The 57,671-nt window shown below is 40.1% G+C and carries 66 protein-coding genes (2 of these 66 running past the window's edge); all 66 read right to left on the bottom strand.

The genetic code is table 11. The annotated features are described in order from the left end of the window. On the bottom strand, window positions 1-741 hold the 5' portion of the coding sequence (locus AMET_RS19605) for a replication initiator protein A (protein ID WP_012065025.1). The gene continues 219 nt to the left of window position 1, outside the view; only the first 741 of its 960 coding nucleotides appear in the window; its start codon is at window positions 739-741; the stop codon falls past the left edge of the window. A gap of 6 nt (window positions 742-747) precedes the next feature. Then, window positions 748-1,707, bottom strand: coding sequence for a ParB N-terminal domain-containing protein (locus tag AMET_RS19610; protein WP_012065026.1), 960 nt, complete (start codon window positions 1,705-1,707; stop codon window positions 748-750). After that, entirely contained in the window at window positions 1,694-2,482 is a 789-nt protein-coding gene (locus AMET_RS19615) for a ParA family protein (RefSeq protein ID WP_012065027.1), read from the bottom strand. Before AMET_RS19615 ends, AMET_RS19610 begins: the two co-directional genes overlap by 14 nt. A 522-nt stretch (window positions 2,483-3,004) precedes the next feature. Continuing rightward, a complete protein-coding gene (gene arsB / locus AMET_RS19620) occupies window positions 3,005-4,069 on the bottom strand; it encodes an ACR3 family arsenite efflux transporter (protein WP_012065029.1) in 1,065 nt (354 codons plus the stop codon). A 108-nt stretch (window positions 4,070-4,177) separates the two neighbouring features. Further along, window positions 4,178-5,947, bottom strand: a complete 1,770-nt coding sequence (locus AMET_RS19625) for a heavy metal translocating P-type ATPase (RefSeq protein ID WP_198135367.1) — start codon at window positions 5,945-5,947, stop codon at window positions 4,178-4,180. A gap of 269 nt (window positions 5,948-6,216) precedes the next feature. Further along, a complete protein-coding gene (locus tag AMET_RS26000; protein WP_012065031.1) occupies window positions 6,217-6,375 on the bottom strand; it encodes a hypothetical protein in 159 nt (52 codons plus the stop codon). Between the two features lie 76 nt (window positions 6,376-6,451). After that, window positions 6,452-6,790, bottom strand: a complete 339-nt coding sequence (locus AMET_RS19630; protein WP_012065032.1) for an ArsR/SmtB family transcription factor — start codon at window positions 6,788-6,790, stop codon at window positions 6,452-6,454. 214 nt (window positions 6,791-7,004) lie between these two features. Further along, window positions 7,005-7,484, bottom strand: coding sequence for a Csac_0668 family 2Fe-2S cluster-binding (seleno)protein (locus AMET_RS19635; protein WP_012065033.1), 480 nt, complete (start codon window positions 7,482-7,484; stop codon window positions 7,005-7,007). A 213-nt stretch (window positions 7,485-7,697) separates the two neighbouring features. After that, window positions 7,698-9,299 carry a PD-(D/E)XK nuclease family protein gene (locus AMET_RS19640; protein ID WP_157047314.1) on the bottom strand — a complete coding sequence of 534 codons (1,602 nt, stop codon included), beginning with the start codon at window positions 9,297-9,299 and terminating at the stop codon, window positions 7,698-7,700. Window positions 9,300-9,312: 13 nt separating this feature from the next. Further along, window positions 9,313-9,990: a hypothetical protein gene (locus AMET_RS19645; RefSeq protein WP_012065036.1), complete on the bottom strand. Its 678-nt coding sequence runs from the start codon at window positions 9,988-9,990 to the stop codon at window positions 9,313-9,315. A 15-nt stretch (window positions 9,991-10,005) separates the two neighbouring features. Continuing rightward, window positions 10,006-10,230: a helix-turn-helix domain-containing protein gene (locus AMET_RS19650; protein ID WP_012065037.1), complete on the bottom strand. Its 225-nt coding sequence runs from the start codon at window positions 10,228-10,230 to the stop codon at window positions 10,006-10,008. Window positions 10,231-10,373: 143 nt separating this feature from the next. Then, window positions 10,374-11,936, bottom strand: coding sequence for a recombinase family protein (locus AMET_RS19655; protein WP_012065038.1), 1,563 nt, complete (start codon window positions 11,934-11,936; stop codon window positions 10,374-10,376). Between the two features lies 1 nt (window position 11,937). Continuing rightward, a complete protein-coding gene (locus AMET_RS19660; protein WP_012065039.1) occupies window positions 11,938-12,354 on the bottom strand; it encodes a recombinase in 417 nt (138 codons plus the stop codon). Further along, the gene (locus tag AMET_RS19665) at window positions 12,355-13,923 is read right to left on the bottom strand and encodes a recombinase family protein (protein ID WP_330368617.1); all 1,569 of its coding nucleotides are present in this window, start codon (window positions 13,921-13,923) and stop codon (window positions 12,355-12,357) included. Between the two features lie 58 nt (window positions 13,924-13,981). Beyond that, the gene (locus tag AMET_RS19670; protein WP_026478190.1) at window positions 13,982-14,197 is read right to left on the bottom strand and encodes an SHOCT domain-containing protein; all 216 of its coding nucleotides are present in this window, start codon (window positions 14,195-14,197) and stop codon (window positions 13,982-13,984) included. Window positions 14,198-14,252: 55 nt separating this feature from the next. After that, the gene (locus tag AMET_RS19675; protein WP_012065042.1) at window positions 14,253-16,202 is read right to left on the bottom strand and encodes a DNA polymerase; all 1,950 of its coding nucleotides are present in this window, start codon (window positions 16,200-16,202) and stop codon (window positions 14,253-14,255) included. Continuing rightward, on the bottom strand, window positions 16,190-16,699 hold the full coding sequence (locus tag AMET_RS19680; RefSeq protein WP_012065043.1) for an NUMOD4 domain-containing protein: 510 nt from the start codon (window positions 16,697-16,699) through the stop codon (window positions 16,190-16,192). The genes AMET_RS19675 and AMET_RS19680 overlap by 13 nt, the downstream gene beginning before the upstream one ends. A gap of 73 nt (window positions 16,700-16,772) precedes the next feature. Continuing rightward, window positions 16,773-17,324, bottom strand: coding sequence for a DUF2815 family protein (locus AMET_RS19685; protein WP_012065044.1), 552 nt, complete (start codon window positions 17,322-17,324; stop codon window positions 16,773-16,775). A gap of 5 nt (window positions 17,325-17,329) precedes the next feature. After that, window positions 17,330-18,484: a DUF2800 domain-containing protein gene (locus AMET_RS19690; RefSeq protein WP_330368618.1), complete on the bottom strand. Its 1,155-nt coding sequence runs from the start codon at window positions 18,482-18,484 to the stop codon at window positions 17,330-17,332. Then, entirely contained in the window at window positions 18,459-18,782 is a 324-nt protein-coding gene (locus AMET_RS19695; RefSeq protein ID WP_012065046.1) for a hypothetical protein, read from the bottom strand. The genes AMET_RS19690 and AMET_RS19695 overlap by 26 nt, the downstream gene beginning before the upstream one ends. Then, window positions 18,751-18,996, bottom strand: a complete 246-nt coding sequence (locus AMET_RS26335) for a hypothetical protein (protein WP_330368619.1) — start codon at window positions 18,994-18,996, stop codon at window positions 18,751-18,753. The genes AMET_RS19695 and AMET_RS26335 overlap by 32 nt, the downstream gene beginning before the upstream one ends. A gap of 115 nt (window positions 18,997-19,111) precedes the next feature. Continuing rightward, window positions 19,112-19,801, bottom strand: coding sequence for an N-acetylmuramoyl-L-alanine amidase (locus AMET_RS19705; protein WP_012065048.1), 690 nt, complete (start codon window positions 19,799-19,801; stop codon window positions 19,112-19,114). A 28-nt stretch (window positions 19,802-19,829) separates the two neighbouring features. Continuing rightward, the gene (locus AMET_RS19710) at window positions 19,830-20,246 is read right to left on the bottom strand and encodes a phage holin family protein (RefSeq protein WP_012065049.1); all 417 of its coding nucleotides are present in this window, start codon (window positions 20,244-20,246) and stop codon (window positions 19,830-19,832) included. Window positions 20,247-20,329: 83 nt separating this feature from the next. Beyond that, window positions 20,330-21,403 (bottom strand): hypothetical protein, encoded by a 1,074-nt coding sequence (locus AMET_RS19715; RefSeq protein ID WP_012065050.1) that lies wholly within the window; start codon window positions 21,401-21,403, stop codon window positions 20,330-20,332. A gap of 11 nt (window positions 21,404-21,414) precedes the next feature. Then, window positions 21,415-22,542 (bottom strand): phage tail protein, encoded by a 1,128-nt coding sequence (locus AMET_RS19720; protein ID WP_012065051.1) that lies wholly within the window; start codon window positions 22,540-22,542, stop codon window positions 21,415-21,417. A gap of 18 nt (window positions 22,543-22,560) precedes the next feature. Then, the gene (locus AMET_RS19725) at window positions 22,561-24,831 is read right to left on the bottom strand and encodes a phage tail protein (RefSeq protein ID WP_012065052.1); all 2,271 of its coding nucleotides are present in this window, start codon (window positions 24,829-24,831) and stop codon (window positions 22,561-22,563) included. A 252-nt stretch (window positions 24,832-25,083) separates the two neighbouring features. Continuing rightward, window positions 25,084-25,494: a hypothetical protein gene (locus AMET_RS19730; RefSeq protein ID WP_012065054.1), complete on the bottom strand. Its 411-nt coding sequence runs from the start codon at window positions 25,492-25,494 to the stop codon at window positions 25,084-25,086. Between the two features lie 14 nt (window positions 25,495-25,508). Continuing rightward, the gene (locus tag AMET_RS19735; protein WP_012065055.1) at window positions 25,509-26,390 is read right to left on the bottom strand and encodes a major tail protein; all 882 of its coding nucleotides are present in this window, start codon (window positions 26,388-26,390) and stop codon (window positions 25,509-25,511) included. After that, entirely contained in the window at window positions 26,391-26,735 is a 345-nt protein-coding gene (locus tag AMET_RS19740; protein WP_012065056.1) for a hypothetical protein, read from the bottom strand. Next, window positions 26,732-27,163, bottom strand: coding sequence for an HK97-gp10 family putative phage morphogenesis protein (locus tag AMET_RS19745; RefSeq protein ID WP_012065057.1), 432 nt, complete (start codon window positions 27,161-27,163; stop codon window positions 26,732-26,734). The genes AMET_RS19740 and AMET_RS19745 overlap by 4 nt, the downstream gene beginning before the upstream one ends. Then, window positions 27,156-27,488 carry a head-tail adaptor protein gene (locus AMET_RS19750; protein ID WP_012065058.1) on the bottom strand — a complete coding sequence of 111 codons (333 nt, stop codon included), beginning with the start codon at window positions 27,486-27,488 and terminating at the stop codon, window positions 27,156-27,158. The genes AMET_RS19745 and AMET_RS19750 overlap by 8 nt, the downstream gene beginning before the upstream one ends. A gap of 2 nt (window positions 27,489-27,490) precedes the next feature. Next, window positions 27,491-27,799, bottom strand: coding sequence for a head-tail connector protein (locus AMET_RS19755; protein WP_012065059.1), 309 nt, complete (start codon window positions 27,797-27,799; stop codon window positions 27,491-27,493). Between the two features lie 18 nt (window positions 27,800-27,817). Then, window positions 27,818-28,030: a hypothetical protein gene (locus AMET_RS19760; RefSeq protein ID WP_012065060.1), complete on the bottom strand. Its 213-nt coding sequence runs from the start codon at window positions 28,028-28,030 to the stop codon at window positions 27,818-27,820. A gap of 12 nt (window positions 28,031-28,042) precedes the next feature. Continuing rightward, complete coding sequence (locus tag AMET_RS19765; protein WP_012065061.1) at window positions 28,043-29,251, bottom strand: phage major capsid protein; 1,209 nt, start codon at window positions 29,249-29,251, stop codon at window positions 28,043-28,045. Window positions 29,252-29,270: 19 nt separating this feature from the next. Further along, complete coding sequence (locus tag AMET_RS19770) at window positions 29,271-29,969, bottom strand: head maturation protease, ClpP-related (protein WP_012065062.1); 699 nt, start codon at window positions 29,967-29,969, stop codon at window positions 29,271-29,273. Next, a complete protein-coding gene (locus tag AMET_RS19775) occupies window positions 29,969-31,222 on the bottom strand; it encodes a phage portal protein (RefSeq protein ID WP_041721144.1) in 1,254 nt (417 codons plus the stop codon). The genes AMET_RS19770 and AMET_RS19775 overlap by 1 nt, the downstream gene beginning before the upstream one ends. Before the next feature lie 76 nt (window positions 31,223-31,298). Continuing rightward, window positions 31,299-31,709, bottom strand: a complete 411-nt coding sequence (locus AMET_RS24560) for a hypothetical protein (RefSeq protein WP_012065064.1) — start codon at window positions 31,707-31,709, stop codon at window positions 31,299-31,301. Window positions 31,710-31,759: 50 nt separating this feature from the next. Beyond that, complete coding sequence (locus tag AMET_RS19785) at window positions 31,760-32,158, bottom strand: hypothetical protein (RefSeq protein ID WP_012065065.1); 399 nt, start codon at window positions 32,156-32,158, stop codon at window positions 31,760-31,762. A gap of 85 nt (window positions 32,159-32,243) precedes the next feature. After that, a complete protein-coding gene (locus AMET_RS19790) occupies window positions 32,244-33,809 on the bottom strand; it encodes a terminase large subunit (protein WP_012065066.1) in 1,566 nt (521 codons plus the stop codon). A 142-nt stretch (window positions 33,810-33,951) separates the two neighbouring features. Continuing rightward, window positions 33,952-34,176 carry a DUF7678 domain-containing protein gene (locus AMET_RS19795; RefSeq protein ID WP_012065067.1) on the bottom strand — a complete coding sequence of 75 codons (225 nt, stop codon included), beginning with the start codon at window positions 34,174-34,176 and terminating at the stop codon, window positions 33,952-33,954. Between the two features lie 14 nt (window positions 34,177-34,190). After that, on the bottom strand, window positions 34,191-34,547 hold the full coding sequence (locus tag AMET_RS19800; RefSeq protein ID WP_012065068.1) for a DUF7698 family protein: 357 nt from the start codon (window positions 34,545-34,547) through the stop codon (window positions 34,191-34,193). 110 nt (window positions 34,548-34,657) lie between these two features. Then, entirely contained in the window at window positions 34,658-34,969 is a 312-nt protein-coding gene (locus AMET_RS19805) for a hypothetical protein (RefSeq protein ID WP_012065069.1), read from the bottom strand. Window positions 34,970-34,971: 2 nt separating this feature from the next. Continuing rightward, window positions 34,972-35,214 carry a DUF4314 domain-containing protein gene (locus AMET_RS19810; RefSeq protein ID WP_012065070.1) on the bottom strand — a complete coding sequence of 81 codons (243 nt, stop codon included), beginning with the start codon at window positions 35,212-35,214 and terminating at the stop codon, window positions 34,972-34,974. Continuing rightward, entirely contained in the window at window positions 35,198-35,872 is a 675-nt protein-coding gene (locus tag AMET_RS19815; protein ID WP_012065071.1) for a hypothetical protein, read from the bottom strand. Before AMET_RS19815 ends, AMET_RS19810 begins: the two co-directional genes overlap by 17 nt. 82 nt (window positions 35,873-35,954) lie before the next feature. Further along, the gene (locus tag AMET_RS19820) at window positions 35,955-37,190 is read right to left on the bottom strand and encodes a site-specific DNA-methyltransferase (protein WP_012065072.1); all 1,236 of its coding nucleotides are present in this window, start codon (window positions 37,188-37,190) and stop codon (window positions 35,955-35,957) included. Further along, window positions 37,187-38,368 carry a methionine adenosyltransferase gene (gene metK, locus AMET_RS19825; protein WP_012065073.1) on the bottom strand — a complete coding sequence of 394 codons (1,182 nt, stop codon included), beginning with the start codon at window positions 38,366-38,368 and terminating at the stop codon, window positions 37,187-37,189. Before metK ends, AMET_RS19820 begins: the two co-directional genes overlap by 4 nt. A 21-nt stretch (window positions 38,369-38,389) precedes the next feature. Then, entirely contained in the window at window positions 38,390-38,941 is a 552-nt protein-coding gene (locus tag AMET_RS19830) for a P27 family phage terminase small subunit (RefSeq protein WP_012065074.1), read from the bottom strand. Window positions 38,942-39,031: 90 nt separating this feature from the next. After that, window positions 39,032-39,406 carry an HNH endonuclease gene (locus AMET_RS19835; protein ID WP_012065075.1) on the bottom strand — a complete coding sequence of 125 codons (375 nt, stop codon included), beginning with the start codon at window positions 39,404-39,406 and terminating at the stop codon, window positions 39,032-39,034. Between the two features lie 131 nt (window positions 39,407-39,537). Further along, a complete protein-coding gene (locus AMET_RS19840) occupies window positions 39,538-40,176 on the bottom strand; it encodes a DUF559 domain-containing protein (protein WP_012065076.1) in 639 nt (212 codons plus the stop codon). Then, a complete protein-coding gene (locus AMET_RS19845) occupies window positions 40,163-40,600 on the bottom strand; it encodes a DUF1492 domain-containing protein (RefSeq protein WP_012065077.1) in 438 nt (145 codons plus the stop codon). Before AMET_RS19845 ends, AMET_RS19840 begins: the two co-directional genes overlap by 14 nt. Further along, complete coding sequence (locus AMET_RS19850; protein ID WP_012065078.1) at window positions 40,597-40,818, bottom strand: hypothetical protein; 222 nt, start codon at window positions 40,816-40,818, stop codon at window positions 40,597-40,599. The genes AMET_RS19845 and AMET_RS19850 overlap by 4 nt, the downstream gene beginning before the upstream one ends. Then, window positions 40,815-42,059, bottom strand: a complete 1,245-nt coding sequence (locus AMET_RS19855) for a DEAD/DEAH box helicase (protein ID WP_012065079.1) — start codon at window positions 42,057-42,059, stop codon at window positions 40,815-40,817. Before AMET_RS19855 ends, AMET_RS19850 begins: the two co-directional genes overlap by 4 nt. Before the next feature lie 109 nt (window positions 42,060-42,168). Further along, complete coding sequence (locus AMET_RS19860; RefSeq protein ID WP_012065080.1) at window positions 42,169-42,678, bottom strand: HNH endonuclease signature motif containing protein; 510 nt, start codon at window positions 42,676-42,678, stop codon at window positions 42,169-42,171. Further along, on the bottom strand, window positions 42,656-42,940 hold the full coding sequence (locus AMET_RS19865) for a VRR-NUC domain-containing protein (RefSeq protein ID WP_012065081.1): 285 nt from the start codon (window positions 42,938-42,940) through the stop codon (window positions 42,656-42,658). The genes AMET_RS19860 and AMET_RS19865 overlap by 23 nt, the downstream gene beginning before the upstream one ends. A 150-nt stretch (window positions 42,941-43,090) precedes the next feature. Continuing rightward, a complete protein-coding gene (locus AMET_RS19870) occupies window positions 43,091-45,439 on the bottom strand; it encodes a virulence-associated E family protein (RefSeq protein ID WP_012065082.1) in 2,349 nt (782 codons plus the stop codon). A 69-nt stretch (window positions 45,440-45,508) separates the two neighbouring features. Further along, window positions 45,509-45,943, bottom strand: a complete 435-nt coding sequence (locus AMET_RS19875; protein WP_330368621.1) for a DUF7768 domain-containing protein — start codon at window positions 45,941-45,943, stop codon at window positions 45,509-45,511. Continuing rightward, window positions 45,927-46,148, bottom strand: coding sequence for a hypothetical protein (locus AMET_RS19880; RefSeq protein WP_012065084.1), 222 nt, complete (start codon window positions 46,146-46,148; stop codon window positions 45,927-45,929). The genes AMET_RS19875 and AMET_RS19880 overlap by 17 nt, the downstream gene beginning before the upstream one ends. Window positions 46,149-46,162: 14 nt before the next feature. Beyond that, window positions 46,163-46,825: a Rha family transcriptional regulator gene (locus tag AMET_RS19885; RefSeq protein WP_012065085.1), complete on the bottom strand. Its 663-nt coding sequence runs from the start codon at window positions 46,823-46,825 to the stop codon at window positions 46,163-46,165. Window positions 46,826-46,889: 64 nt separating this feature from the next. Then, a complete protein-coding gene (locus AMET_RS19890; RefSeq protein WP_012065086.1) occupies window positions 46,890-47,417 on the bottom strand; it encodes a hypothetical protein in 528 nt (175 codons plus the stop codon). Window positions 47,418-47,787: 370 nt separating this feature from the next. Beyond that, window positions 47,788-49,374, bottom strand: a complete 1,587-nt coding sequence (locus AMET_RS19895; RefSeq protein WP_012065087.1) for an ImmA/IrrE family metallo-endopeptidase — start codon at window positions 49,372-49,374, stop codon at window positions 47,788-47,790. Continuing rightward, window positions 49,349-50,101, bottom strand: a complete 753-nt coding sequence (locus AMET_RS19900; protein ID WP_012065088.1) for a M48 family metallopeptidase — start codon at window positions 50,099-50,101, stop codon at window positions 49,349-49,351. The genes AMET_RS19895 and AMET_RS19900 overlap by 26 nt, the downstream gene beginning before the upstream one ends. Further along, entirely contained in the window at window positions 50,094-53,219 is a 3,126-nt protein-coding gene (locus tag AMET_RS19905; protein ID WP_012065089.1) for a type I restriction endonuclease subunit R, read from the bottom strand. Before AMET_RS19905 ends, AMET_RS19900 begins: the two co-directional genes overlap by 8 nt. A 13-nt stretch (window positions 53,220-53,232) precedes the next feature. After that, the gene (locus AMET_RS24565; protein WP_012065090.1) at window positions 53,233-54,384 is read right to left on the bottom strand and encodes a restriction endonuclease subunit S; all 1,152 of its coding nucleotides are present in this window, start codon (window positions 54,382-54,384) and stop codon (window positions 53,233-53,235) included. After that, a complete protein-coding gene (locus AMET_RS19915; protein WP_012065091.1) occupies window positions 54,378-57,071 on the bottom strand; it encodes an N-6 DNA methylase in 2,694 nt (897 codons plus the stop codon). Before AMET_RS19915 ends, AMET_RS24565 begins: the two co-directional genes overlap by 7 nt. Window positions 57,072-57,102: 31 nt before the next feature. Then, a complete protein-coding gene (locus AMET_RS19920) occupies window positions 57,103-57,315 on the bottom strand; it encodes a type II toxin-antitoxin system Phd/YefM family antitoxin (protein WP_012065092.1) in 213 nt (70 codons plus the stop codon). Window positions 57,316-57,633: 318 nt separating this feature from the next. Continuing rightward, window positions 57,634-57,671 carry the 3' portion of a 23S rRNA (uracil(1939)-C(5))-methyltransferase RlmD gene (gene rlmD, locus AMET_RS19925; protein ID WP_012065093.1) on the bottom strand. The gene runs 1,321 nt beyond the window's last position, so the window shows 38 of its 1,359 coding nt (coding positions 1,322-1,359); its start codon lies beyond the right edge, outside the window — the gene reads right to left on this strand; its stop codon occupies window positions 57,634-57,636.

Here is a 57,671-nt window from a genome sequence, read left to right on the forward strand (position 1 = left end):
GATATCGATAATATTAGCAACATCTTGTTTGCTCATGCGATTTTGCTGATAGGTCCGTTCGTATTCGATATTATCTTTTATGGCTCTTTCATAGTGCTTTCTATTTTGGATCATATCCTTCCCATCAGTCTCAAAGATATGATTAGATTGGATATGATTTAAATCAGTATCACTAAAATCAGTATGATTAAGATTAGTATTATTACAGTCTAATTTTGGAACTTCTTGAAGTTCCGTTTTCATACTTCTAGAAGTATGATTTTTAGACTCCTTGAATTCTATTTTATGGACTTCTTGAATTCTATTTTTCATACTTCCAGAAGTATGATTTTTAGACTTCTGGAAGTCTTCTGTATTTTCAACAGTTTCAGCCTTTTCTAATATAAAGTTTTTCACATAAATGATGTTGGGTTTACCTAAACCTTGTCTTTTTTTCTCAATAAGACCGATCCCTTTTTGATCATCAAGTTCAGCCATCATGTTCACGGCCTTTTGTTTTGAACAACCTAAACTCTCTTGAATTTCTTCAATGGTAAAAATAATATACACTCTATTTTCTTGATCCAGCCAACCATTCACACGAGAAAGCCCCATACGATCGAGTAGCATACCATATAGAACTTTTGCTTCAGCAGAAAGTTCTTTAAACCGTTCATCTGTGAACAACACTTTCGGAATCCGAAAAAACGAAAATTGTTCTGATTCGTTACCATAATAATAATCTAAATTCAGACTCCGCATTTTTCATCACCCCTTCTGTCCAACAAAATAATGTTGTAATGCTAATTCAATGATTGATTCCATCTCTTTTTTGCTTGATGATTCATCGAAGTATTTGCTGATAATCTCAGTTGATACTTTAATGCTTTGATAATCCTTTTTAATGACTTTGCCTTTTTCTTTACTGATTAAAAATTTGCTTATTTCATTTTCATTTAATGACCCTGATTGATGCATTTCTTTAAGCATTTTGGCATCTTTAAAACTGATTTTTATGGCCATATCTTTACACTCTTTGTATAGATGCTTTTGAAGTTGTTCAGGAATATACGACAATTCCACACCTGCCATTAATGAGGTGGCGTCGTTATCCACTTCAAGTTTCCACGCCTCTGTTAAGTGATTGATTCTAAGCAGTCGGGCTATTGTTCTGCCCGAAAGACCATATTCTTTTGCAAGTCTTCCACGACTGTCCGTTTCACCCTCTTCCGGTTCTAATAACTCACCATTTTCAAGGGCTTTCAGCTCACTTATAATGTCTGTTCTCTTGCCCTGGCTTGCGACTTTTTCGTACTGCATTTCTAAGACCACGGCTTTTTCTGATGGATACAAGTCGCTAAAGGATCTTTGCATTAAATTGGTTTCAATGACATAGATATAGGCATCTTCATCTGATAAATTCTCTTTAATAAAGGCTGGAATTTTATCAAGACCCGCAAGACTTCTAGCGTTCATTCTGTTGTGTCCTGCAAGCATCTCATATTTACCAGGTGAAACAGTTCTAACGATCACAGGGTTAAGTATGCCATTCTTCTTTATGCTCTCGATCATATCTTCAAGCCGCTTACCCTCATAAAGATGAAAAGGATGGTCAAAAAATTCGACAATATTCGCCATGTCTATTTCTGCAATTTGCTGTTCGGGTCTACCATCGGTCAAAAAATCAATGGCATCCACTATCTTTCGTCTTGGGCTATCTTTCTTCATAAGTCAATATCTCCTTTGCAAAATCTGCATATGCAATTCCCGCTTTTGAAGTAGGTGAATATTCAGCTATGCTCTTGCTATAGTAAATGGCTTCCCCCACCTTTACCGTCATGGGTATATGGGTCTCAAATATGTTGACGACACCATCATAGGCTTCGCTCATTTGCTCTGATAAAACCTTTGAAAGATTAGTTCTTGAGTCACACATGGTGAGTAATATGCCTTTGATCTCTAACTTCGAGTTGATTCTCTTTTGAATCTTTTTTGTGGTCTTCAAGAAATCTTGCAAGCCCATCATGGCAAGGAGCTGAGGATTAACTGTGATAATGACACTGTCTGCTGCACTCAGTGCGTTTATGGTCAGAGAACCCAGTGAAGGTGATGTATCGATGATGATAAAGTCGTAATCCGCTTTAAGGGGTTCAAGGATTTCAAATAATATGCGTTCACTGCCCATTTCAAGTCTAAGATTTGCATCGACCACTGACAGATAAATGCTTGATGGGATTAAATCAATGCCATTATTTGAAACGATATACTGCGACTTATCAGGAATATCTTCTTCATTCATTTTTGCAATCATTAGATGTGCAATATTTGTTTCGATGCTGTTGGGTTCTTCAATGCCAAAGCAAGTTGTTAAATTGGCCTGTCCATCAAAATCGATCATCAATACTTTCTTGCCAAGTTTCATGAGTGAATACGCTAAATTTAATGATGTTGTTGTTTTAGCTACGCCACCTTTTTGATTTGCTATTGCGATTATCTCTGCCATTTTCGTTCCTCCTTTTTTTTGCAATGAAAAAGGGACACTCGTTATAAGCATCCCTAAATATCTTGACTATATTATTCATTTTCATCTATAAATTGCTTTGTGTACCCTACATCCAGGTAGACACCAGCCGAAACACTCATTCGATCAACAAGACGTTTTTCTCGTGATAAATCAGGTTTCACTTCAAAGGTCCAAAACTTGACAAAGTGTGTAAATTCAACGATTTCTATATAGATTTCTTTTGTAGCTTTACAATCGCTTCCACGTGTTTTGAGATGAGTTTATAGCTATCAAATCCATTGTTTCAAACCTCATTTTTATTAAGGCTCGTTTTGGGGAACATATCCAAGATTGGCTGTCGTTTGTGGGAACATATCAGTCAATGTATGGATTCATTACATAGCCCGCTGGATATACCACGATATATATATATATATATTATATAGCTAATCTTCTTTTAAGGACTTTTTCAGTGGACTCCACATACAACTCTGCATTATGTTTTCTTTTCAAAGATTAATATTAATTCTCTCTTACTACTTGCGGAAACCAGTGTCTTGTATTATTAGATATTTTAACCAATGCCAACATCACAGGAACCTCAACTAAAACTCCAACAACCGTTGCCAGCGCAGCTCCCGATGTTAAACCAAACAAAGAAATAGCCACAGCTACTGATAATTCAAAGAAATTACTAGCTCCGATCATCCCTGCAGGAGAAGAAACGTTATGTGGCAACTTCCATGCTTTTGACCAACCATAGGCCAAGAAAAAGATGAAAAAGGTTTGGATAATTAATGGCACAGCAATTAAAACAATGTGTATTGGGTTATTAAGAATTACATCTCCTTGGAATGAGAATAAAGTAATCAATGTTAGCAAAAGACCGATGATAGTTATGCTATTAAATTTCTTTAGAAATACATTTTCAAAATAATCCATTCCTTTACTCTTGATGATATATATCCTTGATAAATATCCTCCTACCAAAGGTACAACTATAAACAACACAATTGAAAGAATCAATGTGTCATAGGGAACGGTAACATTACTAATCCCCAATAAAAACATAACAATTGGTGCATAAGCTACTAAAAGGATTAAGTTATTCACTGCCACCTGAACTAATGTATATGCAGGATCCCCTTTGGTTAAATGACTCCATACAAAGACCATTGCCGTACACGGAGCAGCTCCTAAAAGTACCGCTCCTGCAATGTACTCTGTTGCCAACGCTTCTGGAATGAAACTAGCAAATATTACTTTTAAAAATAGCCATGAAAAGAAAAACATAGTAAACGGTTTGATTAACCAATTGGTACCACAAGTGACTATTAGCCCCTTAGGCATTTTTAAAGCACCTATAATACTTGAAAAATCTATTTTTAACATCATTGGATAAATCATCATCCAAATGAGGATAGCTATAGGTATTGATACACTGGCATACTCCAACTTACTTAAAGTTGCAGGAACAGACGGTATTAATTGCCCGATAGCAACCCCTAAAACTATGCAAACTGCCACCCATATAGTTAAATATTTTTCAAAAAAACCTATTGTTTTGGTTTCTTTCACATCACTCATATTTCATTCGCACCTTTCTCGTCAATTATAGAAACTCATAAAATAGAATACACAATATTGTTGCTTCATTATATCAACCCTGCTAATTTCAAGGAATGCAATCTCCGTTTATCCGACTTTTACCTCAGGAAGTTTCAGTTTATACCACAACAATAATGTTGAACTTATGACAACTGTGAGACATCCAGCTTCTTGAATAATAATTGCTCCTACCGGCGAAAGCATACCCATAGCTGCCAATATAAGTCCAATGACATTGTAAATAATGGAGAAGAAAATGTTCAATTTTATTCGTCTAAATACCTTTTTCGATGTCCAGATAAAATCTGCAACACTTCGTAAATCATCCCTCATTAAGCTGACGTCAGCTGTTTCAATAGCCACATCGGTCCCTGTGGCTCCCATTGCAATCCCAATATCTGCCAAAGCCAGAGCAGGGGCATCATTAATCCCATCTCCAATCATCGCTACCTTCTTACCTGCCTTTTGCATCTCTGCCACTACTTCTTGTTTTTGTTCCGGTAACATATTGGCTTTAAAGCTGTCAACACCGATCTCTGCTGCTACGCTTTGCGCAGTTGCGGCATTATCCCCTGTCAGCATGATAATCTCTTTTATGCCGATTTCTTTCAGCTGCAGGATAACCTCTTTAACACCAGGACGTACTTTGTCGGCTATGGAAACTAGACCCATCACTTTATTGTTTCTAGCGACAAGCATTATAGTTCTGCCTTTTTCACGGTGGTCCTTCATTTGTTCTTTTACATTTTCACCTAGATCTATATCCATTTCGGTTAACAATTCTTCTTTTCCTACTACTAGACTCTGTCCCTCAAATTGAGCGATTACACCTTTACCGACTACAGCTTTAAAATCCTCTGGATCTGGGATCTTCACATCATTTTCTTTTGCATGCTTAATAATAGCCCTTGCAAGGGGATGCTCAGAATATTTTTCGGCGATTGCAGACCAGAGAAGAATTTCTTCTTTTGTAGCACCATTAAATTCCTCAACACCCATCACAACAGGGCTTCCAATCGTAAATGTACCAGTTTTGTCAACCAAAAGCGTATCAATTGATCCAGCTTGTTCAATGTATTTACCACCTTTAACCAGTATGCCCCGATGAGCCATATTGGATATCCCGGCAGTTATTGCGGTTGGGGTGGCAATGGCAAAAGCACAAGGACAAGCGACGAGTAAAACAGCAACCGCCGTCCGAATATCTCCTGATGCAAGATAAGCACCGATAGCAATTAATACGACAACAGGTAAAAACCAATGGGTAAAACGATCGGCAATATTTTGAAAAGGTGGTCTGGTAGCCTGTGCTTTTTCTGTTAAATGAATGATCTTGGCCAGTGTTGTGTCTTCACCGACACCTGTTGTCTCTATTTCAATGCGGCCTTCTTCATTCAGTGTTCCACTGAATACCTGACTTCCTTTATTTTTCTCAACAGGAATGGACTCCCCTGTGATGGGGGCTTGGTTAACACTGCTTTGACCATTAGTAACCACTCCGTCTACGGCGATGCGTTCACCCGGTCTTACAATAACAAGATCTCCTATTTTAACCTCTTCAATGCCAATGACAACTTCTTCATCATTTTTCTTTATAGTAACTTTTTTTGGTGCCAGATCGAGAAGTCCCCGAATACTTTTTCTTGTTTTATCTAGTGTGTATGATTCAAATGCACCGGCTGCGGACATGATGAAAATAAGTATGGCGGCGGTTATGAATTCTCCAATAGCAACCGTAGCGATCAAAGCAACAGTAACAAATACATTCACCGTAATTCTTCTGTTAAATACATCTTTAAATCCTGATATAAATCGCTGCAATCCTCCAAACAAAACCGCAAAAAGTGCGATGCCCATATAAAGAAGATCAGGTCCGAAATTATATCTTGAAAGGAGCCAACTTACAATAATGGCTAAACCGACTATAAGCGGCGCAATAGCGAAAACAAGAAATTCTCTAATGCTCGAGTTATTCTTTTCATCTTTATTCGTATTCATATAATCATCTCCAATTCATAATATTTTTACTACACCTGTAGATTAAAAGGGATTACTTAAATTTCTTAAACAAAGTCATCCCTTTTAATCAATGGTTATTAATGAGGGATCGTTTTCAAGCTAACGCATTATTTCTTTTGATCGTTCTTTTTTTCTTCTTTATCTTCTTTTTTAGGCGGTTCACAGCTAGGGCCACAGCTTTCTCCAGGTCCACAACAACCTCCTGTTTGCTTAAGCGATTCCTTGATTAAACCAAAAAATCCTGTTTTCTTCTTATTATTTGTCATGATAATTCCTCCTCTTATTTAATATATGACTTGATGAGCATATTGGCATATAAAATTTAAAAAATAAATTTGTGGTTTAAGTACAATCGATGTTCTTTCGTATATACTCTTTTAAATTTTCTTTATCTGTAAGGTAACAGTCCTTTGTCTCCCATTGTTCTTTTAAATACTCATAAAGATATTTGTTTTTAGTCCAAAAGGAATCGTTTAAATAATAATATGCCCACTGAGATTTTTTCTCATCAGTAATAAGCCCCGCTGTTTTAAGCTTATTTAAGTGTTTCGACGCATTGGTTTGGGAAATACCAAGCACAGCTTGAACTTCACACACACATAATTGATTTTCTCTTAATACATTAAGAATTCTTATTCTCGTTTCATCTGTAAGCATCTTAAAAATATCAGTTGTTTCCATATTTTCACCTCTTATATGACTATATGCCCCACTGGGAATATAGTATCATCTATCTTAAGCCGTGTCAAGAAATATAATCTGGTTTCTAATTGCTTCTAAAGACAGGAACCAATTCTTGTTGATGGTAACTTCACATAGTGACTCTAGCTTTTGGAATATTGCTCTCCATAATATCACCTTTAACAATAAATATGAGGGCAAGCTGTAGATTGAATTATTTCATAGCCAACCCTCTATAGATAGCTTGCTGAACAGTTTTGTGGCAGCAAATTCCAAGTGGGTTTTTCTCTTTGCAATTTGAGTTTTTCATCGCGCCAGTTATCATATTTACTTCTTTTACGGTTTTCACACCATATTTTACTACGGCTTCAATAATCTGATCTTCTGTTACTCCGCTACAATAACAAGCATACTTAGGTTCTGCGTCTTTCTTAAACCAGATAGGAACTCTAATTTGGTCTTTCAAGAATTTTATTTCATTATCTAGACTATAGTAAACAACATCGCAATCCTCATTTATACAAATTTTATATTGACCTCCATCAATGACATTACGATAATTATCTGCCACTAGATGTTCAACAGTTACTTTACTAACAGCAATTCCTTCATTGCTACATACAGGACATTTCTCTTTAATTTGATTAAGTCTTTCTTTTTTGCCTCCACAACAACATTCATTATTAATCGCCATATTTATAACCTCCAATTATTCCAGATTTTAAACTTGAAAATTCACCTCTAAATATTCTTGCCAATAACCATTTTCAATTTCCAAATCATGAACCAAGTAATATTTTTCGTTTTCTCTCTGTTCTATAACTTTTTCTTGCCATGATTTTTCGCAAAGAAATCCTTTCAAAGCTTCTAAACGTATTGATCGATCTGTTTTGGTGTAACTTCATCCTTAACGCTTTTTTGCTTTGTAAATAGTATTTTGAAATCTTCTTTGCATTTCTTCCTCTAACTCATTATCATAGTCCTTTGTATGCTTATGCATTGCATTAATAAAATCTTCAAAATAAGGCACCTCATCAAAGCAATTTCTATTTTCAACAAAGAAATTATAGATTTCTCTGTAATAAACCACAGTATATTTTTCACCGCATGAAAACTTACTCAAATCAATGCGGTTGTAATTTGGTGAAAAAATAAAGCAGCTCACAGTTTTCTTGCAATACTCATCATCAGTTGTAACAAATTGATAGTATTTTTTTAGCTGAGACTGTACTTGATTGCTGTAGATATCATGCCTTTCATTAATACCATTAATGCTAGATTTGATTTTATTCTCTATTACAACAGCATTATTTTTATCAGAGATTAATAGGTCAATATTTTTCTTTTCTCTCTCAATGGTAAAATCTGTTTGTATATCGACAGATAAAACTTCCTGTGCAAACCTGGAAAAAGCATCTCTATTTATATCAAAAAAGTAAGCAAACATATTTGAAAAAGCGAGTTCATTATCTTCCTGCCTGATTATTTTTAGGAAATTGAAATATGGATCTTTTTGAGGCTCTGGTAATTCAGATATAGCTTGTGTCGTATTAGCTTCTTCCCATAATTCTTTGTTTTCAATTATTTGATTCAAATCAGTGAAGGATTCCGGCTTTTCATTTTCGCTGTAGAACTCCCTTAATGTTTGCTTGCCAAATCCTTTATTTGTACGAATGAAAAAAGTGTTATCACCACTTACAGATTCATCGTCTGTAATATAGATCTGATTTTTCGGCTTAATAACCCTATCAGCAACAAACGTGGTATAAGCATTTTTTTCTTCCTCAAGACTACCGCGATAGGAATTTTCATTAAATAAATCAACAAGACTTACTCCACCATAGGTCAGTCCTAATGCAACTTGTCCTTTATACCTCTGTTTTCGTGGAAGTTTGCTGTCGGCAAAATCAAGAATCATTATACCCTCTGCTTTGGCTAGTACTTTATATATTTTCGAGGCAAATTTTCGTACCAACAAAACGGTTATACTATTCTCTCCACGAGATAATTCTATTGTGCCTTGTGAATTGAGATAAATATAATTTTTCCCATCATCTGCTTTGTAAAGGTTAATGATTTCATGCCCTATGTTATCTCCCTCAGATAAATAGCCTCCAACATACATTTTATTAATTATTATTTCACGGCTCGCAGGTTTTGGCTTTACTGTGATTTGTTGTTTATATTCGACTGGAGCGATAATTTCATCTGACGATAGGAACAAGCGGAATCTTCTAAGATGAGACATATAACCACTAACCAGTGAATTAACATTACCTGTCGAGTTCTCAGAAAGACCTTTTATCAATGCATTCCTTGCCTCATTCTCAAAATCAGTAGCTGTTACAGCACTCCAAAATAGCTCTTTACTCCCTTTTCTCCAAAGGTAAAAAGTGTCAACATAAGCAGTATTAATGGTTGCTTTGGAAATGTCCTGGCTATGTAGAAATTTTTTATATAACGCACGCAGTTCCTCATACGATAAAGCTTTCATACTGTTTAGCTCCAAAATTAAACCCCCTTTACTCGTCCTCATCTTCCTCGGTAACATCAATCCCAAATAACATCTGGAACTTATCGAAATTATATGGGTATGAGTTATCACCATCAAATTTTACCGGTTTATGGCCATTATTATATTCAAATTCTAACTCCCACTGTGTTCCATCAAGCACCATGTATCCGAAACGTTTAGTAGAATATCGCCTGCGCCACTCACCGATATGCAGATCTTTAAGTGCGGCTATGAAAGTATCCTTTGTAAATGGTTCCTGGCTATCATCACATAATAGGAGAGGTTCTTTATCTTCCCATAATTTTGTATAGGCTTTGAATTCATCTGTTAGTTCTACAATATAATTACGGTAGCCACCAAAATAACCCCCAATGCTAAAGGTTATCTTGCTGATGGATTCCATATTTGCATCAAAGTCAGCTGTCTTTTCTTCAGATTTTGATAAAGTATAAATCCCACCAGCTTCAACATAGGCTTCTTTGGCTTTTTCCAAGTATTCACGAGTCCAATGAAGGCGAGTATCCTCACTTGGATGCATAACAGTTTTTATGCCACCATGCGGGTTTTCCATTGAATTTTTGAGGCGACCTATTTCTTGCTTAAGCCCCCGAATAGCGGTCATTATCTGTTCTTTAGTTTTTCCTTTAAGATACTCTTCATAGTAACTTTCTGGGCTAATCATCATATTAGGCCGCCTCCTTTACTCATTACCTATCTTAATTTCATTCCCATCAGGCAATATAAATGCCTGCTCAAACTTAATATCCAAAACATCAGCTATGGTTTTCAATTCATTCAAGGTTACAGTTTCACGTTTTAATTTCTTATTGAAATTCTGTGGAGTCTGACCAATACGTCTAGCAAGTTCCGCAACACTTATATTCATTTGTTCACATAGTTGCTTAATCATATCTGCCGTAGTCATACAGCACCTCCAATTTACACTAACTAATATTATAAACCATTTGGTTGATGAACACAATAGATTCAGCAATATTGTCGTGGTAGTATAACCAAAAGAAAACCCACAACTCTACTCTAGAGTTATGGGCTATTAGGGTCCGTTTTTCATACTTCAATTTCAATGCCTGATTTAAAGCATATTACAAAGTGGTCATCATACACCGTAACATTTTGTATGATCTTCCTTACAAGGGTATCATCATATAGTAAGGTCCGATATTTGTTGTTGCGGATAAAGTCTATCAGTTCGTTGATTCGCTCATTCTCACCACTTAAGGATGCATCTTCCACAAGAAGGGTCTGACGCTTTTCACGTAGCTTGTCAATCTCATCTGCGAGAAAATCGTAATCTTTCCCCTTGTTAGCAAGGTTTATTACTTCCTTCTGCTTTTCTTCAAGCAAGGTGTTAATCTCTGAAATCTTATATTCCGTGGTATCACCGATTACCGCATAGATGTTTTCTTCCAGTATTCTTATCATGTTGTCCCCACCGGCAAGCAATCTGTTAATGGCAGTCATTACTGCATCATATAATTCAGTTTCTTTTACCGTTCGGTTTTTACATACCTCAGGGCCTTGCTCGATTCTTGTAACGCATCGCCAAACAAATTCTTTTCTACCGTGAATATTCCAATAGACACGTCTGTAAATGTCACCACAATCTCCGCAGAAGGTTATGGTACTCAAAGCGTATTTACTGCTATAAATTCTTTTATTTTTGTCTGCACCTGTGTAAATATTACTTCTGCGATGTAGCTCTTCCTGAGCCTGTAAAAAAAGCTCTTTCGGAATGATAGCCTCATGGCTATTTTCGACATAATACTGTGGGACATGACCTTCATTCTTGACTCGTTTCTTTGTAAGAAAATCCACTGTGAAAGTTTTCTGCAAAAGGGCATCGCCGATGTATTTCTCGTTCAGAAGAATCTTCTTTATGGTTTCTGGTCTCCATCTTGGTTTACCTGCAGCTGTTAATATACCGTCTTTCTCTAGATCCCTGCCAATGCCTACTAGGCTTTTGCCCTCAAGGTACTCTCTGTAAATACGTTTAATGATTTCAGCCTCTTCTGGAACAATAATCAAGTTGCCTTCTTCATCTTTTGTGTATCCCATAAATCGATTGTGATTGACCTGCACCTTTCCTTGCTGGTAGCGATATTGAAGTCCGAGTTTAACGTTCTGCGAAAGGCTCTGGCTTTCTTGTTGTGCAAGAGAGGCCATAATGGTAAGTAGCACCTCGCCCTTGGCATCCATTGTGTTGATGTTCTCTTTTTCAAAATACACTGCTATGTTCTTTTCCTTGAGCTGTCTAATATACTTTAAGCAATCCAGCGTGTTGCGGGCAAATCGACTGATGGACTTTGTAATAACTAGATCGATGTTGCCCTCCATACACTCCTCAATCATGCGGTTGAATTCTTCTCGTTTTTTAGTGTTAGTACCGGAAATGCCGTCATCTGCAAATATGCCTGCAAACTCCCATTCCGTATTTTTCTTTATATATTCCGTATAATGTGCAACCTGTACTTCATAACTTAAATTCTGCTCTTCAGTTTCTGTAGAAACACGGCAATAGGCAGCGACACGCAGTTTCTTTATTTTTTCTTTTGCGGCTGTACTTCCAACTCTTTTTCGTGCCGGAATTACAGTTATATTTTTTCCTGCCATATTACACCTCGCTTTCTATCAAACTATACAAATACTCGGCTCTTGTAACGGGATCATCTGGAAGTTTACCTTCTGATTTTCTCATCTTGAATCGCTCTATAGGGGAGGGAGCAGTAAAAGCTGCAAGCTCTACAATCCGCCCTAAGTCCTTCGCACGTTTATTTCTCATGTCTTCAGCCTTATCAAATGTTTCTTTATCTATGATTGCTGGATATACGTCATTTCCGAGATAAAGGATATTTTTCAAAATACGCCCCATTACTGAATGCGTCTTCTCAATACCTGCCTGTTCACCAGCCACTGTAAGGGAAAGTCCTGATATATATTTTTCAAAGAACTCCTTTACTTGACCTGCTGCCTTCTCATCGACAGTTATGACTCCGTCTTTAACTGTATATCCGTATGGTACATATGCCATTTATCTCACCACCTTTTCTATAAGGGAAAGCCCACATTTCATTTTAAAGGTTAGTTCATCCCTTGAATTTACAATGATGTTTTCTACAAACTTTTCAAAAGCTTCATCTGTATAATTGCCATCAAACTTATCTGCTGACACATAATCAAGAAGTGCCTTTACCTCGTCTGCCTGAGAAGAGCCACTTGTAAATGACATGACTAGGTTCGACTTCTCAGCAGTAATATTTTTTATTTCTTTATCCAGAACATTTCGTTCCTTGTTAAAAAGAGCTGGTTCAAGAAACCCTTTTGTCATAAGACCAATCAGTGTATTGCGTTCTTCGGTTAATTGCTCCATGCGTTTATCTATGGCATCAATTCTTGCAAGATCGCATTCTTCATCAATCTTGTTTATAGAATCATAAAGTGGCTCCAGTATTAGCTTTTTGCTGAATGCGAGCTTATTCATCATGGTTGAGAATGTTGCTTTTATCTCTCCATCACGCAAAAATAGCATAGAGCAGCTGTCCTTGTCTTCAATATGTCCTTTGCAGCTCCAAGCAATATAACTTCTGCCAACAGAGTAGTTTGTTCTTCTCTTGAATTTACTGCCGCACTCTCCACATAGGATTCTGCCACTTAGCACATACCTGTTTTGATAAGCTTTCTTATTAGCAGTTTTGCTCATAGATTTTGCTCTTTGCGTTATCAGCTTTTGCGCCTTGGAAAATACTTCTCTGCTGATGATCGGTTCATGATGATCCTTGCAGTAAAACTGATTTTTCTCTCCATTGTTAATGTGTCGATTGAAGTTGCTATCCGTGTAAGTCTTTTGGAAAAGCACATCACCTTTGTATTTTTCGTTACGAAGCATATCAATCACCGTACCAGAACTCCAATGATTGCCCCTTCTTGCAGGGATTTTGTCTCTGTTCAGGCCTTTTGCGATAACACTTCCACCTTTCCCTGAAAGGCACTCTGCAAAAATACGTTTGATTATTTCAGCTTCTTCAGGAACAATAACCATCTCACCATTTACGTTTGCATAGCCATATGGCGGAGTGCCAATAATGTAACTGCCATTTTGAAATTTTTTACTGATTGACCATGTTGTGTTCTGTGAAATAGACGCGGACTCTTCAGCAGCAAAACCAGATAAAATAGAAAGCATTAATTCACTTTCCATATCACCTGTGTTGAGATTTTCTTTTTCAAAATAAATATAAACACCGATATCCATTAGGTGCCTTACCAGTTCTAGGCAATCCGTGGTATTTCGTGCAAAACGACTGATGGATTTGGTGATAATAAAATCAATCCTATTACTTTCACAATCACGAATCATACGGAGAAGTTCAAGTCGTTTTTCCTTCTTGGTGCCTGATATGCCTTCGTCATAATAAAGCCCGGCAAACTCCCATTCCGGATTGGATTTAATATAGTTTTCATAGTGTACCCGCTGAGCTTTAAGGCTTACCAGCTGGTCATCACTATCCGTTGAAACCCTTGCATAAGCGGCAACTCGAAGTTTGCTTTTTGATGGCTGTGATTTGGGCAGTTCATCTATTTTCGTTATCTTTTTCATCATCTCACCTCACTTTCTGCTATTACATATATCACTCTAAAAGGCAATAATAGCAAGTGTTTCAGGGCATTATCTCGGCTAACTTCGGAGAGAATTTCTGGCGGTTTAATGCTGATATTTTGTGTAGTTCATCTTGTGTAATCTTGCCCTCTTTATAGAGCATGCCAACAATGCTCTCAGCTATATAAAAGTCATATTCTTTCTGTAACTGTTCTTCTGACATCGGTTCTGTCTCACCCTTGATAGGAGAACCATCTTTCACTTCAATAATGTTCATAAAAAAACACCTCCTACCTGGTAGCCACGGCGGGAGGTGAAATCTGATGTTTTCTTTAATCTTTCTTATAAAAATCGCATTCGTAGCCATCGGCATCAAGGAGCAATCCCTTTGCCCAGGGAGGTACTCTGCCCATCTGCTTGCATACCATATCAAGTGACAGGCTTTGGTCAGCCTCAATAATTACTTCATCGTGTACATGAGCCACAATGCTACAAGTGCTAAGTGTCTTCATGGCATACATTAAAATATCACGGGAGATGGCTTGAACAATGTTTTCTACAAACTTGGGTCCATAACTTTCAATCCTCTCCCATTTCTTTGTAGCACCAACTCCCTCATAAGTAACTGATTCACCACCGAAGATATTTTCTCCAATATTAGGCTTTACATAGGCAAGCTTTCTGCCAGAAGGAAGAACAATAAATAGCATTCCACTCATGTAATGAAACTTGATATTTTGAACTTCTTGAGACTTTTTTTCCTTAATGCACTTCTTAACTTCTCTATCCACATCCCACCAAAACTTTACGATGTTTGGATTTGATGCTCTCCAAGCATTAACAAGGGGTTTTAACTCCTCTTCTTCAAGTCCCATCTCTAAGGCTCCCATAGCCTTTAAAGCACCCACTGATCCACCATAACCAAGTGCCAATTCTGCAATTTTACCTTTCTGCCTTAAATGAGCATTTACACCATGCTTTTCAACAGGGACTCTAAACATCTGTGATGCCGAGGCACAATATATATCACCGCCATTTGCGAAAACTTCATTTCGCCACTGTTCACCCGCAAGCCAAGACAGCACACGAGCTTCAATAGCAGAAAAGTCAGCAACTATAAACTTATTGCCTTCTTTTGGTACAAAGGCTGTGCGGATAAGTTGTGAAAGAGTATCTGGTATATCTTCATATAGCAATTCAAGTGCTTCAGAATCACCATTTTTTACGATGCTTCGTGCCTCTTTTAAATCCATCATATGGTTTTGAGGTAAGTTCTGCAGCTGCACTATTTTTGAGCTGAAGCGTCCTGTCCGATTGGCGCCCAGAAAAGTAAACATGCCACGAATCCTGCCATCACTGCAGACTGCATTTTCCATTGCCGTGTATTTCTTAACGGATGACTTTGCCAGTTGCTGACGTAGTTTAAGCACTTCAGCCAAGTGCTCTGGTGCGTCCTTCAATAATTCTGCCACAGCCTTTTTACCAAGGGTATCTGTTTCTAGGCCATTATCAGAAAGCCAATCTTTCATCTGCTGTACTGAGTTGGGGTTATCAAGTTCTGTTATTTCCTGCATCTGATCCATTAGCTTGGTGTGTGAAATCTCATTCATAGCGATAGCTTGCTTTACGAAGTCCATGTCTACCTTGATGCCGCTATCGTTAATTCTCTCACTCAAATGGTATTCATCCCAGATGAAATCTGGCACAGGAAATTTAATCAATTTCTGCTCAATCTCCATCTCTGCTTCGACATCACGTATGTTATAGGATTTGAATCTCTCCCATTTTTCTGGGTCATCAGAGGGTAAATTTCTTGTGCGGTTTCCATTTGTCTTAGTCGGGCTACAAGGACCACAAAAGAAACGAATCAGATCTTTACCTTCCGTCATTTTTTGCTTCCCAAGACCAAGAACTGCACCCACACCTACTAATGATAACGGCAGCCCCATATATGCTGCCCATGTCATTGTGCACCTCCATGATTCAGGAGAAATATACTTGCCCACTGGGTATCCTAGAAAGCGTGAGAAGCATATCCGCTCAAATGAAGCGTTATGAGCATATTTTATAACTTTATCATCTTCTAATGCAGAAAGTATCAATGGTGGTATCTTTTCACCGCGGGCTAGATCGATTATTTTAACCTCACTTCCGTCTGTGGAATAGGCAAACAACAAAATTTCAAAATCATCTGCTTGAACATAACGATACACACCACACTTTGCTAAATTGACGCTACTATAAGTTTCAATATCACAATGTAATGTTTTTATTTCAGCCATGCATATCTATCTCCATTCTTTATTTTGCTTATAGCCTGATGACCCACACCATACATCTCTCCAAGCCGAGTGCAGGTAAACCCACAAAATAAGCCAAATCGTATTCCTTCAACATCATCCGTGGTAAGTTTCTTCCATGCCTTGCCTTGGCGATAAACATCATAAACATTTTCAGTTTGCGTATCATATCGAAGGTTCATTAGGCGATTATCTTTTGGATCCCCGTTTGCATGAAGCACATACATACCATCCCTTTCGCCTACAAAAGCAGCCATAACCAAATGATGAACTGCAAAGGTTTGTCTTGGATCATTTAGGACAACCATTAGGTAATTACCTCGCTTTCCGGGTCGAAGTATTCTTTCCTTTAATAAATAATCAAACTCGCCATTCTGATTGCTACTATGAATTACACGTTCAAGACTCTTAATTCTGCCCTCACTGCTTGCCTGGTACTTCCCCTCATATCCGGGTATGTCTTTCCATATTTCATCCATTTAATATACCTCCGTTCCTAAAAAAGCAGGTGGCAGAGGAAATACCCCCACCACCGTCAATTGGCCTTTTCTATTAAGCAAGGAAGTCATCTTCTGCAAGAGTTGTAAAATCATCTGCTGCAGAACTCTTTCCACCAAGAGGCTCGCCATCTTTAATCTTTTGAATGTTGCCAAGTCCGCAAGCCACACCTTTATTTCCGTTGGAATTGAATGCGAAAAAACTCAAAGAAACCCTAGCATAGCAGCCGCTGTATACCTCCCCACGATCCATGATTGGCTTTACGCTCTTGTCTACAATCTGCGGAGGGGTTTTGCTGTTAGCATTGATAAAATAATGCCCTTTATATGCCTCGTCATCGCGCTCCACATCCCCATCACGCAGAGGAATTTTTATAGCAGCCTTGTTGGGCTTCTTTCCACCAAACTTAGCGATGCCTTCTTCAATAGCAGCATCAATAGCAGCATTTACTGCGTTAATGGTTTCTGTATCGTCCTTTGGAATGAGTACGGATACGCTGTATTTTTCAGCACCACCGTTGACGGAAACCGGCTCCCAGCCGTGGAAGTAAGAAAGTCTTGTGTTCACACCTGTAATAACCTTAGTTCTATTCGTATAGTTTTTCATAATGATCAATCCTCCATAATTTCATTAAATTCGTTTTTTGCGTTCGTTACGTTCATAGCCACTCTTTTATCTGTTTTAGGAACAAGCGTTGGCTTTCCCGGTGGTTTTACTATGAGGCTTCCTAAGATTTCCTCAAATTTGGTTTTGCCCATCAGTTTCTGCATCTCTGTCAAAGGAATAAGGCTCTTACGGTAAATATCTTTATATCCACTCTCTACAGCTTTTTGTGCTACAGCATCTTCATCTTTGTACTTACGAACTGAGCGACCTTCCACAACTTTAAAACCACTCCACTCTTTCCCATGGTTAACTGCTGCATCTGTGGCATAAGCAGTTATTTCATTGGCCCACTTCGTGAGATCGGGAATAATCATTAGAATTTCCTCAATCTCACTATCTGTAAGCAGTGGTGGCATCTTAAACTCCATCTGTGCAAGTTTGAGCTTTTCATCAGCCCTAGCGCGACATCTGGTGGATGCTCTACAGAAAGTACACCACGGGCCAGGGATATATTCACCTTCTCCTTGATAGGCTTTTGCTGCCTTAGGTTTTAGTTCTTCTTCTGCCCAGGCTTTAAGTTCTTCTACTGGAACAGTCCAGGTGCTGACGTTTTCTCTTCGCGGCTGAAATATTGTCATAGAAACTTCTTTGATGTCATAGAGACTGTCATAGATTTCAAGAGCACCTAATGCATAGAGTTTCATCTGCGGATTGTTTTCTGCGTCCACAAGGACTCCAATTCCGTATTTGAAATCCACTATGTGAAGTCTGTCATCTGAGATGATTACACAATCTCCCGTCCCAAATCCATCTGGCACATAGCAAGAGAAGTCAAGACGTTGTTCAATAAGAACGATAGGATCAGTACAGGACTTTCTTGCAAGTTCTACCTGCTCCATGATGAAGGCAACATAGTCATCTGTGCATTCTTCCATCTCATCTGAATCATACTCTGACACGGGCCTCTTACTTCTGATGTGGAGAGCCTTTTTCAGTTTGTGTTCTGAGAGTTCATGTGCTGCAGCACCTGCTTTTGCCGCCTCTCCACTTGTGTTTTCAAACTCAAGTTCAAGCCTTGCAGATGGCAAGCAGTGAAGCCATCTGTGTGAAGAAGATGCAGATAATATTGCGTGATTACCCATTGCCAAGAACCTCCGCATCTTTCAAGATGTCAGCATAGTAGGCCTTGTCAACAGCACTAAGCTTATCAGCACCATACTTCCCGATAATAGCTCTGACTTCTGCAGTAAAACCAAGCTGGCTTTTTTCGGCAAGGACCATACGCACTTTTTCAAGTGGGATATCAGGTTCCTTTGCTGTTTCCGACTTTGTGGCAGGCACTTCTTCAGGTGCAGCATCAACTTCCGTCATTGCCTTACAAACTACTTCTATGCTGTCTGCAAGGCTTCGCATATCGCTTACCACATCAAGCAGTAACTTTACTTTGCTCAAATTCATTTCCTCCTTTCGTAGTCTCACAGATAGCAAGTTCCTGGACGCTATCTCCCGGAATAAGAATTGTTACACGCTGTCTATCTCCAAGGAGGAAACGTAGAATGCGCTCCCTTACGGTGACATTACGGCAAGTAACGATTCCGCCTGTCTGTGGCATTTTTGAAACACTGATCTTCAGGTTGTGTTTCATATCCATCACCTCTTTCTGAAGGGTCATTATTTTCGCCCCTCTATCTGGTAGCCATGAGATGGATGGAAATCTGACGGTTTTATGAAATAACAAAAAAATAATGCCCTCAGAAGTATTAAACCTCCAAGGGCATAGTGCTTACTTATTCGATTTTAATAAAGGCATCCGTAAAGCCTGCAGCTTTTACTCTGGCCAGCATAGCCTCTGCATTAGATTTTACGCTGTAGGCCCCGACCTGTACCCTGTAAAGCTTCTTAGTTGGTGGAACAGTAACCGTCAGTAGCTTTTTAACGTCAGCCCTGAAAGTATCCATACTCTTACCATGCCTAGAAAACCAGTGCCGAGGATCTCCGTGATTGCTGGCGATTTTCTTTTGATAGCCTTCATAGTGGCCGATGATGTCTTTCTCCGTCAGGTCATAAATTTTGCAAAGATGCGCGCAAAGCTCCGTAGCTTCTTTGTAGACTGCATTGAAGTAGGCTGTATCAGATAGGTTGTCTTCACAGATTTCAAATCCGATATGACTGTTGTTGGCGTCACCTCCTGCATGCCAGCCTCTATGATCCCATGGCAGGGTTTGATAGGTAGCGACGGTACCATTTTTTAGCTTTCCAATAAAGGCATGGACACAAACTTGTCTACCACTGGGTCTATGTTGGTTCCAATGATTATTGTACTGGTTCTCCCCCAGGAGGCCATCATCGGGTCCAACATATCTACGAAGGTAGGGGTTATTGGCCCCAGTGCTATGGACCATGATGCCTTTGGGCTTGATTTTCCTACCTGCTTTATAACATTCATTTTCTGTAAGGATTAGTTTTTTAAGGTTCATTGTTCTCCTCCTTCAAGATGGCCACTCATTACTTTGTTCCATCTTTATCTCCACCGTCTTTAAGTTGTTCCAAAACATCGCGGAGCTTTTCTGGAATAGGCAGTCCTAGTCTTGTGGCATTTTCAATAATGCTGATTCCTTCATTGGATAGGTAGAAGAAGATCACTGCTGTTCTGATTACACCGCCATCACCGATGATGTTCTGATCAATGATGTGGGCAATGCCTACCAATGAAAAAATAACGACTTTCTTGAAAATGCCCCGAGCACCCACGTCACTGGATAAATGCTTCTCGATAATGGCGCACATGACACCAAGCAGATAATCAATGACAACAAAGGCAATCAGGGCATATAAAAATCCATCGTAACCTCCGAGAAACCAGCCAAGCCAACCGCCAAGGCTAGCAATAGCCAGTTGAATATAAGTCCAAATATCTCTCATTGCTTTTCCTCGCTTTCATGTAGATTTATATATTAAAAGACGCCCGGCTAAAGGCGTCATAATCTGATAGAAATGGGCTTCAATTAGTAAGGTGCATAGTAGACATACCCGCTGGCTTTGGCATAGAACCCGTCTCCGGGAATGTACATGGCACCGTCAAAGGTATCGTATTGACTAGTGGTAAAACCAGGTTGATGCAAGCATTCCCAGGTAATCCCATCAGAGGATACACAAAGACTGCTCTCTTTTAGAAGTGCAAACTTCCCCCAATCAGGCATCCACATGATGTTTCTTGGATTAGGAATATTGTTATTTGCCAGATCTCCTACCCAGGAAAGATTGGTTTCAGTAATCTGTGTAGCATCATCGTTCATCACACAGAGCTTCACATAGTAGGTGTAATCGCCACCCACATTGGTGTAATTGAATTTCATCACAAAGAGCACACCATTGATAGAGCGAATGAACATGTACCGAGTATCATTCACATCTTCAGGAATGGTGGTTCCCCAGTTTCCTGGACTTGATGTGCTGGCTCTGGCGATGGATTTGTCACCACCAACAACACCTACAAAGTATCCTTTGTGCCGGGTCAGGTATTTAAAGATGGGGACTGAGGTTCCATCAGATCCGACCAGGGTCCAGGCAGTTCGTTCTTCCAGGGAATCAAAGCTATAGTAAACCGGGGATTTATAGTACCACCAGCTGACCACACCAGAGCCTCTGTCCATATCATAAGCACCACAGGTCATGGCATTTTGTGCTCCGGCGCAGTACCCAGCATTATGCCAGGTAATACCATCAAAGGATGCGATGATATTGGCGAGACCCACGATCTTTGCGATAAAGACACCATCAGCAGCATAAAGAATTTCAGGCTGCCCATGACTCCACCAAGGAACACTGACAACGGTCCATTGTTTAGTGGTCTTGTTCCAGTAGGACATGTATGGGGTTTTGGCGTAATAAACAGCTATCTGAGCGTTTCCGTTATCATAGACATTAATCTGTCTCTCACTTCCGTATTGAGTATAGCCAAAGTTGTTATAGTACTTCTTGGTCCAGCTTAAGGTAGGAATAGGAAGGACAATGCTGCCTCTACCACCAAAAGCAGTCCAGATGGCCAAGGTGTTATTAAAATTACGATCATAGCTCATGGGTTTCCTCCTTAAACTTTCTCAATGGCTGTAATTCTTCCACTGGAATCAGTGGAGTAGGAGTAGCTTCCAGTGGAGCCATCGGCATAGGTTACTTCAAAGGCTGCAGCATCAATCAGAAGTGATGAGACCTCTTTAAGGAGAAGCTCTGAGAAAATATCTTCTAAGGTGATGCTGGTGATCCTGCCACTGGAATCAGTGGTGAAGCTGTACTCGGCATGATACTGGTGGGTATCGCCTTTTTCCACTTCGTAGGTCACATTGATTTTGTTATTAACCACCGACAGCGTTTTTACAATGGTGTAGGAGACACCTAAGTCATAGACCTGGTTTTGAAGATCATCCACAGAGCTTCCAACATTAGAAATTGAATTTTCGATGCGATAAAAGGTATCAGAAATACTTGGTCTGTATCTTCCCACCTCAACGCGGATGTTGAATCTGTAAAATGGATTGTACTCAAGTGAGATGATCCTGGTTTTCACATTGATTCCTAATGGATTGAAGATGATGTGCACATTATCGCCTACAGCCAAATCCATCAGTTTGAAAAAGGAAATGTCATAGGATGATGCATTCTCCCTGGAATCATGGGATACAGCCACGTTTGTAACATTCTTTGAACCCATCACAGGGATATAATCATTTGAGCCTCTATGGCTACGAATATTAATGCTATAGCCATCGTACTGGATTTCACCACCCAAAATAGCAATGAACTGCATAAGAGCAGCTCGCCTGGAAACCTTCTGATTTATTTTCATAGTGACGCTCTCTGTAAAATCCACAATCCCAGCTGAAAAGGGAGTCCCAGCAAGGAGCTGGGATAATCCTGCAAAAGGATCACCTGTGAAATCAAAACTGCTTATTTGATACATTTCATGATTCAAAAGATAAGACACATGTTCACAAAGAACAGAGCAAACCGGCAGGCTCCCTTGAATTGATTTACTGATTTGAACCAGTTCAAAATACTGATTATCTAGTTTTGCAATTTGCTTAGTTTTTAAGGCCAATGCAGACTTCGCCATAACAGTAAATGAGAGGGTAAATTCACCCTCTAAGGTTTCTCTAATGTTTGAGCTGATGACTTTCTTAACGGACTGAATCATGGTTGCTCCCGCGTAAATTTCAATCAAGGGACCGCCTCCTTTCTATTAACTTCCTGCCACACCAAGGTTTCTAACTGTGACGGTGTTTTGGTTCCACTGAAGTTGGGCTATGACTCTTGTTAGAATGTTACCGTCAATGGTAAGAGGGATAGTTACATCAAAGACTGCTCCGTCAGAACCACCAAAACTTCCAGTGACTTGAGAGTTCAGGTCCAAATCAAAGTCTGTAGGAATAGCTCCCTGCATATCTTTTTCCACATCACCCATGGCTTTTTCGAAGCCCTCTCCAATACCTTCACCCATGTTGGAACCAATGCCTGCAAACACCTTTGAAGGAGATCTAATACCAAGAACCTTCTTGACGCCACCAACGATCCCGTTGACCATATTTTTTACTTTTTCTCCAAGCCAACCAATCATCGATGCGATACCGTCCCATAAACCTCTGGCTATATTTCTTCCCACTTCTAAAATTGATGGAATCCCACGGGCAAGTCCGGTGACAATAGACATGATGATCTGAGGCAGTTGAGCCACGATCTGAGGGATAGCTCTAATCAAGCCCATACCAAGCTGAATGGTCAGCTGAACTCCCATTTCAATGAGCCTTGGTAGATTACTGGTGATGAAGGTAATGATGCTGTTAATAATCTGAGGCAGTGATTGAATCAGAGTTGGTAGTGAGTTCAAAAGTCCCATAGCCAAGCCGCTGATAATCTGAAATGCTGCATCTAGCACCAAATCCAGATTATTGATTAAGGTGGTAGCGATCAGAATCACTGCTTCTACAATGGAAGGAATAAGTTCTGGTAGGGCATCTCCAAGGCCCGTTGCAAGGGTCACAATCATCACTAGCGCCGCTTCCACCAGGGCAGGAAGATTGGTAATAATCCCATCCACCAATGTTAGAACAAGCTGCAAAGCACCTTCTGTAATTTGAGGTAAGGCTTCGATAAGGCCACCTACAATGGTCATGATGATATTGGTTGCCGCTTCAATAAGTGTGGGAAGATTATCTAAAATCCCACTGACAAGAGCGAGAATCAAATCAGGTGCAACTTCTGCAATGGCCGCAATAAGTCCAGTAACCACATCCAGAATTTGAGGAAGGATGACAGCAATCTGTTCAACCGTCTGCCTAGCTCCTTCTTTTAACTGCTCAGCAGCTCCTTCTTGACCAGTGATTAGGCCCGTCAAACCATCTAAAATCATGGTAAAGCCAGGGAGGAGCTGTGATGTGATATTGTTTTTCACCCCGGCAAAGGAGCGGGTGAGATTGTCCATGGCGTCTGTGTAGTTCACCGCGGCGTCCACAGATTCATCACTCATCACCAGCCCCAGTTCACTGGCCTTATTTTTTAGGGCATCGGTGCTTTCAGCAGATTGATTCAAAAGTGCACCAAGCTCAACTGAGGATGTTCCCAGTAGGTCATTGGCAATGGCCGCTTTTTCACCTTCATCAGAGATGCCTTGTAGACCTTTAATGGTCATCTCAAAGACTTCTTCTCTGGATTTGCCCTCAAGGTCTGCCATGGAAATCCCTAGTCGCTGAAACTTTTCTGTGGCTGAGGAACTCCCATTGATGGCATCGTCCACGGTGTTATTAAGCTTCTTCATCCCGTTTTCTAAGGATGAGATACTGGCACCATTTTGGGAAAGGACATAGTCCCACTCTTGATAGCCTTGCCTGGAAAGACCAATCCTTTGGCTGGCCTTATCGATTTCATCCCCTGCGGCGGCAGCATCATTAGCCATATCAAAGAGCTTTTTACCTGCTGTTATCGCTGCAGTTCCAATGGCCGCCATGGCAACACCAATCCCCGCAGCCACACCTTTCATAACTGAACCGAGCTTTTCAAACTTACCACCGGAATCATCTGCTACTTTAGCAGAGTCTTTGATTTCATCCCCAAACTTGTCCGCTTCTTTACCAGCATCATCAAACCCATCACTGGCTGCATCAAGAGCCTTGTTGTTATCATCCAGCTCTTTTTCCATTTTATTTAGGTCTGCATTTGCATTGTTTAGCTGGATCTGCCAGGCTTTTGTTCTTTTGTCATTCTCCCCAAAGGACTCAGCAGCATTTTTCAGCGCAGCTTCAAGGGTGGATACTTTACTTTTTTGAGCGTCAATCTCTTTATTTAAGACTTCATTTCTTGCTGTAATAGCCTTGATGGATTTATCTTGCTTATCAAACTGTGAAGTAACCAGATTCATTTCAGAACCCAGCACCTTGAATGTTTGATTGATATCTCGAAGAGAGCTCTTGAACTCCTTTTCACCCTCAACACCGATTTTTAGGCCGAAGTCCGACATAGCGTTCACCTCCTTTGGGGCATAAAAAATGACACCGCCTAAGGTGCCACTCTAAATGGTTTTGTTATAGAAATTCTGGGATAATCTCATCGATGTAGCGCTCTTGTTTCGGTTTCGATATTCCGGTAAATTGCTTGTGACATTCCCAAAGGTCCATTAAATAGCCAATGGGCATGAGCCACACTTCATCTTCTAAACGTCTTAAATGGACTGTTCCAAAGTAAATAAGTCGGGTAAAGACTTGTTCATCACTTACCCGACCACCTCGTTTTTTGAGTCGTCACTCTCCACATTCCTTTTTGTGCCTTTCATCATACTGGCCATAATGGCATTCTTGTAATTAGCCAGGTCAAAGGGGGTGGTAAGAAGCTCCACTTCATCTTCTGTGAGAAGGTCTTTTTTATCATCCTTGTTCCTAATATTGTGGATCAGGATGGATTGGTTTGCCAGAAGGGTGATGAGCCAAACCACCTCCTCCAGAGCCATTTCAAAGTTCTCAGTTTTCATGAGCTTATCGCCCAAATTCTCAAGACCACCATAGCGCTTTGCAATTTCCTTTGTAGCTTTGGTGGTAAGAATCATCTTAAACTCTGTGCCCCCAATATCTATGGTGGTACTTCGTTCTTCAGCGGCCTCATCAACCTTTAATTTTTCATCTGCCATGATCAACCCTCCCATTAAGAAACAACAACAGTAGCCACTGTGGTCGTCACGTTTTCTGCACCACTAGAGCTTAAGACGCAGTAGTAGTAATAGGTATCTGCCAAAAGGTCTGTTGGAATATCAAAGCTCGCAGAAGTTTCTCCATTAATGGAAGTACCGCCAGTGGTGCTATCGATGGTATTTTCATACCACTGATAGGTTACAGGGTTTGAGGTGTTGGAGCTTGCCACAACAGAAAGGCTTCCAGAAATGCTTCCTGCGGTTACTTCACTTAAGCTTGCTGGCTGGGTTGTGATGGTAATGGTTGGGGTTACGGCTGTGAAGTCTGGTTCATAAACGGATGTGAACCAGCTTGTAATGGTTGATGCCGATACGCCATTATCTCCTTCAGTAACTTCCGCTTTCCAAGGATGCTTGCTTTCTCCATCTAGTTTATTTCTTCTAAAGACGGTTCCCTCTATGGTGGGACTGCTAAATGTAATGGAGTCGCCTTTGGTAGCAAGACTTGTGGCGGGAACAGAGAAGATAACCCTGTAGAGCCAAAAGTAGCGATATTTTCCATTGGCCTTCTTGGCACGAAACCCAACTGCCACAGGGCTACCACCATCTTCACTTCTTGAAACCACCACATTGTTGCTGTCAATTTTGCAGCCGGTTAAATCCTGAGCTACAAGTGAGCCAATGTCATCAATTCCTAAACTTAAAGCACCACTCTTAAATTCTTTGACCACTTCGCTGGCACCGTCATCTGCATAAAGAATGGCTTCAATGAGCTCAATGCTCAGCTCTGCGGTCATGGCTTTAGCCAGCACTTTAGGGGTGCCATAGGTTTCGATGCCGTTTTGATCTTCTGTGATTTTTGCATAAAATAGAGAGTCCAATCCGATCGTTGCCATTTATTCTTCCTCCGTTTCATATTCTTTCATTACGTCAATGGCGTAATGATGAAATTTAGTATCATGTTCATAACCAACATACTGTCTATCCGTGATAGTGACCCCTCCGGATTGCAGGGCTTTTGTTAGTTCTTTCTTGCGCTTCATATAGTTCTTCTTAGTAAAAAGAGAAAGCCTTGCCTCTGAAACAATCATATAGGCCTCATTATCTGCAAAGAGATCAAGCCTATCAGACATGGGGGTGATGACCAGATATTCATCAGGCGGCGTATCAGAAAACACTCCGGTCTCCACAGGAATGTTTAGGGGTCCTAGTATGTGGTTTAAATCCGCAAGTAAGCTCATAGCTTTTCAATCTCCTTATCCAGTTCTGATTTCATAGTTTCAATGCATGCCTTCCGAGATGCGGACTTTGCTGGCTTCAAGAAGGGTTTAGGTGGCTGACCTGATTTACCGTATTCCAGGATATTTGCAATCTTGGCATTGGCATCTCCATCACCACGAGGCTCATTAAAACCAACCTTCACGTTGAAATTTCCATTTCGATCTAGCTTAGTGGGAGAGAGGCCCAGGGAAGATACCAGCTCACCGGTAGAACGACTTTTTTCTTTGGTTTCATTCCCAATAACACCTTTAAGGTTGGCTTTTACTTTATCAAGAACAACCTCGCCGCCAGCTTCTAAAACTTTCGAGACAATCTCATCTGTCTTATCACCAAGCTTTGTAAGCTTCATTAGAAACTCATCAGGCATTTTCATAGTTCCTTTAGCCACTTGGAACAACCTCCTTGGCCAGTACTTCAATATACATTCCCCGACCTTTCACATCCTCAACAGATGTTATTTCAAACCTTTTATCACCATGAATGAGCACCATGGATGTCGTTACAGTTAATCCAGGGATATCTCGAAAGCGAAAAAGGTCTGTGGCTTCAGAAAAGGAAGCTCTGTTTGCCCATTTCTCATTGCCATGGCGACCTTCACGGTAGGCTCTTACAGAAGCTACAATGTTATTAACTTCTGTTTTAAACCCTTCAAGATCTTTAATGGTGACGCTTTCTACAATATCGATAAAGGTATTCATTTTCCCAAAGCTCATAACTACACCTTCCAATCCCGATCAAGTCTCAGCAAGAGATTGACTGTGTTCCACACTTGCTGCCCAGCCTGAACATTATCTGAAAAGAAGCCACCGGTGCTGCCGTCCCTGGATTCATAAAAGTGGGACGACAGCATGATGATGGCTTGCTGTGTGGTGGCTGGCATAACTGCTTCCACGTAGTGGTTTTCAGGAAGATGCTGATAGCTTTCTGCATACCGGGTAGCAGCGGTGATGTACATCTCAAGGAGTTCATCATCAGCCGAGTGATCAAGAATAAGATTTGCTTTTACTTTTTCCAGCAGTGTCATACCGCCACCATCCTTTCATTAGTCTGAAATCATAAGCCCTGCAGTCTTAAGTTTGGTGAGGAGGGCATTAAAATCCGTAACCAAATCCTCAACTGTGGCAGCAGTACTTGCAGCTTGATTATCAAGAACAGGGAGGCCAGTAACGACCGCCCCTTCCTTGATTTCAAGAGTTCCACCAATAACGGTTTTTTCACCGCCCTGTTCGGTATAGTTCTTTGTGTTATAGCTCATAGGACACCTCCATTACGCTTTCTGCTGAAGCACTTTGATGGCTTCAGGTAGAATTAGCTTTCCATCCACACGCTGAGTAGCAACAAAGCCCACCTGGCCAGTAGCCGCATAGAGCTCATTAAGTCTCTTAAAGACTCTGCCTTGACGATCCGCTACCCAGTAGTAACCAAAGTCACCGAAGATGATGGACTTTGCAGATGCAGCAATGGTAGGAACGTAAGATGAAGTGTAAACAGGTCTGTTCAGAATGGTATCTGGCGTTCCAGCCTGAAGTGAAGGCTGCCAGATATACTGACCCTGACCATCTTTTAGCTTTCTAATGGCCTTAATGGTAGCATCGTTCATAACGAACACGGACTTGTTTCTGTAAGGAGACTTAAGAGAGTAGAAGAGGTCCAAAATCTCATCAATCGAAATGGCAGTGGCACTTGCAGCGGTTACACCAATTTGGGCTCCACCAGTGGCAGCAAGGATACCTGTAGGCTTTCCAGAACCATCTCCTGTGAAGAAGGCATCTTCTTCCTTGTTACCGATACGTCTTGCAAACTCTCTTGCGATATAGTTCTCAAGATTAAAGACGCTGTCATTTAGAAGCTCTTCCGATACCTTAATCATGGTACCCAGCTTGTAAGCGCCAATGGAAACCTGTCCAAAGCTATCATCGCTTTCAGGAATTGCACCTTCTTCATCGATCCAAGAAGCAGTGCCCTTGGAAGCTACTACCGGAATCTTACGATCTCCTGAAGAAGTGGAGATGACGTTGGCCAGCTTTCTGAAGATATTCTCTTCATCCAGGGCTTCAATAAGTGTACGTTCGAACTCATCCGGTACTAGATAGCCACCTTCAGTGTCAGTACCAATCTGCAGTGCGTTCTTAATCACCGGATCGAGTCCCTCACCAGAACGGGTTCTCATGGCATTCCAGAAGGCTTTCTGGTATTCTGCAGAAGCTCTGCCGCCTTTGGATTCCATACCCTGGAAGATAGGTTTTCCGGTAAGTGGTGTGTTAAGTGGCTTTGAAAGCTCGCGGTCCAGTGCTTCTTGCTTTTCAAGACGATCAATCTCTTTACCGAGGGCAACCACATCCGCTTCCATTTTTTCATAGGTTGCAGTGTCTTCAGCAGATACAATTCCATCTGTACCTCTTTTGGTATCCAGGAAGGCTTTAGCAGCTTCCCAGGACTTTGCTCTTTTTTCACGCAGTTCAAGAATTTTATTCATAGTGTTTTCCTCCTAAAATTTAGTGTTGAATCAAAGAAAGCCGCTTTTCTAGCGACTCAATTGGGGTGCCAATATTCTCTTTTGCTAGTTTGGGTTTTACCTTATCAAGCAGGGAGTTAGTTACAGCTCTGCGGCTAAAGGCATAGGTAAAGTCCTCAGTCTGATTTCTTTTCTTTTCATCCTCCAAGATGCCATCAGCAAAGCCAAGCTCGATGGCTTTTTTCCCATTGAGCCAGGTCTCCGCATCCATAAGATGGGAGAGCTTTGTCCTTGACTGACCTGTCTTGATTTCATAGGCATTGATGATGCTCTCTTTCACTTCAGAAAGCATAGCGATGGCCTTTTTCATTTCCTCACTGTCTCCAATGGCCACTGTAAGGGGGTTATGGACCATCATTAGGGCTGTTGGTGCCATAAGCACCGTTGTCCCCGCCATGGCGATGACTGAGGCGGCTGAGGCTGCAATACCGTCAATCTTTACGGTAACAGTGCCTTTGTAATCCATCAGCATGGCGTAAATCTGACTAGCAGCAATGCAATCACCTCCTGGAGAATTGAGCCAAATAACAATGTCACCCTCACCGGCAGTAAGCTCTGCTTTAAATGCCTTAGGGGTGACATCATCGTCAAACCATGAGTCTTCGGCAATAACGCCGTCTAGGTAGAGTGTTCGGACGCCAGTGTCTTCATCTCGTGCCCAGTTCCAAAACTTCTTCATTAAGGTTCCTCCGTTTCTTTGATATTTGCGAACGCGCCTGCGTCCTGTAATTTAGTCATGGCACCATTGATGAGGTAGAGGTCGCCACCTAAGGATTCTGGAATTCTATCCAGATTCTCAAGCTCCCTGATATCATTGGTGCTCATCCAACCGTTCTGCCTTGCAGTGGCATATCCACTCATTCGACTTACATAATCACCACGCAGTAGGCCATCCACGTTAAACTTGATAAACACATTAGGTTTCTCACTTTCCATGAGTAGTGCTCTGCACATGGACTGTTCCCAGCGGACCACCCAAGGATCGAGAGTGTATTTTACAAACTCAAGTGATTGCTGCTCGATGTTACTAAAGGATGATTTCTCAAGGTCAGCAAGCATATGAGGTGGAACTCTGAAGATACGAGCGATCTCATTGATCTGAAATTTTCTGGTTTCAAGGAACTGTGCCTGTTCAGGTGAAATACCAATAGGCTGATACTTCATACCTTCTTCAAGAACAGCCACCCGGTGAGCATTTCCACTTCCTTGATAGGCTGCGTTCCAGGATTCTTTAATCTTCTGAGGATCCTTGATAGTACCGGGATGTTCTAGGACACCACCAGGTGATGCACCATTCGCAAAAAACTTAGCTCCATATTCTTCTGTAGCAATAGCAAGGCCCACAGCATTTTTCGCCATGGCTATGGGTGAATAGCCTACCAGTCCGTCAAAGCCAAGTCCTGGGATATGAAGGACATCTGATGGTGAAAGATAGACCTGATTGTCTCTACCGAGAGTAGGAGCATCCTCGCTGCCACGCTGATACAAATAGAAAAGCCGACCACTTGAATCGCGATCGACCGTCATTTTGTTTGGCATCAGTGGGTAGAGGGAGATTACTTCGCCTCTTGCATTTCGAATAATCTGAGCATAAGCATTTCCCCACAATAGAAGATGACTCATCAGCGTTTCTCTAAACGCAAAGGAAGTCATCTCAGGATTTGGTTCATCATGGAGCAACTTGTAAAGTGGGTGTTTAAGGTTTTTCTCCTTGCCCCCTGAATCGTTGTGTTTGTAGACATGAAGTGGTAGGCCAGCCAACGTCTCTGATAAGATTCTTACGCAGCTGTATACTGCAGTCATTTGCATAGCGGTTTGCTCATTGACCGGCTTACCAGCACTAGTACTTCCAAAAAAGAAGCTGTAATAACTTCCTGAAAGAGTATTTTTAGGTTTATCACGCGCTTTAAATATCCCTTGCAGTATTCCCATGGACATCACTCTCCTTTAAATGGGCATGAAAAAAGCACCTACCATGTGATAGACGCTTAAGTTCAGCCAAAAAATGTTATAAAAAGTATATGATAACACTGAGACCAGCTAATAAAATGATTACTTTCGCTGCTGAAAAAACTACTGAATATGTTTTTCTTCGGCGTATTTCATCTGCCGTTTCAACAATTGCACCCAGTAGTGGCAAATGAATCACATTTTTATTCTCTCCCGCTATTGGTGTATACAAATGCACCCTTGATCCATCAGTATGAGTGTAGTCCAATATTTTGTCAATGTGATAGTATAATCTTCTAAAAATCAATTGACTATCCACCGATAGTTCTTTTGCCAATTCTTCAATATCAATTGAAACATAAATTTCGTTATTTGCAGGTTTCGAATCATCTAGGTAATCACTAAAAAAAGCAGAGTGTCTGTTGTATATTTTTTTTAATATCTCTTCGTCTGTCAGCTTCTTATCCACGATGTCACTCCCCTGAACATTTGAGTATATTATATCATGTTGCAACTAACTTACTGGATATGTTCTCTTAAAGTTAATTGTTTTCGATTGAGATTAGGCATTTTTAATTCTCCTGTCTTAATTCTTGCTACCGTTTCTTTTGCTTTGGAAACCGATTCTAGTAATACCCTTGGGTCGGACCCGTCTATTTGTTCCAAAACATATAGGACTTTTTCTGCCTTAATAATTCGAATTGCTGCATTCACCCTAGTCCTTGTGCCAACAGTATCTTTATCATAGTACCCATGTTGGTGCGAATGGTACTCATCAATCAACTTGTTCTTTAACACTTTATCATCTAGTTCTTTAATTCTTGTCAGCAAATCAACCATATACAATCCTAAAAAAGATTGGCCTGCAGATTTTATGTCATCATCGATTTTCTCAATGCTCCTAGGTTCTTTATCCATATAAGACACCTCCACTTTTCCTTTAGTATATCATGGAAAAATGCAGCTGGCTTATGATTCTGAAGAATCATAGAGTGGCTACAGATCAAAATATCAATAATCCCCTCTCATCATAAACTGATGTTCCAGGTCCTCCGCCACACCTTATCGCCCTATCGAGTGCCATGATGGTTGCTACAGCACCATCTATTTTTTCTGTACTCTTTTCCTTGTCTGCCTTTATGTTTCCTGCAGGGTCGGTTCGTATAAAGATGTTGTCCATCATCCAGCGAAGAACAGGATGTCCTCCGTGAGCAATTTTCTGTTCCAATGTCAGCTTCATCAGTTCCTTTGTTGGTGGAGACATATCCTTGAAGCCCTGCCCAAAAGGTACAACGGTGAAACCTAAATTCTCTAAGTTCTGTGTCATCTGAACTGCTCCCCAGCGGTCAAAGGCAATCTCGCGGATGTTATATTTCATTCCAAGATCCTCAATGAAAGTCTCGATGAAACCGTAATGGACTACGTTACCTTCGGTAGTTAGAAGGAATCCTTGTTTTTCCCACACATCATAATTCACATGATCCCGCCTAACCCTAAGGTCAATGCTGTCTTCCGGTATCCAGAAGTATGGAAGAACCACATACTTGTCATCTTCATCCTGTGGAGGGAAGACAAGTACAAAGGCTGTAATATCAGTGGAAGAGGAGAGGTCCAGCCCGCCATAACAGACGCGACCTTTGAGGCTTTCTGGATTAACCGGAAAAGCACAGGCATCCCATTTATCCATAGGCATCCAGCGAATGGCCTGCTTCACCCATTGATTGAGTCGTAGTTGCCTGAAACTATTTTCTTCAGCAGGGTTTTGTCTTGCAGACTCATAGGCCATCTTTACTTTATCCATGCTGACCGTGATGCCAAGGGAAGGGTTTGCTTTCTTCCATACCTTTGGGTCGGACCAATCATCTTCAAGAGCGGCACCATAAATGACGGGGTAGAAGGTAGGATCGTTCTTTCTTCCTGCCATGATATCCAGTGCTTTTTGATGAACCTCCCAGCAGATACTATTTTGATTATCTCCAGCAGTGGTGATTAGAAAGTACAAAGGCTGCATCCTGGCATCACCACTACCTTTTGTCATAACATCATAGAGTTTTCGGTTAGGTTGAGTATGAAGTTCATCAAAGACAACGCCATGGGTGTTAAAGCCGTGCTTGTTTCCAACATCCGCAGAGAGCACTTGATAGATGCTTCCGGTGGGTTGGTAGATCAGTCTTTTCTGTGAGTCCAGAATCTTTACCCGCTTGGATAAGGCAGGGCACATACGTACCATATCAGCTGCCACATTAAAAACGATGGAGGCTTGGTTGCGATCTGCAGCGCAGCCATAAACCTCAGCACGCTCTTCGTTATCACCACAGGTTAAGAGCAGGGCAACAGCCGCCGCAAGCTCACTTTTTCCCATCTTCTTTGGTATCTCTACATAAGCAGTATTAAATTGACGATAGCCATTTGGTTTTATGGTTCCAAATAAATCCCGGATGATTTGTTCTTGCCAATCTATTAGTTCAAAAGGCTTTCCCGCCCAGGTTCCTTTGGTATGGGAGAGGCATTCAATAAAACCAACTGCATAGTCCGCCATCTCCTTGCTGTAATGGGAATCTTTCGCCATGTAAGAGGTTGGTTTATACTTCTTTAGTTTTCGGATATGCGGACACCTCCTTTAAAAAGACATAAAAAATAGACCATAAGGTCTTCTGTAACGAGGAAAAGAGCTATGCAGCCCTATTCCGCTATGCGTTTCTATCTTGTTGTTAATTGTATTTCTTCATCAAAGCTTCAAGCGCAGCTTGTGCATTGGCGTCGATGGGTTCAATGTCCCAGCCTCTATCAAAGTTTGCAATGATCTGGCCATCTCGCTTTAGCATCAGTTTTGAAATCCTACCTTCATCAATGCCGTAAGGGGAGCCTGAGTCAAAGCTTTTGATCCAGTAATGTATGGTTCTGTTCTCGACTTCGATTTTACCTTTTCTCCACATGGTCTAAGTCCTCCTTAAATCCTAACCAAGATTGCTGGTAGAATTTGATTTTCGCCGGTCTGCCAGTCGGTATAGCTTGTCTTAACCTTGGTAAGTCCGTCCATCCTGCAACCGTGCTTTTCAAATTCGGCAAGGGTTGCGATCAGTCCTGAGAAGGTGCTTGAAATGGTAATGTGGTCAATTCCGTAGGCTTTGCAGGCTTTAACAATGAGTTCGATGTCGTAATCCCAAATGACCTCGGAAAAGTCGATGGTGTCGTTTCCCGCTTCCTTGCTTCTTTCGTAGGCCCAGTACATGGTGCTGTTGATTCCAGAGTCCTTAAAGTTTGCGCCGGTTGCTTTGGCTTCTTCAAATGCTTTGATTTCTTTCATGTTCTCATCCTCCATTTAGTGTGTTTTGTTTTGGTATTACATATATCACTCTAAACGAGAATAATAGCAAGTCATTTCTGTAGTAATAGAGCAGGTTTCTGGCCTAGAGGCTAATCTTCAATCCCACAGTAGCGTGGATAGTCGTAGCCTTCAGGATTGGTGAGTATCTTTTCACCGGTGTCTTTGTTAATGACCCTAATGCATCGAAGTTCACCTTTTTCGTTGGTCCCGCCATCTGACTTCTTGATCCAGGGCTGATCCTCTAGAAAATCACTGGTGAACTTCTTGAACTCTGAATCACTGAGTTCAACTTCTCGAATCACAGTGTAATCAGAACCAATGACGCCATCTTCTTTTGCCTCTTCGGTTGCTTCTTTTAGTTCCTTAAGGTTGTAGAACTTTCGACCAAATAATGCCTTCATTGCTATGCCTCCTCCCTGGATTTTTCATCGATTACCTTGCAGGAATCAATGCCGTAAACCACATTCAAGCTGCTGCCGTTGTCCCACTGAACCATGATGGAGCCTGTGTCATCCACGCCCCACACGGTGCCTTTTGTGCCCGTTGGCGGTGCTTGCATATCATCCATCCAAAGGAGCTGAACTCTAGCGCCAGCGGGGTACTGCTTGCGTAGGTGGGCCAGTCTTTCTTTACTGATCGGTTTCATTTGGAGTACCTCCTTTGAAAGCACTGCTGCCTGATAGGTTTTGAAGGAGAATCTTTCTGTGGGTTTTGAATCCTTCTCCAATAAATCCAAGGCGGAGAAGGAAGCACCTAAATGCGTATTTCTCATTGTCGACTTCTTTCTCTTTTACGGTGATTCTCTTTTGGGTTTTCGCCATCTCACAAAGCTTTGTAATGAACTGGGAGTAGGCTTTTATCTCATCCGGATCTGGTAGCTTTGAAAACCAGGGGAAGCTAATGCGCTCTTCGTCGGCTTCAATGGGAAGTGCATCCACATTCAGTGCTTTCTTAATGAGGTTGCCTTTGGCTTCTAGCAGTTTGGATAGCTTCTCCAAGTCTTCATTGGAAAGGGAGTCTTTTGGAATCTGGATGATGAGTCCAGTTTCATCTTCAGCCGGAACCGGTTCATCCATCTCAGGTTCAAACCCTGCATCTAAAAGCTTTTTCATCAGCGTCTTGATATTGTCCTGATCCAATTCGTTGTCAAAGGTTAGCTTTCCGTCTTTTCCGATGTGGTAGGGTCCGACCTGGTAAGCACAAGATGGAACTCCCAGGTATTTTGAAGGAACCTCTGTGATTTCACTGATGAGCTTCACCAGCTTTTTACGTTCGTTACCAGTTACGTTGTAATTGATTTTCATGGTATTGACCTCCTTGTTTTTTGCTTACTACATATATCACTCTAAGTGATGTTAATAGCAAGTCTATCTTTCGATAGTTGTGTTATTTATTTTCAGGGAGGTCGCTGTAGCGGTATTCTTTGCCGCCACGCAGGAGATAAACGTCATCTGAGGACTGTGCTCCAGAAATAAATCTTTCAACTATAACGTCACAAAACTTCTCATCAAGCTCAATGGTATGACAAATCCGCTGGGTCTGGTCACAGGCAATGAGGGTGCTGCCAGAGCCGCCAAAGGGATCAAGGACGATGCAGTTACTGAGACTTGAATTAAGGATTGGATGAGCCACAAGAGCCACCGGCTTCATTGTTGGATGAGAGCCATTCTTCTTAGGTTTTTCAAATTCCCAGATGGTTGTTTGCTTCCGATCAGCGTACCAGTTGTGCTTGCCTTTTTTCTTCCATCCAAAGAGCACCGGTTCATGCTGCCATTGGTAGGGAGACCTACCAAGGACCAACGATTGCTTTTTCCAGATACAGGTGCCGGAGAGGTAGAAGCCAGCTTCAGCAAATGCCTTTCTAAAGTTCAGCCCTTCCGTATCTGCGTGAAAAACATAGATGGAAGAATCCTGGGTCATGGCAGCTTCTGTATTGGTAAAGGCAGCCAGGAGAAATTCATAGAATACAGAATCACCCAAATTGTCGTTTTTGATTTTACCGGCAGAGCCTTCATAGTTTACATTGTAAGGGGGATCCGTCACCACAAGGTTTGCCAGCTTTCCATCCATGAGAAGTGTGAAGGTTTCTGCCTTGGTGGAATCACCACAGACCAGTCTATGGGGACCAAGCTTCCAGACGTCACCAAGTTTTGTCATGGCGGGTTTTTCCAGCTCTGCATCCACATCAAAATCATCATCGTGAATGCCTTCTTTCAAGGAATCTTTAAACAAGTCATCCAGTTCAGAAGGATCAAAGCCTGTAAGGGAGACATCAAAGTCAGCACCCTGCAGATCAGCAATAAGTAGGGCTAGCTTATCCTTATCCCAGTCGCCAGAAACTTTGTTCATTGCAACGTTTAATGCTTTTTCCTGTTCAGTGTTTAGATCTACCACAACGCATTCTGCTTCCTTTTGACCTAGATGCTGAAGCACACTAAGCCTCTGATGGCCTGAAATCACAGTGTTATCATTATTTGCATTAACGACGATAAGCTCCACATATCCAAAATTCTCAATAGAGGCTTTTAGCTTTTCAAACTCTGGATCTCCAGGCTTTAATTCTTTTCTAGGATTGTAGACTGCAGGATTCAGATCTGACAGCTTTATTTTTTGTATATTCATATTGAATCACCCTCTTGGAGAAACTTCTCCGCCGCCTTTCTTAAGTTTAGATTGAAATCCACGTTCTCCCACGGGAAGAGTAATGAGTTAAAATGACCGTAGGTTGCTGTATCAGAGTAGATTGCATTTCGAAGGCGCAGCTTTTCATTGATAGCAGCTGGACGTAAGTTAAAAATCTCTTTTACCAGTTCACTTAAATCTTCGTCACTGATTTTAGCTGTACCAAAGGATGTGACATTAACTGAAACTGGATTTGCTTTTCCAATGGCATAAGAAATAGCGACCTCGCATTTATCAGCAAGTCCGCTCCAAACAATATTTTTAGCAATGTACCTGGCCATATAAGCACCACTTCGGTCAACCTTTGTTGGGTCCTTTCCACAGAGAGCTCCGCCACCATGGGAAGCCAGACCACCATAGGTATCCACCATGATCTTTCTGCCAGTCAGCCCTGTATCAGCAGCAGGACCACCTTCAACAAACCTGCCTGATGGATTGATGAGAATTTCCGTTTCATCATCCAGTGGGAAGTCCTCAAAGCACTGCCAGAGAACGTTGTTTAAGATATCTGCTTCTAATTGCTTTTGGGTTTTGTCCTCGTGGTGCTGCACAGAAACTACCACAGTTTTAACGCGGACAGGTTTATCCCCATGATACTCAACAGTAACCTGTGCTTTGCCATCGGGGAGGATACCCTTGATGATGCTTCCTTTGCGACATTCATCAATGCGCTTTACGATTCTATGAGAGAGAAGTAGTGGTAGAGGGAGTAGTTCACGGGTTTCGTTGGTAGCATATCCATATACAGTGCCTTGATCACCAGCACCGATGGAACCGTATGGATCAATAATTCCATTTCTTGCTTCAAGTGCTGTATCTACACCAGCAGCGATATCTACACTTTGATGATGTACAAACACAAATACTGTAAATTTCCAAGGATTGTATCCCACCTCACGAAGTACATTTTTGACGATAAGTCGGATGTTGATTTTTTCGCTGCAGGTGATCTCGCCCGCCACGATGATTTTACCTTTAGTAGCCATGACCTCACAGGCCACACGTGAAGCTTTGTCTTTTCGAAGGCAAGCATCCAGAATGCTGTCAGCGATTAAATCAGAAAGCTTATCAGGATGTCCCTTGCAGACACTTTCTGCGGTTCTGTAGTTTTTACTCATATCATTATCTCCCATCTGTTTTTATTTGCCCCTTCGAGCAGAAAGCAGTCTCTCCATCACATCATCCTGAGGATTTGATCCTTTGTAATCGCCAGTACAGTTTTCTTTTACGATCTGGAATATTTCAAACCACAGACGATTGGTTTGGTTCATGTAGTTCTGACCCATGGATACATAAGGACTTTGAATGGCATTTCCTGTAGTGGGGTGTTTTGCAAGAAAACCATATTCAGTAATGGCTTCTTCACACTGAATCCAACGAGCAACACTCATGGCATACCTTTCAAGGAGCTGTGGAGAAACCAGAGCAGCGCAGCCACGCTTATCCAGCCACTGCCATGTGGCTTTGTAGATTTCACCAGCCACCAGAGCTTTCCCATCTTTTTGAATGGCTTCAAGCATCTTATTTGGTTCAGGCATTTCTTGTCCCTCAAGATCTGCAGTATCTGAAAACTCCATCACCGTCAGTTTCCTGCCACCAAGATTTCCTTCGGCTATTTTGTCAGCCAGAGGTTTCTTTTTTGCCCCTGCACCAACACGAGCGCCACCTCTGTTCGTACCGTCTTTTGCCAATGATCACACCTCCTTTACAAAGTGGGGGGCTATACCCCCGTTTGAATCTGCGTTTTTTAACACGACACCCCAGGCCGCTGTCCGGAATTTTTAGTCGTACAGATATGACCTTCCCCACCGGTCGCCACTCTCAGCGGTAATCTTTGAGTGACAGGACTTACAAAGGGCCATCAGGTTACTGGTTTCATTGCCACCGCCTTTGGAGAGAGGGAGGATGTGGTGCACTTCTTCAGCAGCTTTAATCCTTCCGTTCCTATCACACTCCTCACAAAGAGGATGGGCTTTGATGTAGCGGTCCCTGATCCGCTTCCAGGACCTGCCGTAGCGTTTGTTGGAAGCTGGGTCACGTTGGTACTGGTTGTAGCGTTTTGTTACCACCTTCTTGTGCTCAGCGCAGTACTCTCCGCTGTCTGAAAGCCGACCGCAGCCTGGGTAAGCACAAGGACGCTTGGGTTTGTATGGCATGGGTTCACCTCCTTTGGGCATAAGAAAAGCCCTCATGGGGTGTTCCCAAGAAGGCTTGTTTACATTATTATCTCTCAATTATAGCGTACTAAAAAAAACAACTGCACTCAAGTGGACTTATGTGGACTTTACTATCCTCTTAGAAGTTTTCTGCTTTTAAGTACTGCATTGATTCCAGGGATTAGCTTGGTCACATTCTTATTGATGTTATCAGTTGTGATTCTAATCATCTCCCAACCATCACCGAGTTTGTTGATGATGACCTCATCTCGGATACGCTCATAGTTCTGTCTGTCTTTCCCATGATAAATCTTGCCATCAATCTCAAGGGCAACTTTCATCTCAGGCAAAATGAAGTCAACAGAGTAGTCGAAGATTTTCACCTGGTGGAACGCTTTAACGTTACGACGGATAAGTTCAAGTGCCACCATTATTTCTTCAGTACTCTGATACCACCCAGTCTTGTTCAGGCTCTCTTCTACAAGACGGATGGCATCCTTGTAGTGTTCAATGCCGGTGATTTTTGAGATCCTTTTTATGGCGTTTTGCAGCTTCATCTGTTTCTTATCCGTACTGATCACTTCCCCTTCTTCTCGCGCCTGCCGAACCAGTTCAGCCCTGCAGTCCTTGCAGGTATATTTAGTACCACGAGTGTATGTCCAACTATAAACAGGTGTATCGCAGATATGGCAAAGTGGATAATAACAATTGGAATCTCTACCATCCTTACCAATGGTTATTCCGTCTTCTATTGCTTCATGCCATCCCATTCTTATTCTCCCTCCCAGCTAATACAGCATCTACAGCTCTAAGCGCTTTACGATGAAGCTTCAGCACCCAGCTTACAGAATAATCAAGGTCGTAAGCAATATCTTCCCAAGGCTGATATGATAGGTAGCGTTTCTCTAGAATCAGCCTGTATTCAATGTTGTTCACACCTTGGATGATCTCAATAATGTTAATCTTACACTTCAGAAGTTTGGCAAGATCATCGTTCAAATTGTTTTTAATATCTATAATCTTACAGACAGCATCTGCCATATGAGATACTGATTTGCTGGGGTTATTAGGCATTCCATTTATGGCCGAAGTGCAGTTCATAGCCATATTCTCCAGGGATGCCACTTGCTCAAGCTTACTGTTTATTCTTTGATCCAATCGATAGGCTTTACTAAGATATTCTTTAGCATTCATTGTTTGACCTCCTCTTTCAGTTTTCGGAGAAGTATCTCCGGTTCTACCGCTGTAAGTTCTCTATACCAATCAGAGCGTAAAAACCTCTCTACTTCAGCTTTTGTATGTTTTGCAGATTCATGGCGAGGATACTTCATCAGCTTCTTCAGCGCATCCCTGTATTCCTTGACTGCTAGTAAAACTATGGCATTGGCTAAGTCTTCATATGGATCGCTCATTGCTTCACCTCCAGCTTAGCTTTTACAGCATCGATTAAAGATGCTTGTGTTTTTTCTTTTTTTGTAAGTGCTGTCATCACATCTTCATCTATGGTGTCCTTGGTAATGATGTGGTGAATGACAACAGTATCCTTTTGCCCTTGTCTGTAGAGGCGAGCATTGGTTTGCTGATAGAGTTCCAATGACCAGGTGAGTCCAAACCAAACAAGTGTGGAACCACCACTTTGAAGGTTAAGTCCATGTCCAGCACTTGCAGGGTGGATCACTGCTACAGGAATTTCTCCTTCATTCCACTCTTCAATATCTCTTGATGACTTTAGCTGCCTTGCTGGAAATCTCTTCTGAATCCGATCAAGATCATGCTTAAACCAATAAGCTATAAGGACTGGTTTTCCGTTAGCCCCTTCAATTAAATCTTCAAGGGCATCAAGTTTTCTATCGTGAATAAAATGCGCCTTGTTCTTCTCGTCATAGACAGCACCGTTTGCCATCTGAAGGAGTTTTCCTGAAAGTACTGCAGCATTTACTGCATCGATTTCTTCTGCTCCTAAACTTGCTACCATATCATCTCTAAATCCAGAATAAATGGCCCGCTCTTTTTCATTTAAATACACAGGCACTGTGTTTATTACGCATTCAGGCATTTTTAGATAATCAATGGACTTCATAGAAATGGTGATATCGGATATCTGACTATAGATCTTTTCTTCTGCTCCTGGCAGGAGTTTATATGAAAAGATGATCTGACCATTGCGTTTATCCGGTATGAAGTAGGTATTACGGTAGTGAGTTATGTACCTACCAAGCCTCTGTCCCAAATCCAGAATACGAAACTCGGCCCAGAGATCCATAAGCCCATTACTTGAAGGTGTACCCGTCAACCCAACAATTCTTTTTACTTTAGGTCTTACTTTTAGAAGGCTTTTAAAACGCTTAGCACTGTATGATTTAAAAGATGATAACTCATCAATAACCACCATATCAAAGTCAAAGGGGATGCCACTTTTGTTTACAAGCCAATCTATATTTTCACGATTGATGATATAAAGTGTGGCTCTTTTCCTAAGGGCATCTTTTCTCTCTTTTTCAGTTCCAACAGCTACAGAATAGGATAAGCCTTTTAGATGATCCCACTTTTTAATTTCAGAAGGCCAAGTATCCCTTGCCACTCTTAAAGGGGCTATAATCAGTACTTTTCTGATTTCAAATCTATCAAGGCATAGACTGTAAATAGACGACAAGGTTATAACGGTTTTACCGAGACCTAACCCATGTCCAAAAACAGTGCTGATATCTCATTCTTATCGATATAGTCGATACAAAATTTTTGATAGTCATACGCTTTGAACATCATAAGGGCATCACCTCCTCTATCACTTTCAAAGGTATTTCTCCCTTATCAAAGAACTTTCTAATCTGAGCGTGATATCTCATATGATCTGAACTTGAAGAGAAAACCATCAAGTTATCAGGATCATTATTTCTTCGATTGCCGTCAATGTGATGTACAACCTCATTCTTTTTTAATTTTCTACCAAGTTTTTGTTCTGCCACCACCCTATGAGCATGTCTCCCATAATATTTTGTATATGTTTTTCCTTCACCTGTACCTAGCCTAGCTTTTCTTATTTTTGCTCTCATCTCTTTTGTCATCTTTGTCGGGTTCAACTTGCGATTTAACTCTGAGAAATGCTCTGACATATTTGTATAGTCTTTGAGTTCATGATATCCAGTAGGGTTTATAATTTTATTGCTAAAATCGGATAAACACTTGCGAGAACAAAAATTATGCTTTTTTATTTGTGATGGGTATTTATAAATTTCTTTACCACACCAATTACATTCTATTTTTAATTTCATCAAGCACCCCTCCAATCTGCTCTACACCATCAATGCAGTAAACCAAAAATCCTAACGCTTCCAGTTGTGTTTTTCTCTTTACTTGCAGTGGACGCATCTTATTGCCTGGAGCCTTTAATTCAACAAAGGCCATTCTTCCCATAGGTAAAAGTACAATACGATCTGGCACACCATCTAACCCCGGACTTACAAATTTTGGTGCGATGCCTCCCCTCTCTTTAACTGCTTTTACAAGCTTTTGCTCTATATATTTTTCAGTCACTTGTTTACCTCCCATCTGTCACAAGAACACAAAATCACAAGCGTTTCCCTATATTTACTAACGCGCGTATACGTGCACAAGTATTCACTATCTACTTATAAGAAAAAGCATTTCTAATATAAGGGAAAAACTTGTGTTGTGTTGTGTCACCTATTCGCCATATTGATAAAGTCGCTGCCTGCCATAGATCGGCAAACGCTTAATATTGCTGGTTCGTTCCCATCCGGGAATCTGCGCCATAAGAGCAGCGATTTGATAACTATCAGTGGTCTTTAACTCTGGGAGATTACGATTGAAGCATTCACACCATATTTCTGCATTGCTTACTGAGGTTCTTGTAATAGTTCCTGTATGCACTGGCCTGCCAAATTCGGTTCCACTTAGGTAGTTTCTACGGGCAAACAAGTCCATACTATCCCAATCATCTGGTAGTAAGGTATTCAGGTACTCCTCCACCATACCAACACGCTCATCAGCCTCCATGGCACCCTTTTGGGCCTTTTCAGCTTCTTCTAAAATATCACCCTCCAGATATAGCTTTTCGCCTGAGTTCCATATTTCTTTTGCTTCAGCCCAGAACTGCTGCCTGTATTCTTCAGAGAAGTTCCAGGTCTTCTTCTGTTTTTTCTGATGCACTTTGATGATCCAGAAGCGGCGGTTTCCTGTGATGTCACGCAAATATCCGCGCTCTCCATTTACTGTTGCAATAACGATGCACTGTCTGGGATGGCTTTCCACCACTCTTCCGTAGGATGGTCTATATTTATCGTCTGAGGTTGAGAGGAATGCTTTCACCTTTTCAATATCCGCTTTTTTCATTCCAGCAAGCTCACCAATTTCAACCACCCAGAAACCCTGCAGCTTTTCAGCACCCGACTTGTCGTCCATATCGGTTAGAGATAAAGTTTCAGAATAGTACTCTGCTGTTACCAGGTCTTTCACAATTGTGCTTTTACCAATACCCTGATCGCCATCAAGCACTGGAACGCAGTCAAACTTAATTCCTGGAACATATATCCGCGCAACTGCCGCTGCAAAGGTCTTTCTAGTCACTGTGCGTATATACTCAGTGTCATCAGCCTGAAGATATTTGATGAAAACATCTTCCACACGTTTTACTCCATCCCACGCAGGAAGGGAATCAAGATAATCCCTTATAGGGTGAAATCTCCGATCATCAGCAACCTTGGTAAAAGCAACATCGTGGTTTCTGCTTGAGAACGGAAGGTAGCGAATATCCATAATGGACTTAAGCTGGGCTGTGTCGGCGTCTCTCCAAAACACGTTACCTTCCGGTCTTTCCCACGGAAGAGGCCCTGTGACCTGGATACGGTTCGATAGCTCGTTATATGCAAAGTTCTTGAAATCGGGGTCATTATTAAGAATAAGGTTTAAGTTGTATACGCTGTTTTCAAGTAAACTTGATCTAGGCTGATACCTCAGTCTTGATTTCCAATCATCTCCACTATCAGTAAAATCCACTTCAGCTTCTGCAAGTTTTTCATTGGTAGCAAAGACTTTTACCTCATCAATTTTCATGGCAAAATCACACATATTCTTAAAGGACTTCTTATCATCCTCATCACCAAATTTATGGATACGAACGATGTCAAAGGCATTGCATAATTTTAGGTATGCCGGGTCCTTGGCATGATGGCTGTACACGAACTTGCCACCTTCTTTGATTTCAACACCCGCCATACTGCTTGATTCTATAAAATGGTAACGATCTGCATTTTCTGTTGGCTCGTAGACATCTGACAAAAATGCATCGATTGCTTTTGTAACAGGGAAGTAGACTCTATTGAAAAGCCCAACAACACCCTCCTTTTCAAGAGGGTCCTGTACCTTCTCATGCGAAACTGTATTTGCCTTGCTCTCCCTAGATGAAGTGGGAAGTCTTGTAGGATCAGTCCATTCGGGATGAGCAGTTAAAATATCATCTGGATTAAGCCAAGTTTTGTCTACTTCCTTATAGATAAATTTTCCGTTGGATGGCGTACTTGGCCAGTACATCAGCTGGTTTGGCAAATAGGAGCATTCATCGAAATAATCCATGCCAAGCATCTGTGCTAAATATCTTGAAACTGCTACAAATTCCTCCGAGGTTACATCTCTTGTTAGGGGAAAAATAAGACGCACCCGTGGATTTTCTTCTGTGCTACTATGGGTTGAATAAAGAACAGAGGTATATGCAGCATTCAACTCACAGTTTTCAAGAAATTCACTATTAATTCGGTCACCATCTAAGGCAATCATAGAACGTAGCTCCACAGTATCAATTTTCCTGCGACCGCCTTTTAATACACCTGCAACAAAACCACCATGGTCTTTTGCATTATCCTTTTGTGCTTTGCTAAGCTTGGCATATTCTTCAGCTGATTCTGTCGTCCTAATTGGAGTCTTCAATCTATCTTTTAGCTCATCAAATGTGATTTCTTTGTTGACCCACTTCTTTGCCTGTCGGCTATTCCCATAGGCAATGGCTAGTTTTCTCAACTTAATAACCTCCTTTCAAACGAGGTCTTTGTCCATGTTCAAATCTTGCCTTAATTACTTTTGTTTTTTTCATAAAGCCTCTACCTCCTCAAAATCCTTATTGAAATACCTGACCGGTTGCCTGCGTTTCTTTGCTTTTTCAATTTCAATACTCATGCCTTTTGAGATAACATCACCGAGTACCCATACTTCCTGGCACTTGCCCATAAGGATGATATCCATGAAAATAGCGAGATCACGTTCTTTCTCATTACTGTCATCCATGAAAGGGAATAGAAGGTGCGGGGTCAGTGGGATACATCCACGATTGAAAGCAAATTCTGCAAACTGAGTGGCTTTTAAAACATTTTCCTTAACAGCCCCGTGAAAAGGGGCACATATATAAACCAAAGGACGAAAGGCAGGTTTTGACGCTACCTTTTCTTTTTTTACAATATTGGTTAGTGCTTCATGGGGAGTAGGGTCATAGTATCCTTCAGCATTGAATTTATTTATGTTCATCATAGCTACCTCCGGCTCTAATCTTTTTACTACATTCGCTACAATATATTGCAGTACCAAATAAATCACTTTCACCATCACCTAGGATTTCTGCAATATCCACCACTACTTCAACACCACACATCGGGCAGTGGCAAAAAACATTCTCATCTGTTATTTCAATGGATATCTCCATGGAATCATTCAATCTTTCTTTCACATAAAACATAGTAAGAGCCCTCCTTAATTCTTCTCTATTTTGGTTTTGTACCATTCCAAGTAACGCTTGCGCTGCCCATAATCTGGGACAGCTACTAACAAACCAACATCTACTTTTTGTAATGTGTCTAGCATCGTAATCTGCTCATCAGATAAGTAAGGCCTGATGCTTTTTCCTTTTTCAATGCCGTTTGCTAATCTGAACTGCTTTGCAGTCATTCCAACAACGATGCGATTTAACATATCGCATTCATTACTGAAGTGATATGGTTTAGGATTTTCATGCAGCAGCTTTATGTTTGCGGTTAATAATGGAAACTCTTGTCTTGCAGAAACAAGTGTTTTTATGAAGCACTCCATTTCATTAAATCGTTTGATGTATAACTCTTTGAACTTCATTGCTTTCTGCCCTGTATATCCCATAACCAACATAGTGAATCCATCACGAGTCATGGCATAAGCCTTTTGTTTTCTGTTCCAACCATCCGTGTATGAGGTTGGCTCAAAATTGAGCTGAGCAAATTCTGTGCTTAACCCAGATTTGGGGTCAGTGATTTTAGCAATGTCACGCAGAACATTTTTATGTTCCTTCTCGAAGAACTCTGCTACAAACAAACTATCCACTCTTGCCGTATCTTTGGTGTCGGCAAACACACCATATTGGTCTTTAGGTATTAATTCTCTCATCAGAATTACCTCCTTAAATTTTTTTGGGGGTCTTGACCTCCTACCTGGTAGCCTTGGGAGAAGGTCAAATCTGACGGTTTTTATATTCTTGTTCCAATTTTTTTGTTGCTCGTTTTAACTTCTGGGTAATGTTGTTTTCATCAGCACCTATGGAGCTGGCATATTCGCGGATTGACATACCGTCTATGCGAACTGCGATAAACATATCCGCCCAATCTTCTTTTTTACCAAGCACCTTGCGTATCCATTTACAAACATCTTCGTGCTCGTATTGGTAAGCACGATTGATTTCATCTTTTTGGAAAACTCTAGCATCAGCCACTTCTTTCATTAGAGGTTCTGAAGTGTCATATTCCTCACCTTCATCATTAGGGCTTGCTTTTGAATAACCCCTATGCCTGTCAAACTTGTGCCAATTGTTGTATTCTGGCTTGTTGAACTCTTCATTGAAGGTATCTTGTATTAAGCGATCTTTATCTTTTTTAGGAAGCTCATCACCTTCTAGGGACAGACTAATCCACATTTCTTCAGTTTCTTTTTCATTGAGTTCGATGGTTTGAAGTTTGTTTTCATATCTTATTGATAATCTCATTAGATTCTCCTATTCCGGTCTAACAAGACGGCGGAGAACTAATGAGTCTTTGGAAAACAACGACCAACAGAGTTACTTCCTAAAAATACGTATAGGAAATAAAACGGTGGATCATAAATTTTCCTAATAGCCTGTTCTAGGCTATCTTCGAATCATTTATGTATCCGCCGTCTTCTGCTGGCCAGCTTTAGACGCATTTAAATTTTTGTAAGGTTTGTCCCTTACATGTATAAATATAATAGGTTTTCAAAATTCACGACCAACTCGATGAGTTGGCTCTAATTTGCCTATATATAAGGCTTTCTTAAATTTAGGCATAAAAAAAGAACCCCTTTCGGGGTTCAAAACCAACTCAATGAGTTAATTAATTTTATTCTTTTATTTCACTACCTAATTCGGATATTCCAAACTGCTCTAAGACACCATTAAAATCACCAAGCGCGAGTCCTGGCATAGTATCCATTATTCGAATATAGGTTTTATCTGGGTCATTATAATAATTTAATTTATTATTTGATTTATCAAATAATTTCTGTGTTATTCTGGAGCATAATCGCATGCCTACACAAATCGCCATCAAAACATTAGTAGTCATGTTGTTATAATTATTATTCTTAATTTTCCCATGATAGTTTTTGTGAAGCCCTGTCTCTTCATTAAATTTCTCAGGATAGTTCCATTTTCTATTTTCCATCAAAAACCATAGACAATCACACAGAGATTTAGTTGGATCTCCTATCATCTTCATGAGTTCAATTTCCTCTTGTTCATCATAAGAAGCTAACTGTTTATAAAATCCTTGGTAAGCGTCTTCTGGTTCAAACTTTAAAGAGGGCTGATATTTTGGATGGAATGTAAGTAGTCTACTATCAATTCCTTCAACTTTCCCTAGTATCGCATATCCTAGAAAATCCTTATCCGCATTTGCATATGTAGTGAACTTTTGTTCACGAATATTTATAACACATTTAGCAAGATTCTTTTTTGCTTTAGCAGTTAAATGAAGCACACCATCTTTTTGTACTACATACTGTCTATCGGCAATAACAAGGTATCCATCAGCATAAACAAATCGTCCCTCTCTTATCCACCGCTTAAGAACTGAATCTGTATCAATAATCTTTATCGCTTCTACAGGTGTTAATTTGACAAAGTCTTTTTTGCTATTAATTTCTTCATAGACAGCTTCATAGTCTACGAACTTTGAAATCGTATCCTCTAGACCAACTTCAATCAACCTATATTTTACTGATAATCGTGATGTTATAAAGAACTTACTTAAATCTTCTATCAAAGTGTCACAGGATAAAATAGCATTTTCCCCAGACATTTTATATTGCTGAATAAATTCTAGTGCCTTCTTTTTAAAGCTGTTTATTGGCATCAAAACTCTTGGTGCTAATCTATGTGCCTGCCATTCTAGCCACCTTACTTCATTTTCCTTAGTATTTTTTCCTTCAGATGGTGTAAAGAATGTCTCTGATTGGCGGCATAAAATCGGATATAGCTTTTCAGATGCGTTTTTATTTTTTACTTCAAGAATTTCAAAATATCTCTTATCTTTTTCCCAGTGAAGCGCCTCGTGAACAAGTGTATTTCTTTTTGAGCCTTCACCATAGACTGCTTCAGACAAGGGATCGATTAATACAGTCCCAGCTTTAAAGGCTGTTGATGTGTATCGCCTCGTTTCCCAGTTATAAACATCTATATGTGCATCAAGTAGCAAGCAGCATCCAAAAACATCTAAATCACCTGATAAAGAAACTTCTTGCACTGTGAGCCCCATATCCTTAAGTATATCCTCAACAGGAAGAGGCATCGGATCAACCAATGCCTGCTTACAATATTTTGTTAGAAATTTAGTTGCATAATCGTCAAGTCGATTCTTCCCAAGAATTAAGGCGCCTGATTTCTTATTAATATCAAAAATATCACTTGATGTAATTTTGCTCTTCATTTTCTACCTGTTCTCCTTTTTCAATATGATCGAGAGGCATCTCTGACAAAAGCTTTCTTGCCTCTTTCCAGGTAGGATAGAATTCTTCAACAAGCGATTGGAATCTATGCGTGTGATTCTTTTCTATCAAGTGTACTAGCTCATGGATAACTAAATACTCAAGACATTCTATTGGCTTTTTAGCAAGCTGAAGATTAATCCAGATTCTTTTTTTAAAAATATTGCAAGTACCCCACTTAGTCCTCATATTCTTAATTTTGTATTCATTAGCATGAAGGTTTGTCTTTGCCTCGCACCTTGAAACAACGCCATCCAATACTCGTTTAAGCTCTTCCCTGTACCATTCATTAAATGCCCTCTCCCTAGATTCTTTGGTTGATCTTTCAGGAGCAGTTAAAATAATTTTATTTGGCAATTTAGAAATTTCGTATTTGTTTCCTTCATAAACAACCTGCAAACGGTAGGGCTTTCCCCATAAATAATGTGATTCGCCAGAAACATACTCACGTTCTGTTTGACGTGCTTGTGATAACATTCTGTCTCTCACCTTAGTAATCTCTGGCATTTTCTTTAATACAAAAAGTCTTATCTCTTCGTCAGGATAATCACTAGGAGTACTGACTGTTATATTTCCTTCTGGAGGGTTAACTCTTATATAAAGATTTTTAAGATTTTTCTTTTTGATAATTTCAATTGGCATACCACCTATTATTGCTTCACTACTCATCGTATTCTACCTGCCTTCCAGTTATATCGAAGACTTCATTGGTTTTTTCAGTTGCTTCGTCTTCGTCATAACCATATACCAATAAATTCTGATATATAGCAAGTCTTATATTTTGTTGCTTCTGAAAATTCCGCTTCCAATCAGGGCGCATTGCATTGCGGACAGCGGTATCAATACTTACAGCCAATTTCTCATCTCTATTAAAGTAGTCATAGAAAGCTCTTCTGGCTTCACTATTCTTAACAGTATCAGGATAATTAGAATTTTCTTCTGGATGTAAAATCGCTTGTGCTAGTTCCACAACTTGACGCAGATACTCCTCATAACTCATAGCTTCAATTCGTCTCTGGTCAATTATAATTTGAAGCATTTCTGATAGTTTCCCATAGTAAACTTTATTTGAAGACATCTTTTTGACAATTTCATGCTGCAAGTTGTTTTCAATTATCTCCGCTTTAGCATTATCACTTCCAGGAAGATCCTTGACTAGTGCCTCTATTGGAGTTGTAGTTGTGTTCTCTAATAACAATTCAACCAGCGACATATTACCTAGTTCGCTTACAACAGTAGAATCATCCGCACGAATATAGGTGTCAAGGATATAACGCATATCAGCCTCATAGGGCTTTAAGTCGATGTAATCACAGCTCGCAAGTTTAACCATTTCCTTTATTTTATTGTAGCCAGAAATATCACTTCTCAGTTTATTCACTTGGTTCTCTGAATAGCCATAATCGCTCACAAGTTTATCACTACAATTTGCAAAGGAACGGGTTAACGAAGCAGTAAGGCTATATAAAATATCCCTACGACCGGTATATTCATCATCTTCACTATTCTCACCACAAAAATATTCAATGTAATCTGTATCCTCTTTTGGGTCGTTTACATTTTCAAGCAAATCCTTAAGCGATGCAATTGCACCAACCATTTCAGACTTAGCTTCGTCATAGCGATTTTTGATAAGTCCCTCAACATCTTCCTTATCAAAATCATCGAAAGCTTCGGTGGTATAGTCGGCAACTGCAAGTTGGACATTGCGGAATAAATCCATGTAATCTACGATGTAACCATAGTCTTTATCTTCACCATCTGGTCTATTAACTCGACATATAGCTTGAAATAAATCATGATCTCGCATAGATTTATCGATATATAAATAAGTTGCTGTCGGAGCATCGAACCCTGTCAAAAGTTTATCTACCACGATAAGAAGTTTCATTTTAGCAGGTTCTTTCTTGAACTGCTCTTTTACTTCTTTTTCGAATTCAGACAGTTTTTTACCTTTAAGCATACGCTCATAAATTGACTTCTTATATTCTTCTTCACCTTCTTGACTTAAGTCACTCGTAGCCGTTCTAACGCTTGCAGTAGAAGGCTCATATGAGGTAACTACAGCACATCTATTAAAGCCATTGCTCGTAAAGATGTCCCAGTATCTACAAGCCTCGTATATACTGTTGGCAACAAGCATTGCTGTGCCGCGTTCATTTTTTAAACGAGGTTTTAAATTCATATCAAAAATGATATCGCCTGCGATTTTCTCAAGTCTTTGTCTTGAACTATATAATTTATTGATTGAAGTCCAGCTTTGCTTTAACTGTGTCTTTGCTCTATCTGTAAGACCTAAAGTTTTATTATCAAACCACAAATCAACCTTATCTTTATTGGATAAGTCCTGATCAACATCTCTTGCCTCATAACGCAAATCAAGGACAACACCATCCTCAACACCTTCATTAAATTTATAAGTGTGAATATATGGTCCAAATGTCTCAAGACTGGTCGATTTATCTTTTTTGAGTAGTGGAGTTCCTGTAAAACCAATAAGCAATGCTTCAGGCATTAATACTTTAACTGCCTCATGTAATTTACCTGAGTTAGTACGATGGCACTCATCAATAAAAGCGATTATATTTCCTTTTGCTTTGAAGTCAGCAGGCAGATCTTTCAATAATTCTTTGCGATACTGATCCACGTCAGATTGTTTACCTGCATTATGTCCATATTTATGAATCAAAGAACATATTATAGAATCATCATTTTTATTTAGAATATCTCTTAAATCAGCACTACTCTTTGTTCTTCTGACTTTTTCATTAACATCAATAAACAGACTTTCTATCTGGTCATCAAGCTCGTCTCGGTCTGTAATTATTACCACTCGACTATCTATGACATTTTCTATAACCCACTTAGTAAGCCATACCATAATTAAAGACTTGCCAGATCCTTGAGTATTCCAAATAATACCACCTTCGTTTGCAAGAATCCTTTTTCTGGCGGCAATATTAGCAAAATATTGATTATGTCTGGTAACTTTTTTCACACCTGCATCAAAGATAATGAAATCATGAATTAATGAAAGAAATCTTTCTTTTTGACAAAGTGAAATTACACCATCTCTTAGCTTATTTTTTTCTTTGGATTGGATACTCTTAACAGTCGCAGAAAGTTCATCTGTAGCTTTATTATCTTCTTTCCAATTTAGGTAATACTTTTCAGGAGTCTCGATTGTTCCATACTTCAACCCCTCTGCCTCATTGCCAGCAAAAAGGAACTGGGCAGTGCTAAAGAAATTTTGAATGTACTCTTTCTTCTGGTTTGTTAGATTTTGTCGAATACCCTCACCAATGCTCACACATGAACGCTTTAACTCAAATACACCCAGAGCGATGCCGTTTATATACAGCACCACATCAGGGCGTTTTCTTTCTACTTGATTAAAGCAAAGTACGCTTACTTCTTCAGCAACATAAAAATCATTATTATCTACATTATCCCAATCGATATAATGTACAGTTTGCCTATTTCTGTTTTCATCTTTAACGCCTTGCTTGCCATAACGAAGAAGAGAATATACCTCTTTATTGATTTGATAGAGGCTACCCACTTGATTGCTCGTCTTAGAAACAAGTTCAGTTACTGCTTTTGAAATTTGGTCTTTTGTGTAGCCACGCTTTTGTAGATTCTTTTTTACCAAATCTTCTTTAACTGGCGTGTTGTCTTGATCTTCAAGGCTGCCAAGATAGATGTAGCCTAAGCCACCATCGTTCTCTTCATCTATTAACCAGTGGAGAACCTTATTTTGTAGTTTTCTTTCTAAATCAACAGACATAATCTTAACCCCCTCATATTTTAAGACGCACACGCCCAGTTAAAAGTTCATCCATTGCGCCTTCTCTAATCTGAATCATCTTAGATTTTTCCGTTTCAAGAGATTCAATTTCTTCGTCCATAGAAGTAAGAATACTTGCAATTGCTTGCTGTTCACATATATCTACAGGGACATAAATGTTAATATCCGCTAGTTTTGATGGATTAATCGCAGGGTAGCTAGTGCCTGTACAGTTATCAATCACCTCATTAACGAAAACATCCTGTCGCAGAAGTAAAAATAGAAATCCAGCATTATTCTCAGTTCTAATTTGAGCATATCCAGTAGAGAAAACAAAATCTTTATCGGGTAATTCATATAGATAATTATTTCTTTGGTATGGGCGCACAGTCTGAAAGAAAATATCACCATGTTGAGCTAGCCGCTTTGCTCTAGATGGGGCAGTTTCTTTGCTTTCAACTCGCCAATTAACCAACGATATACCCTTAACAGACTCTAAATCAACATATTTGAAGCTTTCAGGTAATGGGGAAGAAGGGTTTATTTGTGCAAAGTCAGATAATTTGACATTAACCCACTCACCATCAAAGCCATCAAGTCTTGTTCTCCCACTAACCAAATCCTCCAATGCACCATCTCGGATTGCTTTTTTCTTCTCGATTAATTCGGTTAGATTGGTGATATGCTCGTCAAAATCCGATAGAACTGAGGCGATGGCTTGTTGTTCATTAGAAGGTATCAATGGGATTTTATACTCTTCTGTAACAGGTAATGAGATCTGCGAAAAAGAACTCCTTCCATCACCAGCATTTCTAAAATAATCAACATTATGTTTAAGATAGTAAAAAAGAAATTTTACTTCATATGCACCAGCTGACGTATAGCCCCACATCTCATTTTTGAAAGTACAAGGTTCATTGCAATATATAAAATCTATTACCCCTCTAGATTGAACAATTACTACAGGGACATTTATAATATTTGCGTTAGGCAAATCTGATACATTTGCTTTAATTTCTGTTGCTCCTCCAGCAAAAACTCTTATAGTTCCAGTAGCAGATTTAATTTTATGCATTTTTTCTGCTGTTATAGGGGTTCCTTTAACACGCTTATATATATTCTTTATTTCGCTGTACTCAATAATTTCTCCCGGATAAGTTACCATGTGTATCCCATCCTTTCCAAAGCAGACTTCACTTTTTCCTTAGACCGAGCTGTCTTTTCCTCAATCTCAGCCAAAGTATGCTCATAACGTTTTGCAATTAAGATTACTCTTGACGCAAGAGTATTTAACACCTGTTCAATAGCGCCTGTAACATCACTCTCAAGCCTTGTCATCCATTTCTTTTCAAATAACAGATGCTTGATTTCATCAATTGTTAACGCACTATATTTAGCAAGCACTAGATCATCAAGTGCCTTTTGAGCTTCTTTGATAGTTTTGTCGGCTTCTTCTTTTTCTATCATCTTCGCTTGATATGCAAGAAGGGAATTATACTCATCTGCATAAATCTCAGGAATAACTGCATTTTCGTTCGCTTCTTTTAATGCAGCTCTTAACTTAGCCTTACCGAATGATCCATTCTTATTTATAAGTTCATAAGCCATGAGTTCGCTATTAGCTTTGACTATTTTCTCCATTTCTGATGTATTGTCTACTTCAAATAATTCAATAAGCTTTGTGATATCGTTCACTACTGGCGATGTCTTTTTACCCTCTAATTCTTTAATCTGCTTATTAAGATTTGATTTAGGAATACCGTCACCTTTTTCATTCAAGGCATTTACAAGTAGTCCTTCATCGCCAGATTCTTCTTCACGCATTTCATCAAGTTCAGATTCAAGTATTGTGACTTTCTCTATCAACTCGTTAAGAGCTAATAATTCAGCTTCAAAATACTCACGTTCGATGATTTGTCTCGAAATCAATGCACCCTCAAACGACTTCATTTTAGAAGTATCATCAACTTTTATTTCTTCTCCATTTTCGTCTTTTGCTTTCTTTTGAGCGTATACATATTCAATCTCACGACCAGCCTCATATCCACTCGCCTTAATTACATATACATCATCTTGCATTTTCTCGTTCCAGTAATTAAGCAAGAAGTCATAGACATGGTAATTGTCTAAGAGCTGCGCCGATTCAAAATCGCTCAATATTTCAATACCCATGTTACGAATTAACTCTTTTGGATTTGTGCTTGCATTAATATTTAGCAATGAATCTTTCACTGCATCTCTCCAAGTTCCGAATAGTTCACCACACTCGTTTTCTATTTCATTCTTGATATTTTCATCCTCAGAAATAACTGTTTCTATCTCATTTGGTGACATTACAAGATTGTAAACGTTGTGCTTTTCATCGACACAGGTAAATATCTCTTTCTTTAATGCTGGTGATATTCTCCATAGTTTTTCTATTGAATTAATATCAATTTCCGGAATACCTCCCTTAAGATGTGATGCGATATTTTGTGGCAATGTATCATCAATCTTTTGGATATACCGAGGGACATTTAGGTTACCTTCATTTTGTTCTAAGATTTCTTTATAGGTAACAAATTTTGAGTACCCCTCAATTTCCTCTTTGTTAATAAAGGTTTGAACTATCTTCTCAATGTCTTGTTCACGAAGACGGTTCTTGTTTCCGTCCTTCTTAAATCCACGGCTTGCATTAATCATAAAAATGCCTTCACGTTTATCCGCATCCTCTTTGTCAATAATGATTATGCAGGCAGGAATACCTGTGCCATAAAATAAGTTTGCAGGCAATCCGACAATACCCTTTATATATCGCTTATCAAGAACTGCTTTTCTAATGGTCTCCTCAGCATTAGGTCTAGATAGCACACCATGGGGTAGGATGATTCCAGCCTTACCACGCTGGCTATCCAACGCCTTTAAGACATGCAAAAACCAAGCATAGTCACCATTTTTCTCTGGTGGAATGCCATAGCCGTCAAATCTTTTAAACTTATCTTCTGATGGTTTAATTCCATCTGTCCAATCTTTATCAGAAAACGGTGGATTCATGACTATAAAATCAAACTTTCTAAGCCCACCAAAATCATCTTTATACGCTGGATTTGCTAGAGTATTGGCACTCTTGATTTCACCCGTACCTTTATTATGTAGGATAAAATTCATCTTTGCCAAACCTGCTGTATCTGGGTATTTTTCTTGTCCATATATTGAAACAATCGAATTCCCATCTTCATCTGTAGGAGCTTCATCTGCAGCACGAATTAGTAACGAACCACTACCTGCCGCCGGATCATGAAGAGTCCATTTCTTACCCGTCTCTTGCTTAATATCTCCAATGCCAATAAGTCTAGCAATAATACGTGAAACCTCACTAGGTGTATAAAATTGTCCCTTGCTCTTACCAGATTCCTGAGCAAATTTCATCATGAAGTATTCATAAGCATCTCCGATGATGTCATCTCCACTAGCTCTGTTACTTTTAAAGTCAATAGCAGGATTTTGGAATATTGCAATAAGGCCAGAAACCTTATCAACTAGTTCCTTGCCAGAACCTAGCTCATCTGGATTATTAAAGCTAACGTCAGGCAAAGAACCTTGAAGACGGTTTTCTTCTAGGAACTTTTGAATAATCTTATCTACTCGCTCACCAACATCACTTTTACCTTTTGCAGCAATCAAATCTTCAAATGATGCGCCTTCATTTACTGTAAATTCTGCAAATCGTTGTCCCTTGTATCTATCTGATACGTATTTAAAAAACAATAAAACAAGTACGTAATCTTTGTATCTTGATGGCTCAACTCCACCTCTTAATTTATTACAAGCTTCCCATAAAAGAGAATACAATTCTGATTTTTTCACGGCCATTCATTTAACCTCTCTCATCTTTAATATTTTATTAGTATTCTGTTATGTCAATTCCCGCTTTTAATAACCTTTCATATCTCTCATGGGAGATTAGAACAGCTACAGGTTTTCCGTTTTTTAGTACAAAAGCAGTTCTATCTTCGTCAGATAATCCAGTAATTAGCTTTGATGATTGTCCTCTGAGAAAATCCGACATATTATAAAATTCCATCGGCTGTTTTTTAGTTTTATCTTCTTTTTCCATGTCTAAATCCGCCTTTTCTTTTCATTTTAACATCTCTAGACTCTTATTTCAACTCTTATTTATACCTAAAAAGTAATTACTATTAAACACTATTTCCTTGTCCAGTATTTCTTATCTTTATAGCCATCTTGTCAACTCACCAAGTATTTGCCAGTAATCCTATCAACTCACCACGTTAATATCAATATCGTCTGCTCAGCCATGTAACCTGACAATCTTGGATAAGTTCCCACAAAATAAAAATCCGTGATTATCCTATCGGCTTGAAACCAGATCTCAAATCACGGAAAGCCTTTATTTACTTGCCTTTTTACACTCTTATTTATCAACCCTTGACATCAATACTACCGTCTCAA

The organism is Alkaliphilus metalliredigens QYMF (assembly GCF_000016985.1).
Lineage (GTDB): Bacteria > Bacillota > Clostridia > Peptostreptococcales > Natronincolaceae > Alkaliphilus_A > Alkaliphilus_A metalliredigens.

What these genes read in the sequence shown, in the direction of transcription:
- AMET_RS19610 (WP_012065026.1), bottom strand. Translation starts at nt 1,707, where the DNA reads ATGAAGAAAGATAGCCCAAGACGAAAGATAGTGGATGCCATTGATTTT.
- AMET_RS19615 (WP_012065027.1), bottom strand. Translation starts at nt 2,482, where the DNA reads ATGGCAGAGATAATCGCAATAGCAAATCAAAAAGGTGGCGTAGCTAAA.
- arsB (WP_012065029.1), bottom strand. Translation starts at nt 4,069, where the DNA reads ATGAGTGATGTGAAAGAAACCAAAACAATAGGTTTTTTTGAAAAATAT.
- AMET_RS19625 (WP_198135367.1), bottom strand. Translation starts at nt 5,947, where the DNA reads ATGGGCATCGCACTTTTTGCGGTTTTGTTTGGAGGATTGCAGCGATTT.
- AMET_RS26000 (WP_012065031.1), bottom strand. Translation starts at nt 6,375, where the DNA reads ATGACAAATAATAAGAAGAAAACAGGATTTTTTGGTTTAATCAAGGAA.
- AMET_RS19630 (WP_012065032.1), bottom strand. Translation starts at nt 6,790, where the DNA reads ATGGAAACAACTGATATTTTTAAGATGCTTACAGATGAAACGAGAATA.
- AMET_RS19635 (WP_012065033.1), bottom strand. Translation starts at nt 7,484, where the DNA reads ATGGCGATTAATAATGAATGTTGTTGTGGAGGCAAAAAAGAAAGACTT.
- AMET_RS19645 (WP_012065036.1), bottom strand. Translation starts at nt 9,990, where the DNA reads ATGATGATTAGCCCAGAAAGTTACTATGAAGAGTATCTTAAAGGAAAA.
- AMET_RS19650 (WP_012065037.1), bottom strand. Translation starts at nt 10,230, where the DNA reads ATGACTACGGCAGATATGATTAAGCAACTATGTGAACAAATGAATATA.
- AMET_RS19655 (WP_012065038.1), bottom strand. Translation starts at nt 11,936, where the DNA reads ATGGCAGGAAAAAATATAACTGTAATTCCGGCACGAAAAAGAGTTGGA.
- AMET_RS19660 (WP_012065039.1), bottom strand. Translation starts at nt 12,354, where the DNA reads ATGGCATATGTACCATACGGATATACAGTTAAAGACGGAGTCATAACT.
- AMET_RS19665 (WP_330368617.1), bottom strand. Translation starts at nt 13,923, where the DNA reads ATGATGAAAAAGATAACGAAAATAGATGAACTGCCCAAATCACAGCCA.
- AMET_RS19670 (WP_026478190.1), bottom strand. Translation starts at nt 14,197, where the DNA reads ATGAACATTATTGAAGTGAAAGATGGTTCTCCTATCAAGGGTGAGACA.
- AMET_RS19675 (WP_012065042.1), bottom strand. Translation starts at nt 16,202, where the DNA reads ATGGCTGAAATAAAAACATTACATTGTGATATTGAAACTTATAGTAGC.
- AMET_RS19680 (WP_012065043.1), bottom strand. Translation starts at nt 16,699, where the DNA reads ATGGATGAAATATGGAAAGACATACCCGGATATGAGGGGAAGTACCAG.
- AMET_RS19685 (WP_012065044.1), bottom strand. Translation starts at nt 17,324, where the DNA reads ATGAAAAACTATACGAATAGAACTAAGGTTATTACAGGTGTGAACACA.
- AMET_RS19690 (WP_330368618.1), bottom strand. Translation starts at nt 18,484, where the DNA reads ATGCGGAGGTTCTTGGCAATGGGTAATCACGCAATATTATCTGCATCT.
- AMET_RS19695 (WP_012065046.1), bottom strand. Translation starts at nt 18,782, where the DNA reads ATGAATTTGAGCAAAGTAAAGTTACTGCTTGATGTGGTAAGCGATATG.
- AMET_RS26335 (WP_330368619.1), bottom strand. Translation starts at nt 18,996, where the DNA reads ATGACCCTTCAGAAAGAGGTGATGGATATGAAACACAACCTGAAGATC.
- AMET_RS19705 (WP_012065048.1), bottom strand. Translation starts at nt 19,801, where the DNA reads ATGAACCTTAAAAAACTAATCCTTACAGAAAATGAATGTTATAAAGCA.
- AMET_RS19710 (WP_012065049.1), bottom strand. Translation starts at nt 20,246, where the DNA reads ATGAGAGATATTTGGACTTATATTCAACTGGCTATTGCTAGCCTTGGC.
- AMET_RS19715 (WP_012065050.1), bottom strand. Translation starts at nt 21,403, where the DNA reads ATGAGCTATGATCGTAATTTTAATAACACCTTGGCCATCTGGACTGCT.
- AMET_RS19725 (WP_012065052.1), bottom strand. Translation starts at nt 24,831, where the DNA reads ATGTCGGACTTCGGCCTAAAAATCGGTGTTGAGGGTGAAAAGGAGTTC.
- AMET_RS19730 (WP_012065054.1), bottom strand. Translation starts at nt 25,494, where the DNA reads ATGGCAGATGAAAAATTAAAGGTTGATGAGGCCGCTGAAGAACGAAGT.
- AMET_RS19735 (WP_012065055.1), bottom strand. Translation starts at nt 26,390, where the DNA reads ATGGCAACGATCGGATTGGACTCTCTATTTTATGCAAAAATCACAGAA.
- AMET_RS19740 (WP_012065056.1), bottom strand. Translation starts at nt 26,735, where the DNA reads ATGAGCTTACTTGCGGATTTAAACCACATACTAGGACCCCTAAACATT.
- AMET_RS19750 (WP_012065058.1), bottom strand. Translation starts at nt 27,488, where the DNA reads ATGAGCTTTGGGAAAATGAATACCTTTATCGATATTGTAGAAAGCGTC.
- AMET_RS19755 (WP_012065059.1), bottom strand. Translation starts at nt 27,799, where the DNA reads ATGACACTGCTGGAAAAAGTAAAAGCAAATCTTATTCTTGATCACTCG.
- AMET_RS19760 (WP_012065060.1), bottom strand. Translation starts at nt 28,030, where the DNA reads ATGAGCTATAACACAAAGAACTATACCGAACAGGGCGGTGAAAAAACC.
- AMET_RS19765 (WP_012065061.1), bottom strand. Translation starts at nt 29,251, where the DNA reads ATGAATAAAATTCTTGAACTGCGTGAAAAAAGAGCAAAGTCCTGGGAA.
- AMET_RS19770 (WP_012065062.1), bottom strand. Translation starts at nt 29,969, where the DNA reads ATGAAGAAGTTTTGGAACTGGGCACGAGATGAAGACACTGGCGTCCGA.
- AMET_RS19775 (WP_041721144.1), bottom strand. Translation starts at nt 31,222, where the DNA reads ATGGGAATACTGCAAGGGATATTTAAAGCGCGTGATAAACCTAAAAAT.
- AMET_RS19785 (WP_012065065.1), bottom strand. Translation starts at nt 32,158, where the DNA reads ATGGATAAAGAACCTAGGAGCATTGAGAAAATCGATGATGACATAAAA.
- AMET_RS19790 (WP_012065066.1), bottom strand. Translation starts at nt 33,809, where the DNA reads ATGGCGAAAGATTCCCATTACAGCAAGGAGATGGCGGACTATGCAGTT.
- AMET_RS19795 (WP_012065067.1), bottom strand. Translation starts at nt 34,176, where the DNA reads ATGTGGAGAAAAGGTAAAATCGAAGTCGAGAACAGAACCATACATTAC.
- AMET_RS19800 (WP_012065068.1), bottom strand. Translation starts at nt 34,547, where the DNA reads ATGAAAGAAATCAAAGCATTTGAAGAAGCCAAAGCAACCGGCGCAAAC.
- AMET_RS19805 (WP_012065069.1), bottom strand. Translation starts at nt 34,969, where the DNA reads ATGAAGGCATTATTTGGTCGAAAGTTCTACAACCTTAAGGAACTAAAA.
- AMET_RS19810 (WP_012065070.1), bottom strand. Translation starts at nt 35,214, where the DNA reads ATGAAACCGATCAGTAAAGAAAGACTGGCCCACCTACGCAAGCAGTAC.
- AMET_RS19815 (WP_012065071.1), bottom strand. Translation starts at nt 35,872, where the DNA reads ATGAAAATCAATTACAACGTAACTGGTAACGAACGTAAAAAGCTGGTG.
- AMET_RS19820 (WP_012065072.1), bottom strand. Translation starts at nt 37,190, where the DNA reads ATGAATATACAAAAAATAAAGCTGTCAGATCTGAATCCTGCAGTCTAC.
- metK (WP_012065073.1), bottom strand. Translation starts at nt 38,368, where the DNA reads ATGAGTAAAAACTACAGAACCGCAGAAAGTGTCTGCAAGGGACATCCT.
- AMET_RS19835 (WP_012065075.1), bottom strand. Translation starts at nt 39,406, where the DNA reads ATGCCATACAAACCCAAGCGTCCTTGTGCTTACCCAGGCTGCGGTCGG.
- AMET_RS19840 (WP_012065076.1), bottom strand. Translation starts at nt 40,176, where the DNA reads ATGGGATGGCATGAAGCAATAGAAGACGGAATAACCATTGGTAAGGAT.
- AMET_RS19845 (WP_012065077.1), bottom strand. Translation starts at nt 40,600, where the DNA reads ATGAATGCTAAAGAATATCTTAGTAAAGCCTATCGATTGGATCAAAGA.
- AMET_RS19850 (WP_012065078.1), bottom strand. Translation starts at nt 40,818, where the DNA reads ATGAGCGATCCATATGAAGACTTAGCCAATGCCATAGTTTTACTAGCA.
- AMET_RS19860 (WP_012065080.1), bottom strand. Translation starts at nt 42,678, where the DNA reads ATGAAATTAAAAATAGAATGTAATTGGTGTGGTAAAGAAATTTATAAA.
- AMET_RS19875 (WP_330368621.1), bottom strand. Translation starts at nt 45,943, where the DNA reads ATGATGAACATAAATAAATTCAATGCTGAAGGATACTATGACCCTACT.
- AMET_RS19880 (WP_012065084.1), bottom strand. Translation starts at nt 46,148, where the DNA reads ATGTTTTATGTGAAAGAAAGATTGAATGATTCCATGGAGATATCCATT.
- AMET_RS19885 (WP_012065085.1), bottom strand. Translation starts at nt 46,825, where the DNA reads ATGAGAGAATTAATACCTAAAGACCAATATGGTGTGTTTGCCGACACC.
- AMET_RS19890 (WP_012065086.1), bottom strand. Translation starts at nt 47,417, where the DNA reads ATGAGATTATCAATAAGATATGAAAACAAACTTCAAACCATCGAACTC.
- AMET_RS19895 (WP_012065087.1), bottom strand. Translation starts at nt 49,374, where the DNA reads ATGAAGAGCAAAATTACATCAAGTGATATTTTTGATATTAATAAGAAA.
- AMET_RS19900 (WP_012065088.1), bottom strand. Translation starts at nt 50,101, where the DNA reads ATGAGTAGTGAAGCAATAATAGGTGGTATGCCAATTGAAATTATCAAA.
- AMET_RS19905 (WP_012065089.1), bottom strand. Translation starts at nt 53,219, where the DNA reads ATGTCTGTTGATTTAGAAAGAAAACTACAAAATAAGGTTCTCCACTGG.
- AMET_RS24565 (WP_012065090.1), bottom strand. Translation starts at nt 54,384, where the DNA reads ATGGTAACTTATCCGGGAGAAATTATTGAGTACAGCGAAATAAAGAAT.
- AMET_RS19915 (WP_012065091.1), bottom strand. Translation starts at nt 57,071, where the DNA reads ATGGCCGTGAAAAAATCAGAATTGTATTCTCTTTTATGGGAAGCTTGT.
- AMET_RS19920 (WP_012065092.1), bottom strand. Translation starts at nt 57,315, where the DNA reads ATGGAAAAAGAAGATAAAACTAAAAAACAGCCGATGGAATTTTATAAT.